At 71.9% G+C, this 57,481-nt stretch carries 51 protein-coding genes and 2 riboswitches (1 of these 53 cut by a window edge); of the genes, 20 read left to right on the top strand and 31 right to left on the bottom strand.

Annotated features, from left to right (window positions below; genetic code table 11):
- The 3 genes from rsgA to AB0D10_RS23365 all read right to left on the bottom strand — a co-directional run.
- Positions 1-905, bottom strand: partial view of a ribosome small subunit-dependent GTPase A gene (gene rsgA, locus AB0D10_RS23375; protein ID WP_360259490.1) — the 5' portion only. It extends 148 nt beyond the left edge of the window; the window shows 905 of its 1,053 coding nt (coding positions 1-905); the start codon lies at positions 903-905; its stop codon lies beyond the left edge, outside the window.
- Between the two features lie 15 nt (positions 906-920).
- Complete coding sequence (gene aroA / locus AB0D10_RS23370) at positions 921-2,270, bottom strand: 3-phosphoshikimate 1-carboxyvinyltransferase (protein ID WP_360259487.1); 1,350 nt, start codon at positions 2,268-2,270, stop codon at positions 921-923.
- A 280-nt stretch (positions 2,271-2,550) separates the two neighbouring features.
- Entirely contained in the window at positions 2,551-3,276 is a 726-nt protein-coding gene (locus AB0D10_RS23365; RefSeq protein ID WP_360259486.1) for a M50 family metallopeptidase, read from the bottom strand.
- Between the two features lie 147 nt (positions 3,277-3,423).
- Here AB0D10_RS23365 and AB0D10_RS23360 point away from each other — a divergent pair, with 147 nt between their 5' ends.
- The 8 genes from AB0D10_RS23360 to def all read left to right on the top strand — a co-directional run bounded on the left by AB0D10_RS23360 (position 3,424) and on the right by def (position 11,541).
- Complete coding sequence (locus AB0D10_RS23360; protein ID WP_360259483.1) at positions 3,424-4,176, top strand: SOS response-associated peptidase; 753 nt, start codon at positions 3,424-3,426, stop codon at positions 4,174-4,176.
- A 22-nt stretch (positions 4,177-4,198) separates the two neighbouring features.
- A complete protein-coding gene (locus AB0D10_RS23355; RefSeq protein WP_360259480.1) occupies positions 4,199-4,834 on the top strand; it encodes an alpha/beta family hydrolase in 636 nt (211 codons plus the stop codon).
- A 442-nt stretch (positions 4,835-5,276) separates the two neighbouring features.
- Positions 5,277-5,915 carry a sigma-70 family RNA polymerase sigma factor gene (locus AB0D10_RS23350; protein ID WP_360259639.1) on the top strand — a complete coding sequence of 213 codons (639 nt, stop codon included), beginning with the start codon at positions 5,277-5,279 and terminating at the stop codon, positions 5,913-5,915.
- Positions 5,912-6,325, top strand: a complete 414-nt coding sequence (gene rsrA, locus AB0D10_RS23345; RefSeq protein ID WP_360259478.1) for a mycothiol system anti-sigma-R factor — start codon at positions 5,912-5,914, stop codon at positions 6,323-6,325. Before AB0D10_RS23350 ends, rsrA begins: the two co-directional genes overlap by 4 nt.
- A gap of 378 nt (positions 6,326-6,703) precedes the next feature.
- Positions 6,704-8,146 carry an HD-GYP domain-containing protein gene (locus AB0D10_RS23340; protein ID WP_360259476.1) on the top strand — a complete coding sequence of 481 codons (1,443 nt, stop codon included), beginning with the start codon at positions 6,704-6,706 and terminating at the stop codon, positions 8,144-8,146.
- A 62-nt stretch (positions 8,147-8,208) separates the two neighbouring features.
- Positions 8,209-9,510: an HD domain-containing protein gene (locus tag AB0D10_RS23335; protein ID WP_360259474.1), complete on the top strand. Its 1,302-nt coding sequence runs from the start codon at positions 8,209-8,211 to the stop codon at positions 9,508-9,510.
- Between the two features lie 353 nt (positions 9,511-9,863).
- On the top strand, positions 9,864-10,856 hold the full coding sequence (locus AB0D10_RS23330; RefSeq protein WP_360259472.1) for a hypothetical protein: 993 nt from the start codon (positions 9,864-9,866) through the stop codon (positions 10,854-10,856).
- Between the two features lie 43 nt (positions 10,857-10,899).
- Positions 10,900-11,541 carry a peptide deformylase gene (gene def / locus AB0D10_RS23325; RefSeq protein ID WP_360259469.1) on the top strand — a complete coding sequence of 214 codons (642 nt, stop codon included), beginning with the start codon at positions 10,900-10,902 and terminating at the stop codon, positions 11,539-11,541.
- Between the two features lie 406 nt (positions 11,542-11,947).
- Here def and AB0D10_RS23320 read toward each other — a convergent pair whose 3' ends face one another.
- Complete coding sequence (locus AB0D10_RS23320) at positions 11,948-13,003, bottom strand: ferritin-like protein (protein ID WP_360259466.1); 1,056 nt, start codon at positions 13,001-13,003, stop codon at positions 11,948-11,950.
- 201 nt (positions 13,004-13,204) lie between these two features.
- Here AB0D10_RS23320 and AB0D10_RS23315 point away from each other — a divergent pair, with 201 nt between their 5' ends.
- Positions 13,205-13,942 (top strand): SMI1/KNR4 family protein, encoded by a 738-nt coding sequence (locus AB0D10_RS23315; protein ID WP_360259464.1) that lies wholly within the window; start codon positions 13,205-13,207, stop codon positions 13,940-13,942.
- Between the two features lie 197 nt (positions 13,943-14,139).
- Here the strand turns inward: AB0D10_RS23315 and AB0D10_RS23310 are convergent, their stop codons facing one another.
- The 8 genes from AB0D10_RS23310 to AB0D10_RS23275 all read right to left on the bottom strand — a co-directional run bounded on the left by AB0D10_RS23310 (position 14,140) and on the right by AB0D10_RS23275 (position 25,141).
- Complete coding sequence (locus AB0D10_RS23310; RefSeq protein WP_360259462.1) at positions 14,140-14,613, bottom strand: hypothetical protein; 474 nt, start codon at positions 14,611-14,613, stop codon at positions 14,140-14,142.
- An 81-nt stretch (positions 14,614-14,694) separates the two neighbouring features.
- A complete protein-coding gene (locus tag AB0D10_RS23305; protein ID WP_360259637.1) occupies positions 14,695-15,690 on the bottom strand; it encodes a ribonucleotide-diphosphate reductase subunit beta in 996 nt (331 codons plus the stop codon).
- Between the two features lie 20 nt (positions 15,691-15,710).
- A complete protein-coding gene (locus AB0D10_RS23300) occupies positions 15,711-18,131 on the bottom strand; it encodes a ribonucleoside-diphosphate reductase subunit alpha (protein ID WP_360259634.1) in 2,421 nt (806 codons plus the stop codon).
- 190 nt (positions 18,132-18,321) lie between these two features.
- Positions 18,322-18,465, bottom strand: a riboswitch (cobalamin riboswitch).
- A gap of 65 nt (positions 18,466-18,530) precedes the next feature.
- A complete protein-coding gene (locus tag AB0D10_RS23295) occupies positions 18,531-19,763 on the bottom strand; it encodes a ricin-type beta-trefoil lectin domain protein (protein ID WP_360259459.1) in 1,233 nt (410 codons plus the stop codon).
- A 62-nt stretch (positions 19,764-19,825) separates the two neighbouring features.
- On the bottom strand, positions 19,826-21,136 hold the full coding sequence (locus AB0D10_RS23290) for a glycosyl hydrolase (protein WP_360259457.1): 1,311 nt from the start codon (positions 21,134-21,136) through the stop codon (positions 19,826-19,828).
- Complete coding sequence (locus AB0D10_RS23285) at positions 21,136-23,250, bottom strand: glycosyltransferase (RefSeq protein WP_360259455.1); 2,115 nt, start codon at positions 23,248-23,250, stop codon at positions 21,136-21,138. Before AB0D10_RS23285 ends, AB0D10_RS23290 begins: the two co-directional genes overlap by 1 nt.
- A 257-nt stretch (positions 23,251-23,507) precedes the next feature.
- Positions 23,508-24,572, bottom strand: a complete 1,065-nt coding sequence (locus AB0D10_RS23280; protein WP_360259453.1) for a DUF2510 domain-containing protein — start codon at positions 24,570-24,572, stop codon at positions 23,508-23,510.
- A gap of 74 nt (positions 24,573-24,646) precedes the next feature.
- Entirely contained in the window at positions 24,647-25,141 is a 495-nt protein-coding gene (locus AB0D10_RS23275) for an N-acetyltransferase (RefSeq protein WP_360259450.1), read from the bottom strand.
- 399 nt (positions 25,142-25,540) lie between these two features.
- On the opposite strand from AB0D10_RS23275, the gene AB0D10_RS23270 reads away from it, so the two are divergent.
- The gene (locus AB0D10_RS23270; protein WP_360259448.1) at positions 25,541-26,497 is read left to right on the top strand and encodes a helix-turn-helix domain-containing protein; all 957 of its coding nucleotides are present in this window, start codon (positions 25,541-25,543) and stop codon (positions 26,495-26,497) included.
- Positions 26,498-26,543: 46 nt separating this feature from the next.
- Here the strand turns inward: AB0D10_RS23270 and AB0D10_RS23265 are convergent, their stop codons facing one another.
- The 4 genes from AB0D10_RS23265 to AB0D10_RS23250 all read right to left on the bottom strand — a co-directional run bounded on the left by AB0D10_RS23265 (position 26,544) and on the right by AB0D10_RS23250 (position 30,624).
- Positions 26,544-27,335, bottom strand: a complete 792-nt coding sequence (locus tag AB0D10_RS23265) for a histidine phosphatase family protein (RefSeq protein ID WP_360259445.1) — start codon at positions 27,333-27,335, stop codon at positions 26,544-26,546.
- Positions 27,336-27,489: 154 nt separating this feature from the next.
- Positions 27,490-29,103: a monocarboxylate uptake permease MctP gene (gene mctP, locus AB0D10_RS23260; protein WP_360259443.1), complete on the bottom strand. Its 1,614-nt coding sequence runs from the start codon at positions 29,101-29,103 to the stop codon at positions 27,490-27,492.
- Positions 29,100-29,363 (bottom strand): DUF3311 domain-containing protein, encoded by a 264-nt coding sequence (locus AB0D10_RS23255; protein ID WP_360259441.1) that lies wholly within the window; start codon positions 29,361-29,363, stop codon positions 29,100-29,102. The genes mctP and AB0D10_RS23255 overlap by 4 nt, the downstream gene beginning before the upstream one ends.
- 469 nt (positions 29,364-29,832) lie before the next feature.
- The gene (locus AB0D10_RS23250; protein WP_030057964.1) at positions 29,833-30,624 is read right to left on the bottom strand and encodes a GntR family transcriptional regulator; all 792 of its coding nucleotides are present in this window, start codon (positions 30,622-30,624) and stop codon (positions 29,833-29,835) included.
- A 337-nt stretch (positions 30,625-30,961) separates the two neighbouring features.
- Between AB0D10_RS23250 and AB0D10_RS23245 the strand changes: the two genes are divergently transcribed.
- The 7 genes from AB0D10_RS23245 (at position 30,962) to AB0D10_RS23215 (ending at position 40,867) form a co-directional block, all read left to right on the top strand.
- A complete protein-coding gene (locus AB0D10_RS23245; protein ID WP_360259439.1) occupies positions 30,962-32,251 on the top strand; it encodes an extracellular solute-binding protein in 1,290 nt (429 codons plus the stop codon).
- 135 nt (positions 32,252-32,386) lie between these two features.
- Positions 32,387-33,415, top strand: coding sequence for a sugar ABC transporter permease (locus AB0D10_RS23240; RefSeq protein ID WP_360259437.1), 1,029 nt, complete (start codon positions 32,387-32,389; stop codon positions 33,413-33,415).
- Positions 33,412-34,239, top strand: a complete 828-nt coding sequence (locus AB0D10_RS23235) for a carbohydrate ABC transporter permease (protein WP_360259435.1) — start codon at positions 33,412-33,414, stop codon at positions 34,237-34,239. The genes AB0D10_RS23240 and AB0D10_RS23235 overlap by 4 nt, the downstream gene beginning before the upstream one ends.
- Positions 34,240-34,245: 6 nt before the next feature.
- Positions 34,246-35,799 (top strand): glycoside hydrolase family 3 protein, encoded by a 1,554-nt coding sequence (locus tag AB0D10_RS23230; protein ID WP_360259432.1) that lies wholly within the window; start codon positions 34,246-34,248, stop codon positions 35,797-35,799.
- Positions 35,800-36,256: 457 nt separating this feature from the next.
- Positions 36,257-37,534, top strand: a complete 1,278-nt coding sequence (locus AB0D10_RS23225; RefSeq protein ID WP_360259632.1) for an extracellular solute-binding protein — start codon at positions 36,257-36,259, stop codon at positions 37,532-37,534.
- A 253-nt stretch (positions 37,535-37,787) separates the two neighbouring features.
- A complete protein-coding gene (locus tag AB0D10_RS23220) occupies positions 37,788-38,873 on the top strand; it encodes an SIS domain-containing protein (protein WP_360259429.1) in 1,086 nt (361 codons plus the stop codon).
- A 473-nt stretch (positions 38,874-39,346) separates the two neighbouring features.
- Positions 39,347-40,867 (top strand): PAS domain-containing sensor histidine kinase, encoded by a 1,521-nt coding sequence (locus AB0D10_RS23215; RefSeq protein WP_360259426.1) that lies wholly within the window; start codon positions 39,347-39,349, stop codon positions 40,865-40,867.
- 590 nt (positions 40,868-41,457) lie between these two features.
- Here the strand turns inward: AB0D10_RS23215 and AB0D10_RS23210 are convergent.
- Positions 41,458-41,709: a WhiB family transcriptional regulator gene (locus AB0D10_RS23210; protein ID WP_014138019.1), complete on the bottom strand. Its 252-nt coding sequence runs from the start codon at positions 41,707-41,709 to the stop codon at positions 41,458-41,460.
- 366 nt (positions 41,710-42,075) lie between these two features.
- Positions 42,076-43,047 (bottom strand): diacylglycerol kinase family protein, encoded by a 972-nt coding sequence (locus tag AB0D10_RS23205; protein WP_360259424.1) that lies wholly within the window; start codon positions 43,045-43,047, stop codon positions 42,076-42,078.
- A gap of 50 nt (positions 43,048-43,097) precedes the next feature.
- On the opposite strand from AB0D10_RS23205, the gene AB0D10_RS23200 reads away from it, so the two are divergent.
- On the top strand, positions 43,098-43,526 hold the full coding sequence (locus AB0D10_RS23200; RefSeq protein WP_360259422.1) for a hypothetical protein: 429 nt from the start codon (positions 43,098-43,100) through the stop codon (positions 43,524-43,526).
- Between the two features lie 57 nt (positions 43,527-43,583).
- Here AB0D10_RS23200 and AB0D10_RS23195 read toward each other — a convergent pair whose 3' ends face one another.
- The 8 genes from AB0D10_RS23195 to sodN form a co-directional block, all read right to left on the bottom strand.
- Entirely contained in the window at positions 43,584-44,591 is a 1,008-nt protein-coding gene (locus AB0D10_RS23195; RefSeq protein ID WP_360259420.1) for an RNA polymerase sigma factor SigF, read from the bottom strand.
- Positions 44,592-44,774: 183 nt separating this feature from the next.
- Positions 44,775-45,185, bottom strand: coding sequence for an anti-sigma regulatory factor (locus tag AB0D10_RS23190; protein ID WP_360259417.1), 411 nt, complete (start codon positions 45,183-45,185; stop codon positions 44,775-44,777).
- Positions 45,186-45,377: 192 nt separating this feature from the next.
- Positions 45,378-45,851, bottom strand: coding sequence for a GNAT family N-acetyltransferase (locus tag AB0D10_RS23185; RefSeq protein WP_360259415.1), 474 nt, complete (start codon positions 45,849-45,851; stop codon positions 45,378-45,380).
- A 10-nt stretch (positions 45,852-45,861) separates the two neighbouring features.
- Positions 45,862-46,245 (bottom strand): nuclear transport factor 2 family protein, encoded by a 384-nt coding sequence (locus AB0D10_RS23180; protein ID WP_360259412.1) that lies wholly within the window; start codon positions 46,243-46,245, stop codon positions 45,862-45,864.
- An 88-nt stretch (positions 46,246-46,333) separates the two neighbouring features.
- The gene (locus AB0D10_RS23175; protein ID WP_360259411.1) at positions 46,334-47,326 is read right to left on the bottom strand and encodes an ABC transporter substrate-binding protein; all 993 of its coding nucleotides are present in this window, start codon (positions 47,324-47,326) and stop codon (positions 46,334-46,336) included.
- 18 nt (positions 47,327-47,344) lie between these two features.
- Entirely contained in the window at positions 47,345-48,265 is a 921-nt protein-coding gene (locus AB0D10_RS23170; RefSeq protein WP_360259408.1) for an ABC transporter ATP-binding protein, read from the bottom strand.
- Positions 48,262-49,341, bottom strand: a complete 1,080-nt coding sequence (locus tag AB0D10_RS23165; protein WP_360259406.1) for an iron ABC transporter permease — start codon at positions 49,339-49,341, stop codon at positions 48,262-48,264. The genes AB0D10_RS23170 and AB0D10_RS23165 overlap by 4 nt, the downstream gene beginning before the upstream one ends.
- Positions 49,342-49,433: 92 nt before the next feature.
- Positions 49,434-49,582, bottom strand: a riboswitch (cobalamin riboswitch).
- Between the two features lie 87 nt (positions 49,583-49,669).
- The gene (gene sodN, locus AB0D10_RS23160) at positions 49,670-50,065 is read right to left on the bottom strand and encodes a superoxide dismutase, Ni (RefSeq protein ID WP_350628137.1); all 396 of its coding nucleotides are present in this window, start codon (positions 50,063-50,065) and stop codon (positions 49,670-49,672) included.
- Positions 50,066-50,242: 177 nt separating this feature from the next.
- Between sodN and sodX the strand changes: the two genes are divergently transcribed.
- Positions 50,243-50,686, top strand: coding sequence for a nickel-type superoxide dismutase maturation protease (gene sodX, locus AB0D10_RS23155; RefSeq protein ID WP_360259404.1), 444 nt, complete (start codon positions 50,243-50,245; stop codon positions 50,684-50,686).
- 40 nt (positions 50,687-50,726) lie between these two features.
- Here sodX and AB0D10_RS23150 read toward each other — a convergent pair whose 3' ends face one another.
- The 5 genes from AB0D10_RS23150 to AB0D10_RS23130 all read right to left on the bottom strand — a co-directional run bounded on the left by AB0D10_RS23150 (position 50,727) and on the right by AB0D10_RS23130 (position 55,517).
- Positions 50,727-51,314: a CGNR zinc finger domain-containing protein gene (locus tag AB0D10_RS23150; protein WP_360259402.1), complete on the bottom strand. Its 588-nt coding sequence runs from the start codon at positions 51,312-51,314 to the stop codon at positions 50,727-50,729.
- A gap of 112 nt (positions 51,315-51,426) precedes the next feature.
- Positions 51,427-52,179, bottom strand: a complete 753-nt coding sequence (locus tag AB0D10_RS23145; RefSeq protein ID WP_360259629.1) for an amino acid ABC transporter ATP-binding protein — start codon at positions 52,177-52,179, stop codon at positions 51,427-51,429.
- Between the two features lie 44 nt (positions 52,180-52,223).
- Positions 52,224-53,198 (bottom strand): amino acid ABC transporter permease, encoded by a 975-nt coding sequence (locus AB0D10_RS23140; RefSeq protein WP_360259400.1) that lies wholly within the window; start codon positions 53,196-53,198, stop codon positions 52,224-52,226.
- Between the two features lie 34 nt (positions 53,199-53,232).
- A complete protein-coding gene (locus AB0D10_RS23135) occupies positions 53,233-54,171 on the bottom strand; it encodes an ABC transporter substrate-binding protein (RefSeq protein WP_360259398.1) in 939 nt (312 codons plus the stop codon).
- Between the two features lie 416 nt (positions 54,172-54,587).
- A complete protein-coding gene (locus AB0D10_RS23130; RefSeq protein WP_360259397.1) occupies positions 54,588-55,517 on the bottom strand; it encodes an ABC transporter substrate-binding protein in 930 nt (309 codons plus the stop codon).
- A gap of 587 nt (positions 55,518-56,104) precedes the next feature.
- Between AB0D10_RS23130 and AB0D10_RS23125 the strand changes: the two genes are divergently transcribed.
- Positions 56,105-57,298, top strand: coding sequence for an NADP-dependent malic enzyme (locus AB0D10_RS23125; protein ID WP_360259395.1), 1,194 nt, complete (start codon positions 56,105-56,107; stop codon positions 57,296-57,298).
- Positions 57,299-57,481 lie beyond the last annotated feature (183 nt).

The raw sequence follows: 57,481 nt of genomic DNA, 5'->3' as shown, positions 1-57,481 counted from the left end.
TCCAGGTCCGGGAAGGCGAGGATGACCCGCGACGGGTCGATGTGCGAGAGGCCGAAGGAACGGAAGCCCGGGGTGTCGATCACCCAGCCCGGGTCCAGCGCCTTCCGGGAGCCCGGCTTGACGCCCGGCGGCGGGGGCAGCCGCAGCGCGAGCGCCGACACGGTGGTGTGCCGGCCGCGGCCGGTGACCGCGTTGACGCGGCCGGTCTGCCGCTGACGGTCCGGGACCAGCGCGTTGACCAGGGTGGTCTTGCCGACGCCGGAGTGGCCGATGAACACCGTGGACCGCCCGCGCAGGTACTCCCGGACGGCCTCGGCGCCGGTCGTCTCCAGCTCGTCGCGGCGGGTGACCACGTACTGGATGCCGAGCGTGGCGTAGGAGTCCAGCAGCGTCGAGGCCGGGGCGAGGTCCGCCTTGGTGAGCACCAGCAGCGGCTCCATGCCCGCGTCGTAGGCGGCCACCAGGCAGCGGTCGATCAGCCGCGGGCGCGGCTCCGGGTCCGCCAGGGCGGTGACGATGGCCAGCTGCTCGGCGTTGGCGACCACGATCCGCTCGTACGGGTCGTCGTCGTCCGCGGTGCGCCGCAGCACCGAGCTGCGCTCCTCGACCCGGACGATCCGGGCGAGGGTGTCGGCGTCCCCGGAGAGGTCACCGACCAGATTGACCACGTCGCCGACGACGACGCCCTTGCGGCCCAGCTCGCGGGCCTTCATGGCGATGATCTCGCGCTCCTGCTTGGTGCCCGGGTCGACCAGGCAGGTCACCCTGCCCCGGTCGACGGTCAGCACCATCGCCTCGGCGGCGTCCTCGTGCTTGGGCCGGATCCTGGTCCGCGGCCGGGAACCCCGGCGGGCCGGGCGGTTGCGGATGTCGTCCTCGTCGGCGTCCTTGCCGTAGCGGCGCATGTGCTCAGTCCCCGCTCAGACGTCCGCCGTCGTTCCGTCCGCGCCGCCCGCCCCGCCGAGCAGCTCCGCCCACATCCCCGGGAAGTCGGGGAGGGTCTTGGCGGTCGTGGCGACGTTCTCCACCCCGACACCGGGCACGGCGAGGCCGAGCACCGCGCCGGCCGTGGCCAGACGGTGGTCCTCGTAGGTGTGGAAGACACCGCCGCGCAGCGGGCGCGGACGGATCCGCAGACCGTCCTCGGTCTCCGTGACGTCGCCGCCGAGATCGTTGATCTCCTTGGCGAGCGCCGCGAGCCGGTCGGTCTCGTGCAGACGCAGGTGGGCGATGCCGTACAGGTGGGACTCGGAGTCGGCGAGCGCGGCGACCGCGGCGATCACCGGGGTCAGCTCGCCCACGTCGTGCAGGTCCGCCTCGATGCCGTGGATCCGGCCGGTGCCGGTGAACTGCAGGCCCTCGTCGGTGAACTCGCAGGCGCCACCCATCCGGGTGTAGATCTCGCGCAGCTGGTCGCCGGGCTGGGTGGTGTGCTTGGGCCAGTCCCGCACGGTGACGCGGCCGCCGGTGACCAGGGCGGCGGCGAAGAACGGCGCGGCGTTGGACAGGTCCGGCTCGACCACCAGGTCGCGGCCGATCAGGGCACCCGGGGTGACCCGCCAGACGTCCTTCTCGCCGCCGTCCTCAGGGGCGTCGACCTGGGCCCCGGCCAGACGCAGCATCTCGACGGTCATCCGGATGTGCGGCAGCGACGGCACCGGGCCGCCGACGTGCCGGACCTCGATGCCCTGGTTGTAGCGGGCACCGGACAGCAGCAGGGCCGAGACGAACTGCGACGACGACGAGGCGTCCAGCTCGACCGGGCCGCCATCGAGGGAACCGGTGCCGTGGACGGTGAGCGGGAACGCGCCGCGGCCGCCGTCGTCGATCCGGGCACCGAGCGCGCGCAGGGCGTTGATCACGCCGTGCTGGGGGCGCTCGTAGCAGCGCGGATCGCCGTCGAAGTGCACCGGGCCGTCGGCCAGGACGGCGAGCGGGGGCAGGAAACGCATGACCGTGCCGGCGTTGCCGACGTCGACGGAGGCCGGACCGCGCAGCGCGGGCGCGGGGAAGACCCGCCAGGCCTCGCCGCCGCCGGTGCCGCCCGCGTCGTTGTTGACCGTCTCCTCGATCGTGACCCCGAGGGCACGCAGGCCGTCGGCCATCAGCTGGGAGTCGCGGCTGCGCAGCGGGCGGCGCACCCAGCCGGGCTTCTCGGCGAGTGCCGCCAGCACCAGGGCCCGGTTGGTGACCGACTTGGAGCCGGGGATGGTGACGGTGGCGTCGACGGGGCTGGTGGCGACGGGGGCGGGCCACGGGGTCTCGGTCATGTGGCAAGTCTAGGGGCCGTACCGGAACGGGCTGCTAATCGCCCGCTCGCCTCCGGGACGCTCGGATCCGGTGCCGACGGTCGGTGCTCCCTCGCTCGTGCCTCGCTCCCTCGCGGTCTCCCTTTCGGCACCGGCGCGCCTCTTCGGCTCGGGGCGGGGTTCGCCCGCTCGCCTCCGGGACGCTCGGATCCGGTGCCGACGGTCGGTGCTCCCTCGCTCGTGCCTCGCTCCCTCGCGGTCTCCCTTTCGGTACTGACCCGCCCCTTCGGCTCGGGGCGGGTCAGTGCAGGGGCTGGAGCAGCCAGCTCGCGCCGAGGGCGAGGCAGGCGAGGGCGACGAGCAGGAAGACGGTGACCCAGGCGAGGGCGGGGACGTGGGTGAGCCGGGCGAGCTGGTCGGCGTCGGAGTCGCGGGCCCAGCCGATGCGGCGCTGGTGCTGCAGCTCCAGGACCGGGCGGACGGCGCCGAAGAGCAGGAACCAGCAGCCGAGGTAGGCGAAGCCGGCCTGGACCTCGGCGCTGCCGAACCAGGAGACCAGGAAGAAGGCGCCGCCGGCCACGAGGACGGTGAACAGGCCGAAGGCGTTGCGGATGCGCAGGAGCAGGGCGAGCAGCAGGAGGATCACCAGCCAGAGCAGCAGGGTGATCCGGTCGGCGGCGAGCAGGGCCGCGCAGCCGAGGCCGAGCAGCGCGGGGGCGGTGTAGCCGGCGGCGGCGGTGAGGACCATGCCGGGGCCGGTGGGGCGGCCGTAGGAGAGGGTCAGGCCCGAGGTGTCGGAGTGCAGCCGGATACCGGCGAGCTTGCGGCCGGTGACGAGCGCGACCAGGCCGTGGCCCCCCTCGTGCGCGATGGTGACGGCGTTGCGGGCGACGTGCCACAGCGGGCGGGCGAGGACGGCGAGCAGGGCGGCGCCGCCGGTGGCCAGGACCAGCCAGCCGGGCGGGGCGGACTGGGTGCCGGTGACCTGGTCCCACAGGGCGCTCAGGGTCTGGTCGTCGGTGCTCATCGGGTCTTCCCGCCTCCTCCGCTGCGTTGGGCCGTTCGGGGCAGCCTCCCATGGGGGGACGGGCGGGCGGGAGCGGGCGGTTCTGGCCGGGGCATGAGGATGCCGTGAGGAAGTGGCGGGGACCGGCGACATGGCAAGCTGGCCCGCATGTGCGGTCGGTTCGCAGCCAGCAGCAAGCCCGAGGACATCGTCGAGCTGTTCGACGTCGAGCAGTGGGACCCGGAGGAGACTCTGGAGCCGAACTGGAACGTCGCGCCGACCGACAGCGCCTTCGTGGTGCTGGAGCGGATGGGCCGGGAGCAGTCGCGGGCCTTGCGGCAGTTGCGGGTGCTGCGCTGGGGGCTGGTGCCGCAGTGGTCGAACACCGCGGAGACGGCGGTGAAGATGATCAACGCCCGGTCGGACACCGTGCACGAGAAGCCCTCGTACCGGCAGGCCTTCGCCGCGCGCCGGTGCGTCCTGCCGGTGGACGGCTACTACGAGTGGCAGACGGTGCCGGGCGAGCGGGGCAAGGCGCGGAAGAAGCCGTACTTCGTCTCGCGGGCGGACGGCACCCCGCTGGCACTGGCCGGGCTGTACGAGTTCTGGCGCAACCGGGCCGTGCCGCCCGGGCACCCCGAGGCCTGGCTGGTGACGTTCACGGTCGTCACCACGGACGCCGAGGAGTCGCTGGCGCCGATCCACGAGCGGATGCCGCTGTTCCTCGACCCGCCGGACTGGGACGCGTGGCTGGACCCGAGGCTGACCGACCCGGACGCGCTGCGCCGGCTGCTGATACCCCCGCCGCCCGGTGCGCTGTTGGCCACCCCGGTGTCGCCGGCGGTCGGCAGCATCCGCAACAACGGCCCGGAGCTCAAGGATCCGTGGACCGAGGTCGAGTACGAGACCACCCTGTTCTGAAGCACTTGGGAGCCAAACGGAGATGACCTCCGAACTCGTCACCACCGAGGCCGGCGAGGCCCGGATCACCCACCACCGGGCCGCCGAGCCGAAGGCCGTCCTGGCGCTCGGGCACGGCGCGGGCGGCGGGATCGAGGCCCGCGACCTGGTGGCGCTGGCCGGGAGGCTGCCGGCCCGCGGGATCACCGTGGCGCTGGTCGAGCAGCCCTGGCGGGTGGCGGGCAGGAAGCTGGGCCCGGCGCCGAGGACGCTGGACCTCGGCTGGCGGCCGGTGGCCGAGCACCTGGTCGGGTCGGGACTGCCGCTGGTGGTGGGCGGGCGCAGCGCCGGGGCGCGGGTGGCCTGCCGGACGGGGGCGGCCACCGGGGCGGTGGGGGTGGTGGCGCTGGCGTTCCCGCTGCACCCTCCGGGCAGGCCGGAGAAGAGCCGGGCGGAGGAGCTGCTGGGGTCGGGACTGCCGACGCTGGTGGTGCAGGGCGGGCAGGACCCGTTCGGCGGGCCGGAGGAGTTCCCGCCGCTGCCGGCGGGGCACGAGCTGGTGGCGGTGCCGTACGGCAGCCACGGCTTCGCGGTGCCCAAGCGGGCGCCGGTGGGGGAGGACGAGACGCTGGACCTGATCTGCGCGGCGGTGGGGGACTGGGTGCTGCGGCTGCTGTGAGGCCGTGGCGGTGGCCGAGGCCGCCGTCGTCGTTGCTGTCGTTGCCGTCGCCGTGAGCAGGGAGTTTCCGATCGCTCACCCGTGCGGGTGGATGGCGGGCGCGGGCGGGAATGCGGGTGGGGCCGGTGTGGTTGACATGCTCGTCAGCACGAACCACCGGTGAGAGGCAGGGCAGATGGGTTCGATCGCGTGCCCCGAACGGCCAGAGGAGCGCGAGGCCGCCACGGCGTTCGCCCCCTCCTGGCCGGAGTGGATAGACGCGGGCGAGAAGCCCGTCAGCCCGATATCCTCCATTTCTGGGCGGCCCGCCGTGGGCCGTGGCCGTCATGCCGAGGAGGTGGGTCCGGTCGTCGGGACCGAGCACGAGGCCGAGCCGGGCCGTGGCCCGGACGAGGTCCGGCCTGCGGGCGAGGCGCTCACCGGTGAGGAGCTGGCCGAGGCGATCGGTGAGGACACCTACCGGGTGTCGGCGCAGGAGAGCGAGGAGGCCCGGCGGGAGCGCTTCGAGCGCGACGCCCTGGGCTACCTGGATCCGATGTACTCGGCGGCGCTGCGCATGACGCGCAACCCGGCCGACGCGGAGGACCTGCTCCAGGAGGCGTTCGCCAAGGCGTACGCGTCGTTCCACCAGTTCCGCGAGGGCACGAACCTCAAGGCCTGGCTGTACCGCATCCTCACCAACACGTTCATCAACTCGTACCGCAAGAAGCAGCGGGAGCCCCAGCGCACCGCGGCGGAGGAGATCGAGGACTGGCAGCTGGCCAAGGCCGAGTCGCACATGTCGACCGGTCTGCGCTCGGCCGAGACCCAGGCGCTCGACCACCTCCCCGACAGCGACGTCAAGGACGCGCTCCAGGCCATCCCGGAGGAATTCCGGATCGCCGTCTATCTCGCGGACGTAGAAGGCTTTGCGTACAAGGAGATCGCGGACATCATGGGTACTCCCATCGGTACGGTGATGTCCCGGCTGCACCGCGGCCGCCGTCAGCTGCGCGGCATGCTGGAGGATTACGCCCGTGAGCGCGGGCTCGTCCCGGCCGGCAGCGGGGCAGGGCAGGAAGCGAAGGGCTCGGGCTCATGAGCTGCGGCGATCCGCACGACACCGAGTGTGGCGAGGTCCTCGACCACCTCTACGAATTCCTCGACAACGAGATGGCCGAGGGCGACTGCGCCAAACTGCGCGTGCACTTCGAGGAGTGCTCGCCCTGCCTGAAGCAGTACGGGCTGGAGCAGGCGATCAAGGCGCTGATCAAGCGCTCCTGCGGGTGCGACGACACCCCGGCTGACCTGCGGAGCAAGGTGCTGGCCAGGATCGACTCGATCCGGGCCGGGCAGCGCTCGGGCGAGCAGGTGGTGGTCTCGGTGGAGGCCTCCGTCGAGGTGCACGCCGAGAACGCCCGGCCGGCGCCGAGGCCGGCGAAGGGCGTGGCGGGCGAGGAGCCGGCCGAGCGCCCCGGCGCGACGGTCGAGGCGGGCGCCCCGGCGGAGTGACCGGCCGGGCCCGGCCGGGTCCGTCAGCCGTCCGTCCGCCGTCCGTCCGCCAGTGGTCGGTCTGTCAGCCGTCCGTCCGTCGGCGGTCGGTCCGTCGGCGAAGGCGGTCCGGGCAAGGAAGTTCAGCGGCCCCGGGAGCACGTGCTCCCGGGGCCGCTCCCGTTCTGCTCACGTGCGCCGTCACTCGTTCGAGTGAGTTGGCGGTGCGCCAACTGCACCATTGCGCGATCATGCGTCCCCACGCCCGGACGGCGGCCTATCCTCCTGACGGACGCTCACCGCCGGCTCGCCCGGCGTGCTGAGGCAACACCGGGCCCGGACGGCGGGGAGGTCGAGATCGCTACCGACAGTGGAGGCGCGACCCTGCCGCCGGGGGCGGTGCGCTACCTGGTGGCCGTCCCGGTGGTGGCGCTGTGCTGCCTGGTGCCGCTGCTGCCCGCCGCGGTCACCCCGGGGGTGCCGCGTTGGCTCGGCGGGGTGACGGACTGGCCCAAGCTCGGGCTGCTGGCCTTCCTGCACGGCTGCTGGGAGTCCCTGGCCCAGGGGCTGCCGACGCCCTGCCTGGTGCTGGTGCGCCGGATGCTGCGCCGCCCGGCACTGCCCGCGCGAGTGCCTGCCCGGCCGGGGGCGAACGCCTTCTTCCCGGTGCTGTTCGCCGGGGTCCTGATGCTCCCTCCGTCCGCCGCGGCCCTGGTCGCCGCCCCGGCCGCGGTGCTCGGCGGCCCGAGCGGGCCCGGCTGCCGGCGCCGCCAGCTGTTCAACGGCTCCCAGCTCGCGCTCTGCGCCTTCGCCTCCTCGGTGGTCTTCCACCTGCTGTGCGGCCCGCAGCTGCTGCTGGGCTCCCGCTTCCCGGCCGCGCTGCTGCCCGGGTTCGCCTCCGTCGCCGCGTTCTGCCTGGTCAACGGGGTGGTGGTGGGGGTGATGGTGATGCTCAGCGAGGGCCGCGGGGCCGGGGTGCTGCTGCGCGGGGCCTGTGCGGTGTGCGGACTGCCCGTGCTGGTGCACGCGGCCGGCGGCCTGATGGTCGCGGTGCTCTGGCAGGGGCCGTACGGCGCGTTCGCGGCGCTGCTGGCGTTGCTGCCGCTGTCCATCTCCGCGTGGGTGTTCGCCCAGGGGCAGCGGGAACAGGACGCCCACCAGGCCACCGTGCAGTCGCTGGTGCAGGCCGTGGAGATCAAGGACGCGTACACCCGCGGCCACAGTGAACGGGTCGGCCGCGCCTCGGTGCTGATCGCCGATCAGCTGGGCATGGAGGCCGAGCGGCTGCGCACCCTGCGCTTCGCGGGGGTCCTGCACGACGTCGGCAAGCTCGGGGTGGCCACCGAGCTGCTGCGCAGAAACGGTCCCCTCAGCGAGGAGGAGCGGCGGGCCGTGGAGATCCACCCGGTGTACGGGTACGAGCTGGTGCGCGGGATCGACTTCCTCGGCGAGGCGCACGCCGGGATCCTGCACCACCACGAGCGGATGGACGGCCGCGGCTACCCGAGCGGGCTGGCCGGACCGCAGATCCCCGAGTTCGCCCGGATCATCTCGGTCGCCGACGCCTTCGACTCGATGACCTCCACCCGCTCCTACCGGCGCGGACGCCCGGTCACCGAGGCGGTGGCCGAGCTGGAGCGCTGTACCGGCAGCCAGTTCGACCCGGTGATGGTGCGGGCGCTGATCGACGCGCTGGCCGTGCACGACTGGCAGCCGGTGGTGCACTCCGAGGACTGCGTGCGGGCCGTCCCGGACATCCCGCTCGGGGTGCCCGAACCGGTCCGGACGGCCCCCGGCCGGGTGCCATCCCCGGGCGGCGTCCCCGCGGCCGGGCAGCAGTGACGGCGCCCGGGCGCGCGGCCCTCGGCCGGACGGCCCGAGGCCGGGCGTTCCCCGGCCGTACCGTGTGCGGGCCCACCGCCCGCGCGGTGCACGCGGCGGCCGCCGTGCTGCTGGCGCTCGCGCTGGGCGCGGTCGCGGTGCGCGGGGTCGCGGAGCCCCGGGTCGCGCTGGCGTTCACCGCGCTGATCGCGCTCGGCGAGTGCGTCCGGATCACCCTTCCGGGCGATCGCGAACAGGCGCCCATCGGCGCGGCCGGCGCGCTGGCGTACGCCCTGCTCGGACCGTTGCGCGGAGTGCCGACCGCGCACGGCACGCTCCAGGTGGTCGCGGTGACCGGGGCCGGCCTGCTGCTGGCGTGGCTGCCCGGGCTGGCCCTGCCGCACCGCCCGGACCGCCCGCACCGCCGCCCGCCCTGGGCCGACCCGGCCCGCCGGGACAGCGCCGCCCGCCGGCTGCTCGCGGTCGGTTTCGCCGCCGCCGTCTTCCAGCCGCTGTACAACGGCGGCCTGGTCGACCGCTTCTCGCCCCAGGGCCCGGCGTACGGGGCGTTCCTGACCGCAGTCGCCGCGCTGGCCGCGCTGTGCGACGCGACCCTGGCGGCACTGCTGCGCCGCTCCGAGGGCGGGTTGCGGTTCCCCGCGGCGCTGGAGGACGAACTGCGCTCGCTGTTCGGCATCGGCTCGGCGATCGTCGCCACCGGCATGCTGGTCAGCCTCGCGGCCGGTGAGGTCGGGCTCTGGGCGCTGCCGCTGTTCTGCACCCCGCTGCTGCTCGCCCAGGTGTCCTTCCGGCGCGCCGCGGCGGTCCGGGCCACCACCGGGCAGACCATCGCCAGCCTCGCCCGCGCCACCGAGGTGGCCGGTTACACCCCGCACGGGCACGCGCGCCGGGTCGCGGACACGGCGTGCGCCCTCGGGCGCGAGCTGGGCCTGGGCACCCGTGAGCTCGCCCTGCTGGAGTACGCCGCGCTGATGCACGACGTCGGCCAGCTGTCCCTGGTCGAACCGGTGCCGGACGGAGCCACGGCGGTGCTGCCCTGCGCCGAACAGCAGCGGATCGCCCGGCTGGGCAGCGAGGTGATCAGCCGCACCGGGGTGCCCCGGCAGGTCGCCGAGCAGGTCGCCCGGTTGGCCGACCCGTACGCCGGCCAGGCCGGCGGCGAGGGACCGGTGCCGCTCGCCGCCCGCATCATCCGGGTCGCCAATGCCCACGACGACCTGCTCACGGCCGCCCGCGGCCGGGGCGTCGGCGAGGCGGTGGGGCGGCTGGAGGCGCTGGAGGTGATCCGGCTGGGCCGCGGCCGGGTCTACGACGCCCGGGTGGTGGATGCCCTGGCCCGGGTCGGCGGCCAGGCCCGCGGCTGAGACCCGGTCGAGGCCCGGGACCGGCCTTCGCTGCCGGGCCGGGTCGGGGTTCGCGGCCCGGCAGCGGGGGCGGTGCCGGTAATCGAAGGAGGAGCGGGGAGCGGTCGGCGGCCGGGTTCGCGGCCCGTCGGCCGGTCCCGGACCCGCCAGGGGTTGAGAGGGCGCGGTCGGGCGGGCAGGCTGGGGAGGGGCGGGCCCAACCTCGACGGTGGGGAGCGCGGGCGGGGGCGGGCGTGGTTGGATGCGGTCGTAGCGTGGAACACCGACCCGGGACAGCGGGCCCCGAGCACCGTCCGGGACGGCAAGGGCGCGGTGGCACGGGACTTGAGCGGACGACGACGGCAGGGACGAACGTGAGGATCTTCCACCGGGCACGGCACCGGCCGTCCGCCACCTGGCGGCAGACGACCGACCGGGCCTTCACGCTGATCGGCGACGGCCGCTACGAGGACGCCGGCGCGCTGCTGGTGATGGCCGCCGACCTGGAGCCGTGGCTCTCCGACTCCTGGTTCAACCTCGCCCTCCTGCACAAGTTCCGCCGCGACTGGGAGCAGGCCCGCTCGGCCGGCCTGCGCGCCGTCGCCCTGCTGGACCGTGAACACGGCGCCCCCGACTGGTGGAACCTCGGCATCACCGCCACCGCCCTGCAGGACTGGCCGCTGGCCCGCCGCGCCTGGCAGGCGTACGGCCTCAAGCTGCCCGGCGGCCCCGGCGGGCAGCCCGACGGCCCGGTCAGCCTCGACCTCGGCACCACCCCGGTGCGGCTCTCCCCGGACGGCGAGTCCGAGGTGGTCTGGGGCCGCCGCCTGGACCCGGCCCGGATCGAGGTCCTCTCCATCCCGTTGCCCTCCTCCGGCCGCCGTTGGGGCGAGGTGGTGCTGCACGACGGCGCCCCGCACGGCGAGCGGGTCACCGACGGCGTGGCCTACCCCGTCTTCGACGAGATCGAGCTGTGGGCGCCCTCCCCGGTGCCGACCTACGTGGTGCTGCTGCAGGCCGCCACCGCCGGGGACCGGGACGCGCTGGAACGGCTGGTCGCCGACGCCGGTTACGCGGCCGAGGACTGGACCTCCTCGGTGCGGCTGCTCTGCCGCGCCTGCTCGGAGAGCCGGATGGCCTCCGACGACGGCATCGCCGCCCACCACGACCCGCACGACGACGGGGACGCCGCCCACCCCGGCCACCTCAGCCACCTCAGCCAGGGCGGCGCGGCCGGGATGTCCTGGCTGGTCGAGCGGGAGTGCGGGATCGCCGCCCCCGCCCACCTGGTGCGCACCCTGCTGGACCGCTGGGTCACGGCCTCCCCGGGAACCCGGGCTTACCGGGATCTCGAAGAAGTCTGCTGAGTACCCTGGTGAGGTACGCGTAGGACCTATGGAAGCGGAAGACATGGCGGAGCAGGCCGAGCAGCACGAGCACGAGCACGACGTGGAGGGGGCGGCGCCCGAGGCTCCTGTGAAGGTGATCGGTGAGGAGCCCGACCTCGGCAAGGGCACCGCCCGCCCGATCACCGTCGTCGGCAACCCCGTCCTGCACCGCGAGGTCAAGGACGTCACCGCCTTCGACGGCGAGCTCTCCGCGTTGATCGACGACATGTTCCAGTCCATGTACGCCGCCGAGGGCGTCGGCCTCGCCGCCAACCAGATCGGCGTGGACCTCAAGGTCTTCGTCTACGACTGCCCGGACGACGAGGGCGTGCGCCACATCGGCCACGTGATCAACCCGAAGCCGGAGGACTACCCGGCCGACCGCCGTCGGGTGCTCGACGACGGCAACGAGGGCTGCCTGTCCGTCCCGACCGCGTACGCCGAGCTGCCGCGCCCGGACTACGCCGCGGTGACCGGCGTCGACAAGGACGGCAAGCCGATCCGCGTCGAGGGCACCGGCTTCTTCGCCCGCTGCCTGCTGCACGAGACCGACCACCTGTACGGGACCCTCTACATCGACAAGCTGTCCAAGCGCGACCGCAAGGACGCGCTCAAGCAGATGGCCGAGGGCACGCCGAAGTACGCGACCGTGCCGAACGCGTGACGGTACGGCGGTAGTCGCCGGAGGCCGGTGCGGACAGGTCCGCACCGGCCTCCGGCGTTTCCGGGCCGGCGGTGTCACGTTCTCGCGCCGTGTCCGGTCCGACCGTCGGGAGTGACCGAACGGAAGGAGAACCGTCATGAGGACCGTCATCGTGTGTGCCTCCGTGTCGCACGGGAACACGCGGAGGATCGCCGAGGTCATGGGCCGGGTGCCGGGTGCCGGGTGCCGGGTGCCGGGTGCCGGTGGCCCGGGTGGTCGGGCCCGAGGAGGCCGACCCGGCGGAACCGGCCTGGTGCCGAAGGCTACCGGGCCCGGAGCCCACGGAGGCAGTGCCCGGAACGGGCTCGGTGCGGGCGGCGGTGCGGGCGGCGGTGCGGGCGGTGGGCACCGGCCCCCGGACCGTCGGCTACGGGAGGAAGAGCCACTCCGGGCCGTAGGTGAAGCGGGGGTCGGCGGGGAGCTTCACGGCGTTCAACTGCCGTGCGGTGCCGCCCAGGTCGCTCATGTGCCCGATCGCGTCGAAGAGCGAGTTCCCGTTGCCGCCCCACGCCGCTTCGAGGGCGCGCAGCATCTCGCTGTAGGTGGTGTTGAAGTCGTGCAGCAGGGCCGCGGTGGCCGGGTCGGGCTCGTTGCCGGGGGAGTCGGCCCAGCCGCCGGCGGGGACCCGGGCGACCGGTGAGGCGTCCGGCAGCGGGAGGTCGGGGCCGGCGAACTCGTACGTCCCGGTCTGCTCGTCGAAGACGAGCTTCCTGCCGACGGCGATCTCCTTGAACGCGTAGTAGTGGGCGAGTTCGCCCGGGTTGCCGGGGAACGGGTTGTCCGGGGAGGCGTCGGTGCCCTCGCCCTGCGCCCGGATGACGTCGATCGCCTTCAGTACGTCGTCGATGGTGTTCATGGCGACGATGTCGTTGCCGACGCCGTGGCCCGACCCGAGCGGGAAGGTCACCTGGTTGCGTCCGGTCAGCAGGTGGGCGAAGTCCGGGAAGACGTTCGCGATGCGCTGGTAGAAGGCGCCGATGGTGTTGCCGTCGGCGGCGAAGGCGAGCGGGTTCTCCGGCTTCTCGATGTCCGAGAACAGGCCGGCCGACTCGCGGGTCAGCCCGCTGAGGAAGACCTCCAGCCCCGGGTTGACCCCGCCGGGCAGCTCGCCGGGGTACTTGGGCACGGTGGCCGGATCGGTGAGGACGACCGTGCCGCCGATGCTGGTGAGCATGTTGCAGACCAGGCCGAAGTGCGACATCTCGTCGAAGACGATCTCGCGGATGGTGTGGCGGACCGGCTTGCTGTTGTCGGGGTCGGTGATCGACCAGAGGGCGGTGGCGTAGGGCGGGATGGTGGAGAGCTCAAGCATGATCGCCCGCTGCAGCGCGTCCTTGAGCTCCTGCTCCGTCCAGTCCTCCTCGGCCATGCTCATGAGCTGGACGATCGCGTCGCTCTCGTAGTCCAGGATTCCGGTCGTCACGGTGGGCCCCTTTCGTTCGGCGTGCTCGTTCGGCCGTGCGCCGGACGGTAACCGGGGCGCGGTCGTCCGTAGGCGCGGAATGTCGGTGTGGCCTCGGAGTTCATCCGGACGGGCGGGGCGGGGGAGCTGCCGGAGGAGGTGTGGCCGGCCGCCGCCTCGGGCGGTCCGGACGGTGTCGTGGTACCCGGGTACCGTACCGGGGTGCCCAGGACATTCGATCTTCCAACCGAGTTGGCCTCCTCGCTCGCCGGCCCGGCCGCCGCCTGGCGGTTCGTCGAACGGTTCGCCACACATCTCGGAGCACCGGTCGAGGCGACGGACGGTTGCACGGAGGAGGAGCTCGCCGCCGCCGAGCAGCGCCTCGGCCTGCGGCTGCCCGACGCGCTGAGGGAGGCGTACGGGAGGTTCGGGCGGCGGTTCGATCTGTTCGGGGGCCAGGAACAGTGGATCCCGCTGGAGGACGTGGAGGTGGAGGACGGGGTCCTCGTCTTCCTGGCCGAGAGGTACTGGTACTGGGCGGTCGGGATCCCGGTCGCACAGGCCGTCGACGACGACCCGCCTCTGGTGACCGACGCGACCCCGGGCGACCCTGTGGCAGCCGTCTGGCAGCCGATGGCCGACCGCTTCTCCGCCGCCTTCGTGGAGTCGGTGCTGAACGGGAACCTCCTCTGCGACGACATGGGCGGGATGCGTCGGGAGATGATGCCCGGCGACCTCGAACGCGTGGAGCGGGAACTCACCCCGATGCCGCCCTTCGAGGATGGGCCGGAGGAGGACGGCTGCCGGTGGTACGCGGGGCCGGACGTGCTCGTCTGTGTCGACCGGACGGACCCCGACGTCCAGCTGGGCTGGATCTGCGTCCGGGCCTTCAACCGGCAGGCCCTCGACGGGATGTGCGGGGCCCTGCGGGGTGACTGGACCTACACCATGAACTACTGAGCGGGCTGCCCGGTCGGGCAGGGCAAGCGCGGCCAGGTCCTGTCGGGGCACACGATCACGTAGTGGCCCGCCCACCGGCTGTCGGACACCCAGCGGGACCAGGCCACGTCGGAGGCCCGGGCCGGCTGGTCGAGGACCGACTGAATCAACAGTGGTGCCCCGCACGGGCTGTGGCCGTGCGGGGCACCACTGTTCGCTCAGGTGAGGTTGTCGACCCAGAAGAGGACGGTCCGCAGGACCGCACCCGGGGCGCCGGCGCCGAAGCCGACGACCATGGCCTGGCCGACCGCGACATCCGTCGGGTCGATGCCCTGGGACCAGGTGATCCTCGCGTCGAGGCCGGGGATGGTGCTCCCCGGGGCGTACGAACGGAACGATCCGTGCGCGTGGGCGATGAGGGTGCCGTTGCGGCGCAGTTCGGCGCGGCGGAGGCCGGTCGACCTCAGCTCGTAGGTGCGGTCGCCCAGAACTGCCTTGCGGGTGCGGGACTTCCGGCTGGTCGGGATGCTGTGGCCGTTGATGTTCAGCGCGCCGTGGTCGCGGCCGGGCACCACCGTGACGGTGGGCATCCCCGCCCCCTGGATCCGCGCCACGACGGACGGCCAGCGGTCGTGGCTGAGCTGTATCGGCCCGAACGGGCCGTCGATCACACGCTGTTGGAGCTTGGGCATGCCTGGGCTACTCCTGAACACCGGGTGGCAGACAGCGGAGCCGCCGTCACGGCAGCTCCGCTGTTGCTGAACGATCTCGACTTAGAAGTCGTCGTCGAAGGACACCGAGCCCTCGACCGCGACCTGGTACGCCGACACGCGGCGCTCGAAGAAGTTGGTCAGCTCCTGGACGTTCTGGAGCTCCATGAAGCCGAACGGGTTGGTCGACCCGTAGCGGATCGGCATGCCCAGGCGGGCCAGGCGCTGGTCGGCGACGGCCTCCAGGTACTGGCGCATGGAGTCGGTGTTCATGCCGGCCAGGCCGTCACCGCACAGGTCCTGGGCGAACTGGAGCTCGGCCTCGACGGCCTCCTCCAGCATCTCCGTGACCTGCTTGGCCATGTCGTCGTCGAAGAGGTCGGGCTCCTCCTCGCGCACGGTGTCCACGACCGACATGGCGAAGTCCATGTGCATGGACTCGTCGCGGAACACCCAGTTGGTGCCGGTCGCCAGGCCGTGCAGCAGGCCGCGGCTGCGGAACCAGTACACGTAGGCGAACGCGCCGTAGAAGAACAGGCCCTCGACGCACGCCGCGAAGCAGATCAGGTTCAGGAGGAACGCGCGGCGGTCCTCCTTGGTCTGCAGCGAGTCGATGTGGTCGACCGCGTTCATGTACTTGAAGCAGAACTGGGCCTTCTGGTGGATGGAGGGGATGTTCTCCACCGCGGCGAAGGCCGCGTTGCGGTCCTCCGGGTCCGGAAGGTAGGTGTCCAGCAGCGTCAGGTAGAACTGGACGTGCACGGCCTCCTCGAACAGCTGGCGCGACAGGTACAGGCGCGCCTCCGGGGAGTTGATGTGCTTGTAGAGGCTCAGCACGACGTTGTTCGCGACGATCGAGTCGCCGGTCGCGAAGAACGCCACGAGGCGGCCGATCAGGTGGCGCTCGCCCTCGCTCAGCTTCGCCAGGTCGGCGACGTCCGAGTGCAGGTCCACCTCCTCGACGGTCCAGGTGTTCTTGATCGCGTCCCGGTACCGGTCGTAGAACGACGGGTAGCGCATCGGGCGCAGGGTCAGCTCGAAGCCGGGGTCGAGCAGCATCTTGCGGTCTTCGGGGGTGCTCACTGGCAGGCCTCGCAGGACTCGGGGTTCTCCAGGGAGCAGGCCAGCGCGGCTTCCTGCTCCGGGGTGAGGGCGGGGGTGCCCACCGGGATCGTCTCGGCGGACACGGGCACGGCCGCGCGGGCGGTGCCGGAGGCGGCCTGGGCGATGCGGGTGGCCGGGCGCGAACGCAGGTAGTAGGTGGTCTTCAGACCGACCTTCCACGCGTAGGCGTACATCGAGCTGAGCTTGCCGATGGTCGGCGCCGCCATGAAGAGGTTCAGCGACTGGCTCTGGTCCAGGTACGGCATGCGGGCCGCGGCCAGGTCGATCAGCGCGCGCTGCGGCAGCTCCCACGCGGTGCGGTACAGCGAACGGACCTCGGCCGGCAGCCAGTTCAGCTCCTGCACCGAGCCGTTGGCGTCGCGCAGCGAGTCGCGGGTCTGCTGGTCCCAGACGCCGAGCTCCTTGAGCTCGCGCACCAGGTACGGGTTGACCTGGAGGAACTCGCCGCTCAGCGTCTCGCGCTTGAACAGGTTGGACACCTGCGGCTCGATGCACTCGTACACACCGGCGATGGACGCGATGGTCGCGGTCGGCGCGATGGCCAGCAGCAGCGAGTTGCGCAGGCCGGTCTCGGCGATGCGGGCGCGCAGCGCGGTCCAGCGGTCGGCCCACTGCGGGGCGGCCGTCGGGAAGTGGTCGATGTGCAGCTCGCCGCGGGCGGCGCGGGTCTCGCCGTATGCCTCGTGGCGGCCCAGCTGCTCGGCCAGGTCGGCGGAGCGCTCGTACGCGGTGAGCATGATGCGCTCGGCGATGAGGGTGGAGAGGGTCTTCGCCTCGGCGGAGTCGAAGTCCAGCCGCAGCTTGAAGAAGACGTCCTGCAGGCCCATCACGCCGAGGCCGACCGGGCGCCAGCGGGAGTTGGAGGCGCCGGCCTCGACGGTCGGGTAGAAGTTGATGTCCACCACGCGGTCGAGGAAGGTGACGGCGGTGCGCACGGTGGCGTCCAGCCGCTCCCAGTCCATGGCGTCGACCAGGTCGTCGGCGGTGGCGCCGGCGGCGACGTGGGCGCCGAGGTTGACCGAGCCGAGGTTGCAGACGGCGGTCTCGGAGTCGTCCGTGACCTCCAGGATCTCGGTGCACAGGTTGGAGGAGTGCACCGTCCGGCCCGGCAGCGCGGTCTGGTTGGCGGCGCGGTTGGAGGCGTCCTTGAAGGTCATCCAGCCGTTGCCGGTCTGCGCCAGGGTGCGCATCATGCGGGCGTACAGGGTCTGCGCGGGGATCGTGCGGACGGCCTTGCCGGCCAGCTCGGCCTTGCGGTACGCCTCGTCGAAGTCGGCGCCCCACAGGTCGACCAGCTCGGGCACGTCGGCCGGGGAGAACAGCGACCAGTCCGCGTTGGCGTTGACCCGGCGCATGAACTCGTCGGGGATCCAGTGCGCCAGGTTGAGGTTGTGGGTCCGGCGGGCCTCCTCGCCGGTGTTGTCGCGCAGTTCGAGGAACTCCTCGATGTCGGCGTGCCAGGTCTCCAGGTAGACGCAGGCGGCGCCCTTGCGCCGGCCGCCCTGGTTGACGGCGGCGACGGAGGAGTCGAGGGTGCGCAGGAACGGCACGATGCCGTTGGACTTGCCGTTGGTGCCGCGGATCAGGCTGCCGCGCGAGCGGATGCGCGAGTAGGACAGGCCGATGCCGCCGGCGTGCTTGGACAGGCGGGCGATTTGCGCGTAGCGGTTGTAGATCGAGTCCAGGTTGTCCAGCGGGGAGTCGAGCAGGTAGCAGCTCGACATCTGCGGGTGGCGGGTGCCGGAGTTGAAGAGCGTCGGGGAGGACGTCAGGTACTCCAGGCGGCTCATCAGGCCGTACAGCTCGGCCACCTCGCGCACCGACTGCTCGTTGTCGCCGACCGCCAGGCCACACGCGACGCGGAGCAGGAAGTGCTGCGGGGTCTCGACCACCTTGCGGGTGATCGGGTGGCGCAGCAGGTAGCGGGACTGCACGGTCCGCAGGCCGAAGTACTCGAAGCGGTCGTCGCCGGTGGTGTCGATCAGCGCGTTCAGGGCGGCGGCGTGCTTGGCGACGAAGGCGGCGGTGGTGTCGCCGATCAGGCCCTCGGCGTGGCCGACGGCGATCGAGTCGGAGAAGGACGTGGAGCCCTGGCTGTTCGCCTCGTCGACGATTTCGAGGGCGAGCAGGCGGGCGGCGAGCTTCGAGTACTGCGGGTCCTCGGCGATCATCGACGCGGCGGCGTCCACGGCCAGCCCGCGCAGCTCGGCGAAGTCCGAGCCGGCGTGGCGGCCGCGCAGCGCGGCGGCGGCGACATGGCCGGGGTCGACCTCGGTGAGGTCGGCACTGCGGTCGGTGAGCAGCCGCAGCAGGGCGCCGCCGGGGTCGGAAACCGTCGGGTCGGTGAAGGCGGTACCGGAGCCCTGGGCGGGCAGGGTGGCTGAGGCAGCGGTGGTCAAGGCGCTCTCTCCTGGCGGCGATCGGCGGCGGTGATCGGGGGTACCGGACCGATCGGGGCAGGGGAGCACGCGCGCGGGCGCAAGCGGCGTCCGCGCGACGGTGGCATCCCCGGCCCGCCCGCGAGGCCCGGAAGGAAACTGCTCGTGCTGCCGGCCTCTGCGGGAGGGCCTGTGGCACGCCGTCGGCAGGTACTCGGACTCGCGGGAACGGCTCGTGGAGCCGCCCGCACACCGCTGCGGGGCAGTCCCGGATTCCCACCGGGTTCCCCTGCATCGACAGCAGGGACGAGCATACATCTAGTGGCGTGAGTCCGATGCAGCCCCACATGTAGTGTCGCGCAGCACAATTGTTCGACTGTGTGTGCGATAAACTGCTCAGGCCGGAGGGTGCCATTCCTGGCCCGTACGGGCCTCGCACGGGCGCATCCGCACCTGCCCGGCCCCGGCCGGCGCGGCGCCCGGATTCTCGATGCAGCGCCCCGTGTCCCGGTTCGCCAGCTGCCCCGTCGCGGTCACCCGCCAGCGCTGGTCGGGACGCGCGGTGCAACCGGTGAGGACGGGGAAACCGAGCTCCGGATCCTCCACGCAGCGCCCGCCCTGGCCGATCGAGCCGTCGTCCCCCATGGTCCAGCTCTGCGCGGGCGTGCCGTCGCAGGTGCCGGTGCCGATCGCGGCCGGATCGCCCGCCACCCGGCTGTCCAGGCAGAGGCCGGGCAGGGCCGAGGTGATCGCGCCGCTCGGCTGCCCGGCGGCGGCCTGGAACGAGAAGGAGTCGCTGCTGAGCCCGGCGCCGCCGTCCCAGATCTCGAACCCGGCCTGGACGGCGCACAGGTACGAGCCGGCCGGGACGTAGCCGCGCTGGGCGGCGTCACGGGTGAAGGCCCGCAGGTCCAGGTCGGTGACGGAGGTCGTGCCGGTGGCCATCTCGTAGGTGATCAGGGTGTGGCTGCTCTTCTTCGGCGCCTCGTACACGTGGTACGAGGTGCCGCCGACCTGCAGGTCGCCGGTCTGCCGGCCGAACGGGGTCTTGCCGTTGCCCCGCAGCCAGATCATCAGCTCGGCGCTCTCGGTGAAGGAGCAGCTGGTCCGGCTGGTGCTGTACCAGACGTCGTAGGACACGTTGTAGACGCCGCCGTCGACCTGGGTGGTGCGCCAGCTGCTGGTCGCGTACCGCAGGTTGTCGACCGCGATGGGCAGCGGACCGGTGCCGGGCTGGAGCTGGGTGCTGATGTGCGGGTAGGCGCCGGGGCCGCGGTCCGGGTCCGTGAGGCTCGCCGGACCGATGCCGCTGCGGGTCACCCGGAAGCCGGTGCCGCCGTCGGTGGCGCTGATGCACAGGCCCCCGGTGGCGTTCCACTCGTTCGGGTTGATCAGGTAGCGGCCGGAGTCGACGGGCTGGGAGGGGTAGCGGTTCTCCCCGGTGGAGCAGATCTCGCCCGCCGTGGCGGCCGGCAGCGGGGTGACGGCCGGGGTGGCCCGGGCGGGCTCCTTCCGGTCCTGCGGGATCAGCACCGCGCACAGGGCCAGCACGACCGCGATGGTCGGCGCGATCCACCACCAGGGGCGCGGGAGGCGGCGCCCGGTTCCGGGCGCGAAGGGGTGGGGCACGGGGCTCGCGCCTCCTTGCTGCGGTGTCGTGGGCCGGTACGCGGGCCGGGGCGGTGGTGTGCTCACCCGGCGGGGGTGGAGCCCGACCGGGGCCGGGTCGTGCTGGGGGTCGGCTTCTTGACGGGGGGCTTCGCCGCGCCGGTGCCCGTCGGGCCGGGGGTGGCCGGGGGAGCGGACGTCGGAGCGGGGGGCGTGGTCGGCGGCGCGACGGTCAGCGCGGGCTCCGAGTGCACGGTCCAGGGCGTGTTGTAGCGGGGCGCGGCGACCCCGGCGGCGAACGCCTCGGAGGCGGCGGTGGACGCGGCCACCCGCCAGTCGACCTCCTTGCGCGACTCGTACCAGATCACGCCGATGATGTCCGGGTGCTGGGGGAGCTGCGAGAACATCTCGGTGATCCACTGCGCCTTGAGGCCGGAGGTGTCGGTCGCCCCGGTCTCGGTGATCACCACCGGCTTGCGGCTGAACGCCCGGATCTGGTCGATGGTCGGCTGGAAGATCTGGTCGAACGACTTGTACTTCTCGACGCCGGTGGTGCCGTAGTAGCCGGACAGGCCGATCCAGTCGACGTAGTCGTCGCCGGGGTAGAGGCTGCTCAGGCTGGTGGCGTTCTCGTAGTCGACGTTGGGGCTCCACACCCAGGTGACCCGGGTCGCGCCGACCTGCTTGAAGATGTCGTGCACGTGCCGCCAGGCCTGGACGTACTGGCCCTTCCTGTTGCCGTTCGACTGCTCGGCCCAGGGGTACCAGTAGCCGTTCATCTCGTGGGCGAAGCGCAGCGCGACGGGGTAGCCGAGGCCCTTGACGCCCTCGGCCCAGGTCTTGATGTAGTCGTCGAACCTGCCGTCGATGATGTTGGAGAGGGCGTACTCCGGCTGCTCGCCGCGGAGCTTGTCCTCCTTCGCCTCCTTGCGGTAGTCCCAGGGCTCCCAGGCGACCATCGGCATGATGCCGCGCTCGGCGACGGTGTCGAACACCCGGCGGTCGAACTTCCGGTCCCACCAGCCGACCGAGAACTCCAGCACGTTCGGCTGGTGCTTGACGGCAGCGGTGAACTCGTCGAGGGGGCCGAGGTCGTACGGGCCGGGCTTGGTCATGATGCCGGTGAACGCGCCCCCGGCGGGCGGGAACTGCGGCGGCTGGGGCGTCGCGGTGGGCGACGGGGACGCGGTCGCGCCCGGGTCGGCGGAGGGGGCCGGCGGCGCGGCCAGGGCGGTGGTCAGCCAGCTCGGCATCGCGGTCGGGGCCGCGCCGGCGAAGCTGTACGGGTCCTGGTGCCGGTCGTGGGAGAGCCGGGGAGCGAGCACGAAGGTGTACCCGACCATCAGGACGAGGGCGACCAGTGCGGCGATCCGGGGGATGGTGATCCGCAGCATCAGCGGGCCTCCCGCTCGTTCCGGCGGCCGGCCCGGGCGGGCTCCAGCAGCTCCTCGAACCCGTCCTCGGCGGCGAGTTCGGCATCCAGCTCGGCGTCCAGCTCGGCGTCGAGGTCCTTGTCGAGGTCCTTGTCGAGCCCCGCGCGGGGTCCGGGGGCGGGGGCTCCCGGGGCGGCGGCTCCGGCGGGCCCGTCGGTGCGCGGGCCGGGCAGTCGCCCGGGCGCGGGGGCCTCGGTGGCCTCTGCGGCGTCGGTGGCAACGGCGGTGGCCTCTGCGGCCCCGGTGGCGGCCCCGGTGGCGGCCTTGGCGGTGGCGGCCCGCTGGGCGCGGGCCTCGCGGCGCGCGCCGACGAAGGAGATCACCAGCGGTGCGAGGCCGGTGAACAGGCTGACCCCGGCCCAGAACCGCAGGATCCAGATGTCGTGGTGCAGCGTGAAGCTCGCACCGAGCAGTCCGCCCGCGACCGCCGCCCACAGCAGGTGCAGCCGGAACGTCGACAGCGACTCGGCGCTGCGCAGGTCGCCCTTGGCGGTGACGGCGTAGGCCAGCGGACGGCGCAGCAGGGCCGCGATCGCGGCGGCGACGTAGACCGGGCCGGCGAACAGGGCCAGCCCCATGCCGGCCATGCCGATCTCGCGGCGCTCGTGCGCGGCCAGGTTGAACCGGCGCAACCAGAGCCACAGCACCAGCCAGCTGCCCATGCTGGCGCCCCACAGGGCCATCCAGTGGGTGCTGTTGAGGTGGATGGAGGTGATGCCGAGCGCCAGGTAGACGGAGGTGGCGAGGCTGCCCAGGACGGTGTTGAGCGCCACGCTCGGGTAGTAGAACTGGACCAGGCCGTAGAGAATCCGCTGGCGCAGCCGCAGCTTGATGCCCGAGCGCAGCCGGTTCTTGAGCAGGATCTCCCAGATGCCGTACGCCCAGCGCTTCTGCTGGTTGAAGTAGTCGGTCCAGGAGGTCGGGCCCTCGCCGACGGCCAGCACGTCGGGGGTGTAGACGCCCTTCCAGCGGTGGCCGGTCCCCGGGTTGACGGAGGCCTGGATCCGCATGCTGGTGAGGTGGTCCTCGATGATCGAGTCCTGGTAGCCGCCGATCTGCTGCCAGGCGGTGGGCCGGTACAGGTGGTTGGTGCCGATCAGCAGCGGCGCGTCCATGCCGTTGCCGCCGCGCTCGACCAGGCCGGAGAACAGGTACTGCTGCACGGAGGCGCCGTGGGCGACCCAGTTGTCGTACATGTTGCCGTAGACCTGGGGAGCGACCACGAAGGCGATGTCGGGGTCGCGGAAGTAGCCGAGGGTGCGCTCCAGGAAGCAGGGCAGCGGGACGTGGTCCGGGTCCATCTGGGCCACCACGTCGTAGCCGTGCTCGTGCTCGGCCCGCCAGGAGTTGTGGTTGCCGGACTTGGTCTTGGCCCGGAACTCGCCCTCGGCCTGGTTGTACTCCGGGCGTCCCTTGCGGCTGAAGTGGTGGACGCCGAGCCGGGCGGCCATCTTCTTGACCCGGTCGTCGTCGCCCTCGTCGAGGATCCAGACGTCGACCTGGCCGTCGTACTCGATCCGCAGCATCGCCGCGAGGGTGCGTTCGACGATCTCGATCGGCTCCTTGGAGGGCACGATCGTGGTGAGCACGGCGACCCGCAGGCCGGACGGCGGGGTGACCGGTACGGGGTCCTTGGCGCGGAACGCGAAGACCCAGACGGCGAGGTTCTGAACCAACCGGATCACTTCGACCGTGATAACAGCACAGAAGCAGATTCGCGCGAGGTTGATCCGCCAGTCCGGGGACCAGCCCACGCCGGAGCCGGGAATGTGTTCAGGGAGGAGCAGCCAGCCGACGAAGGCGAGACCGGCGAGCGCGTTGACGGTCACCAGGAGCGTCGTCACGAACGTGACGCCGCGTGAGGAGACCGAGCGGTACCGGACGGTGGCGCCGTCCTCGCCCGCGCTCAGTGGGCCGGTGCTGTCGGCACACGCGATGTAGGCGCGCTGGGCCGATGAGTTGCGCAACTCGCGGCGGACGATGCGCCGTTCGTGCCGGGCCCGGGGCAGGACGCGTCCGTGGCGTCCGCGCACCCGGTTGCCGCGTTTCGTTGCCTGCTCGTTGGTGGAGTCCACCGGTCAACCCCCGTACAGCGGACCGGTCGTGCCGGAGCGCTGGTTCCCTGCTCTGTCACCGCCCGTCGGCACCGGACACCCGGCCGTCGGGTCGACGGCAACGCGGCGTGTCGGCGCCCCTCATGGGCTTGGCTGATGGTCGTTCGATCGGCCAGCATACGGGCCGTGGCCGCCCGGTCCCGGCCCGGGGTCGGCAGCCGGGCGCACCGGGCCCCGCAGGCTCCGCGGAGGGCGGGCCCGCGGGTGGAGCGGCGGCGTCAGGGCGTGATCTTGACGGAGTTCGCGATCTGGTCCATCAGCGCCAGCGACGGTGCCTCCGCCGCCTGGTCCAGGCAGATCTGGAGCACCGGGACGGTGGTGGCCCCGGCCGCCGGGGTGACTTCGAGGACACCGCAGTAGCTGTCCGGCGTGGAGGAGCCGCTGGACATCGGGACGTGCCACAGCGCGAGGTAGCCGTCCATGCCCTGGATCTTGACGGCGGACTGCTTCACCGGATCCGGCGGCGTCGGCGCGTCGGATCCGTAGCGGGTGTTGTACAGCAACTGGCCCATGCCGAGGACCAGGGACTTCGAGTCGGACCAGCCGCCGTTGAAGACCCGGAGGTTCTGGATGACCAGGCCCCGGGTGCAGGCCCCGCTGCCGTGGCCCACGCAGGCGTACGGGTTGACCGCGTAGCGGACCTCGTTCGGCGCCTTGGCGTCGACCTGGACCTGCCAGTCCGGCGGCAGCATGAAGTTCATCTTCGAGTCCTGGCCGGTGATCGGCCGTCCGCCCGGGAACTGCTGGCCGCCGGTCAGGGCGGTGCCCATGAAGCCGTTCGGGCTCTTCGGGTCGGCGGCCGCCGCGGTCGCGGTCGGATCGGCCTTCGCCGGGCCGGTCTTGGCGGTCTTGTGGCCGACCACGTAGCCGGCTCCCGCCATGGCGACCGACAGCACCACGGCGCCGACGCCCAGCAGGACCCGGTGCTTGGTGCGGTTCGGCTCGACGGTCTCGAACACCACCGAGGTGGGGACCGGCTTGGGGGCCGGCATCCCGGGCGAGAGCTGCGGGGCCGGTACGGCGCCCTGGGCCGGCACGGCGTGCGGCGTCGGCGCGGGCGCCACCGGGGGCGCGGGCTGCGGGGCCGGCACCGCGGGGGAGACGGCCGTCGGCGCGGCGGCGTTCTGCGCGGCGTGGCCGGGGAAGGGGCTCGCGGGTGCGCTGCCGCCTCCCGGCTTGGCCTGAACCTTGTCGGTCCAGGTCGAACCGTCCCACCAGCGCAGCGTATTGGGCTGCCCGGAAGGGTCCTCGTACCAGCCGCTAGGCGCACTCCCCGTCGTCATGCGGCGGATACTAGCAGCGAGCCGATCCGATGGTCATTTCAAGTCAGGGGGAGCGTACGGCGGCAGACGGGCGCTCAGAACGCCAGGGTGTAGACCATCAGGTCCATCCCCGGGTACGGCGACCAGTCGCGCTCGGGGGTGCGCCGGAAGCCGACGCGCTCGTAGACGCGGTGGGCGGCGGTCATCTCGGGGCGGGTGGAGAACGCCATGCCGGCCAGGCCGAGGTCGCGGCTGCGGGCGAGCGAGGCGCGCACCAGTGCCTCGCCGACGCCGCGGCCGCGGGAGGCGGTGTCGGTGGCGAGCATCCGGATCTCGCCCTCGCGCGCGGTGGCGATGTCCGCCCACTCGGTGCCGCCGACCGCGAAGGTCACGCAGCCGAGGACCCGTCCGCCGGCCGGCTCGACCGCGACCAGGAGTTCGGCCTCCCGGGCCCGGCGGTCGGTGTCGCGCAGCAGCTCGACGTAACTGCTCCCGGGCGAGGTGAAGCCGCCGCCGACGAAGGCGTCGACGGTGATGCGGCCGGCGTCTTCGAGGTCCTCCGGAAGGGCCGGGCGGATGAGGTAGTCCATGCGGCCAGTGTGCCGGAGCCGTGCGGGGTGCGAAGCTCCGGGGTCGAACGGACCGGGAGGGTGGCCGGATCGGCGGAGGGGCGCAGCGAGGCGGCGGGCATGGTGCCGTACAGCCGCTCGGGGCGGGCAAGGTCGGCCGGGTAGCCGCCCGGGCGGTGGTGGTTGTCGCGGTCGGCTGCCGGGCCGCGGGAGACCTCGCGGCCGATCAGGACGCCGAGCAGGCCGAAGCCGCCGACGGTGCCGGCCAGGGCCAGTGCGCTGGCGATGGTGTCGCTGTCCATGGGCTCCACTCTGGCCGGGCGGGGCGACGGCCACGAGTGGCAGGAATGACCGATTGCCTCGAAATCCTGCCACCCGGCACCTTCCGCCGCGGCGGGCGGCCGGGGCATCCTGGACGGCATGCTGAAGAACGTGGTCGCGGTGGTGCTGGAGGAGATCCACCCCTTCGAACTGGGAGTGGCCTGCGAGGTGTTCGGCCTCGACCGCACCGCCGACGGGCTGCCCGGCTACGACTTCGCGATCGCCGGCGCCCGCCCGGGGCCGCACGCCACCCACGCCGGCTTCGCGGTGGACGTCCCGCACGGCCCCGAGCGGCTGGCCGGGGCCGACCTCGTGGTGGTCACCGCGGCGCGGATCCGGGAGAGCTACCCCGAGCCGCTGCTGGCGGCGCTGCGCGGGGTGGTGGCGGACGGTGGCCGGGTGCTCTCCATCTGCAGCGGCGCCTTCGTCCTGGGCGCCGCCGGGCTGCTGGACGGCCGCCGCTCCACGACCCACTGGCGGCACAGCGAGCAGCTGGCCGCGCGCTTCCCGCGGACCGCCGTCGAGCAGGACGTGCTGTACGTGGACGACGACCCGGTGATCACCTCCGCCGGGACGGCGGCCGGCATCGACGCCTGCCTGCACCTGGTGCGCCGGGCGCAGGGCGCGGAGGTGGCCCGGGAGATCGCCCGCCGGATGGTGGTGGCACCGCACCGGGAGGGCGGGCAGGCCCAGTTCGTGAACCGCCCGCTGCCCGAGTGCGACGGCGACTCCCTGGCACCGCTGCTCGACTGGATGCGCCACCACCTGGACGAGGAGGCCACCGTGGAGCAGCTGGCCGCCCGGGCGCACATGTCGCCGCGCACCTTCGCCCGCCGCTTCCAGCAGGAGACCGGCACCACCCCGCACCGCTGGCTGGTCGGGCAGCGGGTGCTGCTCGCCCAGCGGCTGCTGGAGTCCACCACCGAGCCGGTGGACGCGATCGCCGCCCGCTGCGGCTTCGGCAACGCGGCCGCCCTGCGGCACCACTTCGGCCGTCGGCTGGGCACCACGCCGCTGGCCTACCGGCGGTGCTTCGCCGACCCGGCGTTGCGCTGACCGCGCCGACCGCGCCGACCGCGCCGACCGGAGGACCGGTGGACCGTCAGTTCGCCTCCGCGGCCAGGTGGTCGACGCCGTTCCAGCCGTCCGGTCGCAGCCGCCCGTCCTGGGCCCGCCACAGGCTGGTGGAGCAGTTGTGCACCGGCCCGAGCGCGATGAGCTGCTCCTCGGTGAGCCGGTCCAGCGCGTAGCGGAGCATGAGCACCGTGCAGTCGTGCGCGACCAGCAGGACGGGCCGGCCGGCCTCCTCCTCGCAGACGTCCCGCAGCAGGCTGCGGACCCGCAGCGCGACGTCGGCCCAGGACTCGCCGCCGGGCGGACGGTAGTACAGCTCGCCCATCTTGCGCCGCCGGGCCGCCTCCTCCGGGTGCTTGGCCTCGATGGCGGCCTTCGGCAGCATCTCCAGGACGCCGAGTTCGCGGTCGCGCAGCCGCTCGTCGTAGCGGACGGTCAGCGAAACGGGGACGGCGCCGAGGCCGGCGGCCTGGGCGAGCGCGATTCTGGCGGTCTCGGCGGTGCGCACGTACGGCGAGCACCAGACGCTGCGCGGGCGGTCGGCGCTGGGCAGGGCGGCCCACCAGCGGCCGAGTGCCTGGGCCTGCTGCCGGCCGTGCAGCGACAGCGGGATGTCGGCGTCGCGGCAGCTGATCGGGACGCTGAGCGCGCTGGCGGCCTCGGCCAGCTGGAACTCGACGTTGGCGGTGGACTCGCCGTGCCGGGTCGCGATCAGCACGGACGGCAGCCGGGTGGCCGCGGGGCGGTGGGCGGTGATGTGGTGGTGCTGGCTCTGGGTGGACTGGTGCTGGCCGTTGAGGGTGGTACCGAGTTCTGCCATGGCCGCGAGCTCCCCGTGGTCGATCAGGTTCCGGCCGGTTGCCGGTCCGGTCTGGTGGTGCCCGGCGTGCACGCCTGTTCATACATATGATCGCGCCGCCCTCTCCAGTGTTCACGGAGAAGACGGCGCGATCACAGGGCGCGTACCGCGCGAATCAGTGCGCCGCTACGGGCTCCGGCGCGTTCTTCAGCTCATCGTCGCCGGCCTCGGCGCTGTAGTCCGACGGCCTGGTCTCGTCCGGGCCTTCCGGCGCCTTCACGGCCCGCAGCACCAGGGTGAGCACCACCGCGACGACCAGGTTGAGCGCGAACGCGGTCAGCCCGATGTAGCCGATCTCGCCGATGCCGGGGATCCCGGCCGAGTTGCCGCCGAAGTGCTTGGTGGCGGGGCTGGCGATCCCGTACGCCTTCCAGGTGCCGTAGACCATGCCGGCCGCCCAGCCGGCGAACAGCGCCCAGTGGTGGAACCAGCGGGTGAACAGGCCGCCGACGATCGCCACGAAGGTCTGCAGGATCCACAGGCCGCCCAGCAGCTGGAGGTTGATCGCGGCCTGCTTGTCCATGCCGAGGACGAACACCAGCGCGCCGACCTTCACCAGCAGCGAGACCAGCTTGGCGGTCCGGGTCTCGTCGGCGGGGGTGGCGGAGGGCTTGAGCCAGTCCTTGTAGACGTTGCGGGTGAAGAGGTTGGCCGCCGCGATCGACATGATCGCGGCCGGCACCAGCGCGCCGATCCCGATCGCGGCGAAGGCCACGCCGGTGAACCAGTCCGGGAACATGTCCGCGAACAGCTGCGGCACCGCGAGCTGGGAGTTGTAGCCCTTGACGCCCTTGCCCACGCCCGCCGCGATCGCCATGAACCCGAGCAGCGCCAGCAGGCCCAGCATCAGCGAGTACGCCGGCATGATCGCCATGTTGCGGCGCACGGTGTTGCGGGACTTGGAGGCCAGCACGCCGGTCACCGAGTGCGGGTACATGAACAACGCCATCGCCGAGCCCAGGGCCAGCGTGGCGTACGTCCACTGGCTGCCGTGCGGGACGGTCATCGACCCCTTGGCGCCGGGCGCGCTGAACTTGTGTGCGGCGGCGTCGAAGACGTGCCCGTAGCCGCCCAGCCGGATCGGGATGTAGATCACCGCGACGATGATCACGATGTAGACGAGGGCGTCCTTGACGAAGGCGATCAGCGCCGGGGCGCGCAGGCCGGAGGAGTAGGTGTAGGCGGCCAGCACGCCGAAGGCGATGAACAGCGGGAGGTCCTTGACGAACCAGCCGGCGTTCTCCCCGCCGCCGACGCCCAGCACGTCCAGCACCGCCTGGATGCCGACGAGCTGCAGGGCGATGTACGGCATGGTGGCCAGGATCCCGGTCAGCGCGATCACCAGCGACAGCGGCCGCGAACCGTACCGGCCGCGCACGAAGTCGGCCGGGGTCACGTAGCCGTGCACCCGGGAGACCGACCAGAGCCGGGGCAGGAAGAGGAAGACCAGCGGGTAGGCGATGATCGTGTACGGCACCGCGAAGAAGCCGGCCGCGCCGGTCGCGTACACCGCCGCCGGGACGGCGACGAAGGTGTACGCGGTGTAGAGGTCGCCGCCGAGCAGGAACCAGGTCACCCAGGTCCCGAAGTTGCGACCGCCCAGGCCCCACTCGTCCAGGTGCGCCGCGTCGTCCGCGCGGCGCCAGCGCGAGGCGAGGAAGCCCATCACCGTGACCAGGGCGAAGAACAGCACGAAGACCACGAGGGCCGGCACGTTGACGTCCTTCATCGCGCACCGCCCTTCCGGGCCGCCTTGCGGGCCTTCTCGTCCCGGGTGATCAGCAGGTAGGCGGCGACGGTGAAGACGGCCGACACCGGCACCCAGAGCAGCTGGTACCAGTAGAAGAACGGCACCCCGGCCACCGCCGGGTCGTCCTTGTCGTACGAGGACACCCACAGCATCGCGACGATCGGCACGAGCAGGGCGAGACCGGCCAGCACCCGCTCGGGGGTCACCGCCGGGACGGCGGCCCCGGCTGGCTCGGGCATGACATCTTCGAAGGTATCGGGATCAGACGGCATCTTCGGCTCCGCTCCGGAGGGTTTCTCCCCGTCGGCGCCGCAGCCCCGGAGGCGTCGCACGCCCCCGCGAGCCCGCCGAGCAGCACCATCGGTGATCGGCAGTCAGTACGGCTGCGCAATCTAGAGCATGGGGTGATCCATGTCACCGGAAACGACGGAACTTCCCACCAGTCGGACGTGACCGACCGATCTCCGCCGTCGTGGGGCGCGAACAGGACGGTCGCCGGAGGTGGGTGTCACCGTTGCCGGACGCGGCCGGCGTCTCCGCGGGGCGCGGGTGGGCCACCGCAGGACGCGGCCGGGGCGCCGTCGCGACGACTCGGAAGAAAGTCCGTCACGGAACGCGAAGGGCACCGGCGCGCAGGTCGCGCGCGCCGGTGCCCGGGGCGCGGTGGGGGAGTGCGCCCGGGCCGGGCGCCCCTCCGGGAGCGGGTGCCTACTCCGGCCGCTTCAGGCGGGTGATGAACTTGTAGCGGTCGCCCCGGTAGATGGAGCGGACCCACTCGACCGGGTCGCCCTCGGCGTCGAAGGAGTGCCGGGACAGCTGCAGCATCGGCAGGCCCAGGTCGGAGCCGAGCAGCCCGGCCTCGCGCGGGTCGGCCAGCGTGGTCTCGATGGTCTCCTCGGCCTCGGCCACGGTGACCCCGTACACCTCGCGCAGCGCCGCGTACAGGGAGTTGTGCTTGGCCAGGTTGCGTCGCAGCGCGGGGAAGCGCTTGGCGGACAGGTGCGCGACCTCGATGGCCATCGGGTCGCCGTTGGCCAGCCGCAGCCGCTCGATCCGCAGCACGCGGCCGCCCGGCTTGATGTCGAGCAGCGGGGCGAGCCGGTCGTCGGCGGTGATGTAGCCGATCTCGATCAGCCGGGAGGTGGGCTCCAGGCCCTGGGCGCGCATGTCCTCGGTGTAGGAGGTGAGCTGCAGTGCCTGGGCGACCTTGGGCTTGGCGACGAAGGTGCCCTTGCCCTGGATGCGCTCCAGTCGGCCCTCGACGACCAGCTCCTGAAGGGCCTGGCGGACGGTGGTGCGCGAGGTGTCGAACTGGGCGGCCAGCGCGCGCTCCGGTGGGACCGGGGTGCCGGCGGGCTGGGTCTCGGTGAGCTGGAGCAGGTGGCGCTTGAGTCCGTAGTACTTGGGGACGCGCGCGGTCGGGTCGGCGCCGGTCTGCGTCGGGAGGTTCTTCACCTCGGGGTCGTCGGCCTGGGCGGTGGTTCCCCCGTCGCTGCTCATCGGACCTGTTCTCCCGCTTCTCGCAAGGCCTTCACAGACCCCGCCACATCGTTAACGGGTCACATCGTTGCATGTATGGCTACGGAACGAATACCTCATCACGCGATGAACGATGTGCGGTGTCGGCTTGATAACGGGTGGTCGAGATCGGTCGAACAGCCGTTGACAGGCCCATTGGTCTAGGCCAAGCTCCAGGCATCTGGTCTACACCACTAGGCCGGTAACCACGAATCCCCCCACCCGCTCGAAGGGGTCCGCGGCGCCGATTCCCCCGCTTTGTGTGGGTCTGCCGCTGCCGCCCGACGGGGGTAAACCAGGCATCCCTCAGGAGGATGGCGTGAAGCGTCAGCTCATCGCGGCGGTCGGCGTCGCAGCAATGGTCGTCGGCCTGGCGGCTTGTGGCTCGGACGGCAAGAAGAGCGACGGCGACTCGAAGTCGTCGTCCGCCTCGGCGGCCGACAAGTACAAGGGCAAGACGCTGAAGGTGTGGACCATGACCGGCTCGGCCCCGAAGGGCTGGACCGACGCGGTCAAGACGGAGTTCGAGACCACCTACCCGGGCTCGAAGGTCGACTTCCAGGCCCAGGAGTGGACCGACATCGGCCCGAAGGTCACCGCCGCCCTGTCCGAGGGTTCGGTCGACGTGCTGGAGGTCGGCAACACCCAGACCGCGGGTTACGCGGCCTCGGGCGGCCTGCTCGACATCACCAAGGACAAGTCCGCGCTGGGCGGTGACAACTGGGCCGCCAACCAGAACGAGGCCGCGATCCTGGACGGCAAGCAGTACGCCGCCCCGTGGTTCGTCACCAACCGCGTGGTCGCCTACAACAAGGACCTGTGGGCCAAGGCCAACCTGACCGACGCCCCGAAGACCCTGGACGAGTTCTACGCCGACCTGGAGAAGCTGAAGGCCGTCCCGGGTGTCGTCGACCCGATCTACATGCCCGGCCAGGAGTGGTACGTCTACTTCGGTCTGCTGACCAGCGAGGGCGGCAAGATCGCGAAGAAGGACGGCGACAAGTGGGTCGGCGGCCTGTCCTCGCCCGAGGCGCAGAAGGCCTTCGAGACCTACAAGAAGCTCCAGGGCTACTCGGCCACCGGCCCGAAGGACAAGGACGAGGCCACCCCGCAGCAGAAGGACGTCTTCGGCGCGGGCAACGTCGGCACCATGATCGGCCTCGGCTGGGAGCTGCCGAAGGAGGAGGTCCTGCCGGCGAGCAAGATCGGCTTCTTCCCGCTCCCCGGCAAGACCGCCGACAAGCCCTCCGGCGTGTTCCTCGGTGGCTCGAACCTCGCGATCGCCTCGCAGAGCAAGAACACCGACATGGCGAAGGACTTCCTGAAGATCGCCCTCAACGACAAGAACGAGGGCCTGGTCGCCGCGGCCGGCAGCATCCCGAACAAGGCCACCCTGAACGGCCAGATCACCGGCGACTTCGCCAAGGCCGCCCAGTCGGCCGCCGCGGTCGGCGCGATCACCCCGAACACCCCGAACTGGGCCAGCGTCGAGGACAAGCCGAACCCGATCAAGGACTTCCTGACCGCCGCCCTGCAGGGCGGCGACTACGCCGCCACGGCCAAGAAGTACGACGACGAGATCGCGAAGCGACTGAACCAGAAGCAGTAAGCACCCGGGGCCTGTCGTCGAACTCCCGCCCGCGGGGCGACGACAGGCCCCGGCGGCGTCGCTCACCGGCCCCCGGCGGGGGGCCGGTGGGCGACGCCTGTCCGTCGTGGCCAGGGTTGTGAGGAAGTGAGAACGATGGCTGTGCATTCGGAGCGGGTGCAGACGCAGTCCCCCGATCCAGGGGAGGCCGTTGCGGCCCGAGTCGAGACGAGCGTCACGGGCGGCGGCCCCGGGGGTGCCGCGCCGAAGCGCATCAGATCCGCGGGCGGCCCCGGGCTGGGCGCCCGCCTCGCCCCGTACCTGCTGCTGCTGCCGGCCACCGTGGCGACGCTCGCCCTGCTGGGCTGGCCGCTGCTGAAGACCGTGCTGCTGTCGTTCCAGAACCTCAACCGGCGCCAGCTGGTCATGCACATCACCGAGTGGAACGGCTTCGACAACTACAAGGAGCAGCTGACCGATCCGGAGTTCTGGTCGGTCACCGGGCGCACCATCGCCTTCACCGCGATCAACGTGGTGCTCATCATGGTCGGTGGCACCCTGGTCGGCCTCCTGCTGAACCACCTCGGCAAGAAGATGCGGCTGCTGCTGCAGATCGGCCTGCTGATGGCCTGGGCCATGCCGGTCGTCGCCGCGACCACCGTCTACACCTGGCTCTTCGACTCGCAGTGGGGCGTCGTCAACTGGTTCCTGGACCAGCTGGGTTGGCACTCGATGGCCGACTACAACTGGCTCAGCAACGAGTACACGACCTTCTTCGTCGTCATCCTGCTGATCGTCTGGATGTCGATCCCGTTCGTGGCGTTCAACATGTACGCGGGCCTGACCACCATCCCGAGGGAGCTCTACGAGGCCGCCCGGATGGACGGCGCCGGCTCCCTCAAGATCTTCAGCGCGGTGATCTTCCCCAACCTGAAGCCGTTCTTCCTGGCCACGACCTTCCTCGAAGTCATCTGGGTGTTCAAGTCCTTCACCCAGATCTACGCGATCAACGCCGGCGGCCCCGAGAAGCTGACCCGCACCCTGCCGGTGCACGCCTTCCTGGAGGGCTCCTCCGGCCAGCACTACGGCGTCGGCTCCGCGATCGCCGTGCTCACCATCCTGATGCTGGGCGCGCTGATGGCGTACTACTTCCGCATCATGATCAAGCAGGAGGACGAGCTGTGAGGCGCTCTCTCTTCGGACGTACCTGGCCGAACGTGATCGCGGTCGTCCTGTTCGTCTTCTTCGTCTTCCCCGTCTACTGGATGTTCGCGACGTCCTTCAAGCACGACCAGGACATCATCAGCAAGACGCCGGTCTTCGTCCCGCTCGACGGGACCTTCGACCACTTCGTCACCGCGGTCGACGCCCCGAACTTCTGGACGTACGTCACCAACAGCGTCACCGTCACGGTCGGTGCGGTGCTGCTCTCGCTGGTGATCGCGACCCTGGCGTCCTTCGCCATCGCCCGGATGAAGTTCCGCGGCCGCAAGGGCTTCGTGCTGGTCGTCATGATGGCGCAGATGGCGCCCTGGGAGGTCATGACCATCGCGGTCTACATGATCTCCCGCGACAACGAGCTGCTGAACAGCCTCGTGCCGCTGACCCTCTTCTACATGATGATGATCCTGCCCTTCACCATCTGGACGCTGCGCAGCTTCATCGCCGCCGTGCCGAAGGAACTGGAGGAGTCGGCCATGGTGGACGGCTGCACCCGCACCCAGGCCTTCGTGAAGGTGATCTTCCCGCTGCTGGCCCCGGGCCTGATGTCGACCTCGCTGTTCGGCTTCATCACGGCCTGGAACGAGTTCCCGCTCGTCCTGATCCTCAACAAGGACGAGGGCAAGACCCTCCCGCTGTGGCTGTCGTCCTTCAAGACCGCCTTCGGCAACGACTGGGGCGCCACGATGGCCGCGTCCACGATGTTCGCCATCCCCGTGCTGATCCTGTTCATCTTCCTGCAGCGCAAGGCCGTCGGCGGTCTCACCGACGGCGCCGTGAAGGGCTGAGTCACCGTGAGCATCCTCGTTCCCACCGTGCCGGACAGCGACCAGCTGCACCGCGACGCCCTGACCGTCCTGCAGCCCGGCTTCGTCGGCACCGAGCCGCCGCAGTGGCTGCTGCGCCACCTCGCCGCCGGGCTCGGCTCGGTCGCCCTGTTCGACCGCAACGTGGCCGACCTCGACCAGCTCTCGGCCCTGACCCGGGCGTTGCGCGCCGAGAACCCCGACCTCCTGATCGCCATCGACGAGGAGAGCGGCGACGTCACCCGGCTGGAGGCGGGCTCCGGCTCGTCCTGGCCCGGCAACCTCGCGCTCGGCGCGATCGACGACCCGGCGCTGACCCGGGACGTCGCCCGCGAGCTCGGCCGGGCGCTGGCCGCGGCGGGCGTCAACTACAACTGGGCGCCCACCGCGGACGTCAACTCCAACCCGCGCAACCCGGTCATCGGCGTCCGCTCCTTCGGCGCCGACCCGGAGCTGTGCGCCCGGCACACCGCCACCTGGGTCGAGGGCCTGCAGTCGGCCGGCGTGGCCGCCTGCTCCAAGCACTTCCCCGGTCACGGCGACACCGCGGTGGACTCGCACCACGGCCTGCCGGTCATCGACGTCGACCTGGACGTGCTCCGGGCCCGCGACCTGATCCCGTTCCAGGCGGCGATCGCGGCCGGCACCAAGGCCGTGATGACCGCCCACATCATGATCCCGGCGCTGGACCCGGAGCTGCCGGCCACCCTGAGCCCGACCGTGCTGCGCGACCTGCTGCGCGCCGCCCCGGCCGACGGCGGCCTCGGCTACCAGGGCCTGATCGTCAGCGACGCGATCGAGATGGGCGCCATTGCCGACACCTTCGGGATGGGCGAGGGCACCGTGCTGGCCCTGGCGGCCGGCGCGGACGCGATCTGCGTCGGCGGCGGACTGGCCGACGAGGAGACCGTGCTGATGCTGCGCGACGCCATCGTGGCGGGCGTGCGGGCCGGGAAGCTCGACGAGGAGCGGCTGGCGGACGCCGCCGCCCGGGTCCGGGCGCTGGGCAGCTGGGGCCGGATCTCGGCCCAGGGCGAGCGGCCGGAGCCGGACCTGGCGGTCGGCCTGCGGGCTGCGCGCCGGGCGCTGAAGGTGGTCCGGGCGCCGGGCCTGGTGACGCCCCCGGTGAGCGAGCGCCCGTACGTGGCCTCGTTCTCGGACGAGCCCAACATCGCGGTCGGCGACGTCACCCCGTGGGGCGTGGCCGGCATGCTGGCCGACCGCTTCCCCGGCACCCGCACCCGCGCGGTGTCGGCCGCCGAGGCGGCCCCGGAGCTGCTGGACGGCCTGGTCGGCGAGCTGGTGGCCGACGCCGAGGGCCGTCGCCTGGTGCTGGTGGTCCGCGACGCGCACCGCTACCCGTGGATGTCCGCCGTGCTGGGCCGCCTGGTGGCGGTTCGCCCGGACGCCGCCGTGGTCGAGATGGGGCTGCCCCAGTCCGAGCCGGTCGGCGCGCTCTACGTCGCCACCCACGGCGCCGCCCGGGTCTGCGGGCTGGCGGCCGTGGAGGTGCTCACCGGGCAGCCGGGAGCGGTCGGCTGAACCACAGGAGGAACGTCACCGGCCGTGTCCGGGAGGCGTCGGCCGACGGGCCCGTCATGCGCATGTCGCATGGCGGGCTCGTTCCGTTTCCCCGGCGTCGACCTGCGGATTCGCGAAGTGGCCGTGCGCCCTCAAGCAGGCCTTAAATCCACCTTAAGTTCCACCGATGGTGACGGGGCGGCGACTGATCGCCACGGGGTACAACGGCTCTGCAACGTCCTTGGACGCAGGGGCATTTGGCCGTTGACACCACCTTTGGTCTAGGCCAGAGTCCAGTCATCCGGTTCGAATTTCAACCTCGCCGGATGTGGTATCGGCCCACCCCGAAGCTCTGCGCCGCCCCCTGTCCGGACTCTCCGCCGCGGGCGCGCCCATCACGCTGCCGGCGGGCATCACGGCTCTAACACCCTCGGAGGACGGCGTGAAGAAGCGTCAGCTCGTTTCGGCGCTCGGGACCATGGCACTGGCGGCGGGCCTGACGGCCTGTTCCTCGTCGGGCGCACCGTCGGGCGACGGCAGGAGCGCCGCGGCCGACCCGAAGGCGGCCACCGGCACCGTCACGGTCTGGCTGATGGACGACGCCCAGAAGAACTGGCCCGACCTGGTCCAGCGGGTCAACGACGAGTTCGCGGCGAAGTACCCGAACGTCGCCCTCAAGCTCTCCTACCAGGGCTGGGCGGACAAGGTCACCAAGCTGGACAAGGCCATCGCCGAGGGCAGCGCCCCCGACGTGGTCGAGCTGGGCAACACCGAGACCATGAAGTACGTGCTGTCCGGCGCGCTGGCCCCGGTGGACCGGACCACCTTCGACAACTCCGACAGCTGGATCAAGGCCCTCGCCAACACCTGCACCTACCAGGACAAGCTCTGGTGCGTGCCCTACTACGCCGGCTCCCGGGTCGCCGTCTACAACTCCATCGCCTTCCAACAGGCCACCGGCAGCGCGGAGTTCCCCAAGACCGAGACCGAGCTGACGGCCGCCCTCGACAAGGTCGCGGACAGGAACAAGGCGGACAGGACCTTCTCCCCGCTCTACCTGCCCGGTCCGTACTGGTACGCGGCGATGAGCTACGTGGCCGCGTGCGGCGGCAGCATCGCCAAGTTCGACAGCGCCGGGAACTGGCACGGCACCCTGCACGACGCCAAGTCCCAGGAGGGCATCGGCCACTTCGCCGACCTGGTGCGCAAGTACAACAAGGGCGACCTGACGGTGAACGAGCAGAACCAGTACGAGGCGATGTCCCGCGGGCACGCAGCCTCCTTCTACGGCAACGGCTACGAGGCGGCCAGCGTCACCGCGCCGGTCACCGGCGACCCGAGCCTCAAGGACTCCGTCAAGGTGGCCACCATGCCCGGCCCGGACGGCAAGCCGCTGCCGACCTTCATCGGCGGCTCCGACCTCGCCGTCACCGCCAAGTCCCCGTCGGCGGCGCCGGCGACCGACTGGATCCGGATGTTCACCAGCACCAAGTCCGAGCAGGCGCTGGCCGACAAGGACATCCTGCCGAACAACCTCACCCAGCTGAACCCGCTGAAGAACAAGCCGTCCACCGCCGCCGCGGCCAACGCCGTCCCGGACGCCTGGTTCACCCCGCTGGCGCCCGGCTGGGGAGCGGTCGAGAAGCAGAAGATCATCCCGGACATGCTGACCGCGATCCTCAAGGGCAAGTCGGTGGACCAGGCCACCAAGGAGGCCGACGCCGCGATCGACCAGCTGATCAACAAGGCGTCCTGACCCGCGCCCCGTCGTCGCGTCCCACGTCCGTCCGGCGCCCGTCCGCCGCCTGTCCGCCGTGTGTCCGCCGCCCGTCCGTCCGCCGCTCCCCGGCTCCGGGGGAGCGGCGGACGGAGGTGCTCCGGCCGGGGCGCGCCCGTAGGATTGCGGGGCACGAAGGAACCGCAGCGAGTGTGCGGACTCGCCGCCGTAGAGGTCCCCGTCGGGCAGCCGCCCGGGCGGGGTCGAACCATCTCATCGGAGGCAGACCCAGATGTCCGACCCGCAGACTGTTTCCGTCCCCGGCCGGATCATGGCGGCGGAGATGGCCGAGCAGCCGGCCGTCCTGCGGCGCATCCTCGACGAGGGTGCCCCGAAGATCCGCGGGATCGCGGCGGAGATCGCCGCCCGCAAGCCGCGCTTCGTCCTGCTCACCGCACGCGGCACGTCCGACAACGCCGCGCTGTACGCCAAGTACCTGATCGAGATCCTGCTCGGCAAGCCGGCCGGCCTGACCTCGATGTCGACCACGACCGCGTACGGCGCCACGCAGGACCTCACCGACGTCCTGGTGATCACCGTCAGCCAGTCCGGCGGCTCGCCGGACCTGGTGGCCTCGACCAAGGCCGCCCGCGAGGCCGGTGCGATCACCCTCGCGGTCACCAACAACGCCGCCTCGCCGCTGGCCGAGGTTTCCGAGTTCCACATCGATGTGCTGGCCGGCCCGGAGAAGGCGCTGCCCGCCACCAAGACCTACACCGCCGAACTGCTCGCGCTCTACCTGCTGGTCGAGGGCCTCGCGGCGGCATGGGGGCGCCCCCTGCCGAAGGCCGGGGGAGGCTCGGCGGCGGAGGACCTGCCGGCCCTGGCTGCGGGCGTGCTGTCCCGGCAGGCCGAGGTGCGGGCGCTGGCCGAGCGCTACCGCTTCGCCCAGCGCCTGGTCATCACCTCGCGCGGCTACGGCTACCCGACCGCCCGGGAGGCGGCGCTGAAGCTGATGGAGACCACCTACATCCCGGCCAGCCCGTTCTCCGGCGCGGACCTGCTGCACGGTCCGCTGGCCATGGTGGACAACGTCTCGCCGGTCATCGCGATCGTCCCGGACGGCAAGGGCGGCGAGGCCCTGCAGCCCGTCCTGGACCGGCTGCGCGGCCGCGGCGCGGACCTGGTGGTGATCGGCCAGCGGGCACAGGTGGAGGCCGCCTCGGCGGGCTTCGCGCTGCCGGCCGGCGTGCCCGAGGAGGTGCAGCCGATCCTGGAGATCCTGCCGCTGCAGCAGTTGGCGTACGAGGTCACCATCGCGCGCGGCCAGGACCCGGACGCCCCGCGCGCGCTGGCCAAGGTCACCGAGACGCGGTAGTCCGGCCGTCTGCGGCCCGGACGCGGACCGGCCCCCGTCCACAGCCTGTGGACGGGGGCCGGTCCTGTGAGCGGCGCGCGATGGTCGGGGGCCGGGCGGGGCCGGAAAGCACTACGGGCCACGGCGCCGACACGGGACCCTCAACCCATGCGGCACCGCAGCCCGGAGCTGTCGTCGGGCACCGGGACGATCAAGGACTGTGCGGGGTCCTCGTTCGGCGGCGTCCGACCGAGGAAAGGCCGCGCGCGGTCAGGGCAGTTGCGCGGGGGCCTCTCCTTGGTGCCCTTTCATTGTGGACTAGACCAATCTCGGTTGTCCAGGTCTCTCGAAAATTGGTCTAAACAACTCCCGGCGGCCGGTCCGTGCCCGGAAGCGCCCCCGCCGCACCCCGACGGCACCCCCGCCCCGGCCCCCGTCGGTCCGCCCGTCGGTCCGCCGCGCCCCGCCCGGACCGGCGGCGATACCCTCGCCATGTGCCCTCGTTGAACGAACTCGTCCGCCGCCACACCACCCTCACCGGGGCCGACGTGGAATGGCTCCACATGCTGGTCTCGGAGTGGCAGCTGCTCTCCGACCTCTCCTTCGCCGACCTGGTGCTGTGGATCCCCACCTGGGACGGCATCCGCTACGTCTCCGTGGCGCAGATGCGACCCAACACCGGGCCGACCTCCTACCAGGACGACATGGTCGGCCACCTCGTCCCGCGCGGCCGCCGCCCGCTGCTGGACGCCGCCTTCGACGAGGGCCGGATCGTGCGCGAGGGCGACCCGGAGTGGCGCGAGGAGGTCCCGGTCCGGGTCGAGTCGATCCCGGTCCGGCGCGAGGGCAAGGTGCTCGGGGTGATCGCCCGCAACACCAACCTGCTGACCGTCCGCACCCCCAGCCGGCTGGAGCTCACCTACCTGCAGAGCGCCTCGGACCTGGCCCAGATGATCGCGGCCGGCAGCTTCCCCTTCCCGGGTATCGAGCAGGTCGACATGGACGCCGCCCCCCGGGTCGGCGACGGCCTGATCCGCCTGGACGCGGACGGTGTCGTCACCTACGCCAGCCCCAACGCGCTCTCCGCCTATCACCGCCTGGGCCTCACCACCGACCTGGTCGGCAGCCACCTCGGCCGCACCACCGCCGACCTCGCCCCGCCGTCGCGGGCCGCCGTCCACGAGGCGCTGGTGAAGGTGGCCAGCGGCTGGGCACCGCGGCAGACCGAGGTGGAGGCGCAGGGGGGAGTGGTGACCGTCCGGGCGATCCCGCTCAAGCCCAAGGGCACCCTGACCGGTTCGCTGGTGCTCTGCCGCGACGTCACCGAGCTGCGCCGCCGCGACCGCGAGCTGATGACGAAGGACGCCACCATCCGGGAGATCCACCACCGGGTGAAGAACAACCTGCAGACCGTCGCGGCCCTGCTGCGGCTGCAGTCCCGCCGGATGGAGTCCGAGTCCGGGCGGGCCGCGCTGGACGAGGCGGTGCGCCGGGTCGGCTCGATCGCGATCGTGCACGAGACGCTCTCCCAGGCGCTGGACGAGCAGGTGGCCTTCGACGAGATCGCCGACCGGGTGCTGGCGATGGCGATGGAGCTGTCCCAGGACGGCCGGGTGGCGACCCGCCGCAGCGGCAGCTTCGGCATCCTGTCCGCCGAGGTGGCCACCCCGCTGTCGATGGTGCTGACCGAGCTGCTGCAGAACGCCCTGGAACACGCCTTCGGCCCGACGGCCTCCGGGAACCTGGAGATCAGCGCGCTGCGTGGCCGGGCCCCGGCGACGGGGATGGGCTGGTCGGACAGCTGGAACGGCGGCGCCCGCCCGGAGGAGTACCTGCTGATCACGGTGCAGGACGACGGCCGCGGCATGCCGGAGGGGTTCGACCCGCAGACGGCGGGGAACCTCGGGCTCCAGATCGTCCGGACGCTGGCCACCGGGGAGCTCGGCGGCACCTTCGACATGGTGGCCGGTCCGAACGGCGGTACGAAGGTGGTCCTGGAGATCCCGGTCCGCTGAGCTCCGGTCCGCTCTGAGATTCTGCTGAGAATTCGTTGCGCGAGGGCGCGCGGCAGGGGCGCGCGTTCGGCAGAAGCGCCGGGTGAACACTCCATGCGCCTGACGCGACCGAGGCCGAACGTGGAAGCAGGGGGGGCGGCCGGCGCGTGGGAGGCAGCGCAGCGGGGTGCGGCGGAGTGTGGTGAGGCGCGGCGGCAGACGGTGCGACGGGAGACGGCGCGGCGCGGCGGCGGAACGCGGCAGCAGGGCGCGGAAACAGAAACGAGGCCCTGTCGACCGGGGGGGGGGTGGGTCGACAGGGCCTCTCAACCCGTTCCGGCCGTCGGGGGGAGTCGGCCGGAACGGGGGCTCTGGGTGGTGCGACACCTCGCCGGTGCGTTGCACACGGTGAGCGCCTCAGCTCCACGATATTGCTCTAAGTGAACAGTATCAAGTGGCTGGACGGGTCCGGTGTCGCGGGACCGAGCGGGGCAAGGTCCTTTGTGCGGAAGGCTTCACCAGGAGGTGCAGGGAAGCCTTTGATCATGTGTTGATCGGTTGTTGATCGGTACTGCGGTCACTGCTGGTGCTACGCCGTGTGATCAGCGCGATCAGGCGGTGCGGGCGCGGTTGCGGGCAGCGCGGCGCTTCATCGCACGACGCTCGTCCTCGCTCATGCCGCCCCAGACGCCGGCGTCCTGGCCGGTCTCCAGAGCCCACTGGAGGCACTGCTCCATGACCGGACAACGGCGGCACACGGCCTTGGCTTCCTCGATCTGCAGCAGAGCAGGACCGGTGTTCCCGATCGGGAAGAACAGCTCCGGGTCCTCTTCGCGGCAGACAGCGCGGTGGCGCCAGTCCATGGTCGTCCAACTCCTCCTGCCGACGGGGGTGGCCCGACGGCACAATCGATGGCTTGTGAATGTGAACGCTTTCACGAATCCCGCAACAGCAAAAGAGACCAAAGGCCTACCGGGCCCGGGTGGTCTGCGCTAGGGGGGATTCGGCGATTCGAGGGGCACTCCGCGGTCGGCGCTCCGTGGTTCCGGAGTTGCCGTCGCTGCGATGTGTCCCGATCGCCATGTAGAGGTTCGCAAACCTCGGGCTCGGATACAACCCCCTTCGGGGAGGAATTTTTGATTCTTCGGTGTCGCCTAGCTCACAGCCAGTACTTCTATGGAGTGAAGGGGGCTTGTGCGTTCGAGAAGAAGGGCGAACCCCCTTTCCGGTCACACAATCACACGCAGTGCCCGCCGTACGCCTGTGAAACTGACGCGACTCCTGTCTCCAAGATGGTCGCCGTCGACCTGGAACGGGGCCGGTTCCTCTGAAACCAAGGTGAAGTGTCTGACGTCGTGATAGGAGACGACGTGCTTCCCGGACGGGCCGGCGGGCGGCGTCCCGTCACCCGAAGGCCCGTGCGACCGCAGGATCTGACGGATCGTTCGAGCAGTACCGAACGCCGTCATCCGGGTGATCCCGAAGACGTCGAGGTCCGTGTCGAAGGAGGCGAGCGGTGAGGGGTAGACCGGGCGGTTGCCGAGGAACGTCCACGGCGAGGTGTTGCTGACTATCGACAGGACCAGGCCCGGAACGGCCTCGCGGCCCGGAACCTCAAGGGAGACCGGGCCCGAGCGGCGCTGCTCACGCTGGGTGAAGTAGTGCCGGACCGCCTCGCGGACGTAGAGGGCGTGGGTGGACTTGCGCCCGGTCCGGCGCTGCTCCTCGACCCGGCCGACCACCCCGGCGTCGAAGCCCAGGCCGGCGGTGAAGGTGAACCAGCGGTCCGGCAGCCCCTCGGTCATCGCCTTGCCGAGCCCGATCGGGCGCTCCTGCTTGCGCTCCAGCGCGTGCAACAGCGCGCCGGTGGCCTCCACCGGATCGTTGGGCAGGCCGAGCGCGCGGGCGAACACATTGGTCGAACCGCCCGGCACCACGGCCAGTCGCGGGACCTTGTCGCCCGGGCCGTGCGCCAGCAGCCCGTTCACCACCTCGTTGACGGTGCCGTCGCCGCCCAGCGCCACCACCAGGTCGACCGTGCCGTCCTCCGCCGCCTGGCGGGCCAGGTCGCGCGCGTGGCCCCGGTACTGCGTCTCGGCCACGTCGAGCTTGAGATCGCTGCGCAGGGCGTGGATCAGGACGTCCCTGGTCCGGCCACTGGTGGTGGTGGCCTTGTGGTTCACGACCAGGAGAGCGCGCATGGGGAAAGCCTACGGGTCGGTACGCACCAACCGGCGGCTACCCTGCTGGAGTGACCGCAGAAACCTCCGTACCCGCACCCGCGGCCGGCTCCGGCCGTCCGGCGTCCCTGACTCTGGGCGCCGCCATCACCGCCCTGGAGGGCGCCGCGCTGGCCGTCGTCGGCGTCTGGGACATGGTGGCCGCGCTGTCCGGCCAGTCCAAGCAGCTCGCCCTGAACGAGTTCGGCGGCGCGGTCATCGTGCTGCTCGGCGTGCTGCCGGTCCTGGCCGCCGGCGCGCTGCTGAAGGAGCGCCGCTGGGGCCGCAGCCCGGCGGTGCTGACCAACTCGATCTGCCTGCCGGTCGCCTACTACATGGTCCAGAGCGGCGGGGCGATGATCGCCGTCGGCGTGCTGGTCGGCCTGCTCGGGCTGGTGGGCATCGGTTCGCTGCTGACCCCGAAGTCGACGGCGGTCCTGTACGCCCCGTCCGAGGACTGAGCGCGCAGGACCGCCGGGGTCCGACGGCCGCCCGACCGAGCTGAGCGGCCGTCAGTCCTACTCCTCCACCAGGAGCTTCTCCCGCAGCTGGGCCAGCGTCCGGGCGAGCAGCCGGGACACGTGCATCTGGGAGATCCCCACCTCGGCGGCGATCTGCGACTGGGTCATGTTCCGGAAGAACCGCAGCACCAGGATCTTCTGCTCCCGGGGCGGCAGTTGGGCCAGCAGCGGCTTCAGCGACTCGCGGTACTCGACGCCCTCCAGCGCCTCGTCGGTGGCGCCCAGGGTGTCCGCGACGGCCGGCGACTCGTCGTCGCTGTCCGGCACGTCCAGGGACAGCGTGGAGTACGCGTTGGCGGACTCCAGGCCCTCCAGGACGTCCTCCTCGGAGATCCCCAGGTGCTCGGCCAGCTCGTGCACCGTGGGGGAGCGGCCGTGCCGCTGGGAGAGCTCGCTGGTCGCCGTGGTGAGCGACAGCCGTAGCTCCTGCAGGCGGCGCGGGACGCGCACCGCCCAGCCCTTGTCGCGGAAGTGCCGCTTGATCTCGCCGACGATGGTCGGCGTCGCGTAGGTGGAGAACTCGACCCCGCGCTCGTGGTCGAACCGGTCCACCGACTTGATCAGTCCGATGGTGGCGACCTGGGTGAGGTCGTCCAGCGGCTCGCCCCGGTTGCGGAAGCGCCGGGCCAGGTGCTCGACCAGCGGGATGTGCATCCGCACCAGCTGGTTGCGCAGCTCGACCCGCTCCGGCGAGCCCTCGGGCAGCGCCGACAGACGGACGAACAGCGCGCGGGCGGCCTCCCGGTCCGGGGCGCCGCTGCGGTGCGCGCCCTGGGTGGGCACGGCGACGTGCAGCTCCGCCTCGGCCGTCTCCTCCGCCCGGTCCGCCCGGTCCGGCGGGGGTACGGAGTCGGGCGTCGGCTCGGACGTCGGCTCGGTCGGGTGGCTCATCCGGTGGGCGTCCTTCGGGTGCGCTTCGTCGTTGGCGGCGAGGCCGGGAACGCTCGCCTGGGTCGGTACGGCAGGTCCCGCCGTCGCGAGGCCGGTACGGTCCAGATCACTCACGGCCATTCCCCCGTTCCGTTCCGGGAGCACCGGGGCCGGCGGCCCCGGAATCGTCTCGTTGGTCGTACCGCCCCGGGGGCGGTACCGGGAGCCGCCCGCCGGCCCCGGAGGGGGTGCGGCGGACGGCCCTTGCGCGGGTGCTGCTCGGTGCTGCACATCCGTGACGTGCGTTCGGCCGCCCGGTCAGTGGGCGGTGGAACCGCCGCGCTTCTTGTGCAGGCTGATCGACACGGTCTTGTCCTCGGCGACCGAGGAGTCGACCTCGCCGGCCAGCGCGGAGAGCACGGTCCAGGCGAAGGTGTCCCGCTCGGGTGCCTTGCCGTCCGTGGTCGGGGCGGAGACGGTGACCTTGAGCGAGTCGCCGACCAGGCGGAACTCGCAGGACAGGACGGAGCCCGGCACCGCCTGCTGGAGCAGGATGGCGCAGGCCTCGTCGACCGCGATCCGCAGGTCCTCGATCTCGTCGAGGGTGAAGTCCAGCCGGGCCGCCAACCCGGCCGTCGCTGTTCGCAGCACGGAGAGGTAGGCCCCCGCTGCGGGGAGCCGGACCTCCACGAAATCCTGAACACCGAGATCGCTGTCGATCTGGGACACCCTTGCCTCCTGGGTGACGCGCCTTGCTTGCTTGGTACCCCGCTTGTTACCCCTGCTTGCCGCCCCTCAAAGGGGCACCGGGATTGCGGATCCGCCATTGCTCTGCCCTACCGCATCCCGGTTCGGGAGTTACTGATGGTAAGGCATTGCGACGCAGGGTGGCAGACCCTTTCCCGGACTCCTCCGGTCCGCTCAGCGGCTGCCGGCGGCGGCGAGGGCCTCGTCGGTGAGCCGGTACACGGTCCACTCGTCCATCGGTACCGCGCCGATCGACTTGTAGAAGTCGATCGAGGGCTGGTTCCAGTCCAGCACCGACCACTCCACCCGGGAGTAGCCGCGCTCCACGGCGATCCGGGCGAGCTCCAGCAGCAGCGCCTTGCCGTGGCCGCCGCCGCGGGCCTCCGGTCGGACGTACAGGTCCTCCAGGTAGATCCCGTGGGTGCCGCGCCAGGTCGAGAAGTTGCGGAACCAGAGCGCGAAACCGACCGGCCGGCCGGCCGCGTCCTCGGCGATCAGGCCGAACACCGCGGGCTCGGCGCCGAACAGCGCCCCGTGCAGCTGCTCCTCGGTGGCCACCGCCTCGTGCGGGGCCTCCTCGTACTCCGCGAGTTCACGGATCATGGCGTGGATGACGGGAACGTCGGTGGCGACGGCGGTGCGGATCATGTCTGCGAGCCTACTGCTCGGGCCCCGTCTCGTCCCAGGCCTGGATGGAGGTCTGGCCGACGATCCGCCCGTCCCGCAGGTCGGCCATCGAGGCCATCAGGACCTGGACGCCGTCCGGGTAGCGGCAGGACTCCAGGAAGGCGACGTGGTCGTCCTGGACGACCACCTGCTCCAGCTTGTGGGTCATCTCGCGGCCGTAGATGTCGCCCAGCATGGCGCCGATCTCCTCCCGCCCGTGCATCACCAGGGGGTGGCTGGGCTGGGTCTTGCGGTCGACCATGCGCAGTTCGGCGTCCTCCGCGTAGAGCGCCAGGAGGACCTCGGCGTCGCAGCGCTCGATGCCCTCGCGCAGCGCGCGGGTGTCGAAGGCGGCGGGGGCCGCCATGGTGGTCATGATCTCGCTCCTCCGGTCGGGGTCCGTCGGCTCGTACTCCGAGCGTACGCCCGGCGCCGCCGGCCGGAGGAGCGGTCGGTCCCGACCGTCAGCGGGCCGGCACGGTGCGCAGGTGGTCGGCGAGGGCCTCGATCGCGGCCGGGTTGCGCGGGCTCTCCACCAGGTCGACGTAGTCCAGGACGAAGATCCGGTCGTTCCTGATCGCGGAGACGCCGGCCAGCGGCGGGAAGGACGTGAGGAACCTCCGCTTCTCCTCGGCGTCCGGGGTCGCATAGTCGTTGATCACGATCACCTCGGGGTCGCGCTGCACCACGCTCTCCCAGCCGGCGGTGACCCAGGTGTCGGCGAGGTCGCCCATGATGTTGGTCCCGCCGGCGTTCGCGATGATCCGGTGCGCGGCGGCGAACTTCCCGGCGGTGTACGGCTTGTCCTGCCCGCTGTCGTACAGGAAGACGGACGGGCGGCGCTCGGGCTGCGGGACGGCGGCGATCCGGGCCCTGAAGTCGGCGATCAGCCGGTCGGCGCGGTCCTTGACGTCGAAGATCTCGCCGAGGTTGGCCAGGTCGGTGTAGAGCGCGTCCAGCGGGTCCATCACGCCGCGCTCGCCGCCCCTGCCGGTGCGGCAGGACTCGCTGAGCACGTACGAGTCGACACCGAGGGCCTTGAACGCCTGCGGGGTGACGCCGCTGCCCTGGTCGAAGCCGTAGTGCCAGCCGGCCAGGACCAGGTCGGCCCGTGCGTCCAGGGCGATCTCCTTGGTGAGCGTCTTCTTGGAGAGCCACGCGGTCTGCTGGTAGCCGTCCTTCCAGGGCACCCGGTCGACCTTGCCCTTGTCGTCGGGCATGACGTAGCCGGCCATCCGGTCGGCGAGGCCGAGGGAGAGCATCAGCTCGGTGATGTTGACGTCGTTGGTGACCGCCCGGGCCGGCTTCTGTGCGAAGGTCAGCCTGTCGCCGCAGTTCTCGACGGTCACCGGGTAGTGGGCGGAGCCGGTGGCGGCCTCCTTCGGGGCGAACTGCGCGCCGCAGGCGGTGAGCCCGAGGGCGAGCAGGGCGGTGGTGGCAACGGCCTTGGTGCGCACGGTGGTTCCTTCGGTGGTTCAGGCTCCGGGGGAGCGGTCGGCGCGGTCGGAGCGGGTGGGGCGGTCGAGGCGGTCGAACAGCAACTGGACGGCGCCGGTCGCCGGATGCCGGACCGGGGTCGCCCGGACGCCGAACACCCCGGCCAGCAGGGCGGGCGTGAGCACCTCGCCGGGCGGCCCGGAGGCGACGATCCGACCGGCCCGCAGCACGTACAGCAGGTCGCAGTGGCCCGCCGCCAGGTTGAGGTCGTGCAGCGCGGTGAGCACCGTCGGTCCGGCCTCGCGGGCCAGCGCCAGGACCTCCAACTGGTGGGCGATGTCCAGGTGGTTGGTGGGCTCGTCGAGCACCAGCAGGCGCGGCTCCTGGACCAGTGCGCGGGCGAACAGCACCCGCTGCTTCTCGCCCCCGGACAGGCTCAGGAAGCCCCGTCCGGCGAGGTGGTCCGCCCGGACCCTGCGCAGGGCCCCGGCGCAGCGCTCCCGGTCCGCGTCGGTCGGGGCGTCGAACCCGCGCCGGTGCGGCAGCCGGCCCATGGCGACCACCTCGGCGACGGTGAAGTCGAACTCGGCGGAGTGCTCCTGAGTCAGCGCGGCCACCCGTCGGGCGGTCTCGCGGGCGGAGAGCGCGTACAGGTCGTCGCCGTCCAGCCGGACGGCGCCGCCGGCCGGCTTCAGCACCCGGTAGACGCAGCGCAGCAGGGTCGACTTGCCGCTGCCGTTCGGGCCGACGAGGCCGACCACCTGCCCGGCGGCCGCGGCCAGGCTCACCTCGTGGACCAGTCGGGTGCCGGCCAGTTCCACCGAGACGGCGTCGACGGCGAGGTCCTGGGCCTGCGCCCGGCCGGCGGTCTCCGTCCGGCCGGCGGTCTCGGTCGGGTCGGTGGGGCCGGCGGGATCGGCGGGATCGGGCATCCGGGTCACCCCGTTCGGGTCGGTCACCGTCGGCCTCCGAAGGCGTGGCCGCGCCGGCGCATCATCAGCAGGAAGGCGGGCACGCCGAGCACGGCGGTGAACACCCCCACGGGCAGTTCGGCGGGCGCCAGCAGGGTGCGGGAGGCGATGTCCACCCAGACCAGCAGCAGCGCGCCGGCGAGCGGCGCGACCAGCAGCACCCGGCGGTGCGCGGCGCCGACCAGCATCCGTGCCAGGTGCGGCACCAGCAGTCCGACGAAGCCGATCGCCCCGCTGACCGCGACCACCGTGCCGGTGACGGCGGCGGTCACCACGAACAGCTCGCGCCGCAGCCGGTCCGGGTCCACGCCGAGCGAGGCGGAGGTCTCGTCCCCCATGGCGAGCCCGTCGAGCCGTCCGGCGGCGCAGCCGAGGTAGGTCAGCCCGGCCGGCACAGTGCAGCCGGCGATCGGCACCGAGCCCCAGGTGGCGCCGCCGAGGCTGCCGAGCAGCCACATCATGGCGTCCCGGGCGGCCTCGCCGCGGTCCGCGGCGAAGACCATCAGGGTGGTGGCGGCGGAGAAGCCGTAGGAGAGCGCGGTGCCGGTGAGCACCAGTCGCAGTGGGGTGAGCCCGTACGCGGTGCGGGCGGCGAGGTAGACCAGCGCCATCGCGACCAGCGCGGAGCCGAAGGCCGAGGCGGAGACCGCCCACACCCCGAGCGAGGCGAAGGCGCCGAACAGCAGGACGGCGTTGGCGCCGACGGCCGCGCCGGAGGAGATGCCGAGGACGAACGGGTCGGCGAGCGCGTTGCGCACCAGCGCCTGGACGGCGACCCCGGTCGCGGCGAGTCCGGCACCGACCACGGCGGCCAGCACGGTGCGGGGCAGCCGGATCTCCCAGACGATCGCGTACGCGGCGGCCTCGTCGGCGTCCAGCCGACCGCCCGTCAGGCCGGCGGTCAGCAGCCGCAGCACGCGGGGCAGTGCGATGCCGGAGGACCCGAACGCCACCCCGCAGACCAGTGAGAGCAGCAGCGCGGCGGCGAGGCCGACGGCGAGCGGAACGGCGGGTATTCGGCGGACGGGCGGGCCGACCGCACGGGTCGTGGGTGCGCGGTTCACGGGTGCGCCTTGCCTCGGGCCGCGGGTGTGCCGGGGCGGGCGCGGGCCGCAGGCGTGCCGGGGCGCCGTTCCCCTCGCAGTCCGCGGCGAGTTGTCGGGAGGTCAGCGACCGGGGGCGATCGGGCTGGCGCGGCCGCACCGCTGGTGCGGGCCGTGCTCACCGTTGCGGGTCAGCGCCGGATTCACACCGGACTTCCCCCTCGGACGCCCTGGCAGCATAACAGTCACTCAGGCCAGGCAACCCTTACCGGGTCGGTCCGGACGTGGACGCACGACCGCCCCCGTCCGGCGGTGCGGACGGGGGCGGTCGGGTGGCGACGCGTCAGGCTCAGGCCTGCTTGGTCTCCCAGAAGATCTTGTCGACCTCGGCGATCAGGTCCAGCAGGGCCTGGCCGGTGGCCGGGTCGGTGGACGCCTTGGCGGCCGAGGCGGCCTTCAGGGTGTCGTTGATCAGCTGGTGCAGCTGCGGGTACTTCTCGAAGTGCGGGGCCTTGAAGTAGTCGCTCCACAGCACCGAGATGTGGTGCTTGACGGCCTCGGCGCGCTGCTCCTTGATGATGACGGCGCGGGCCCGGAAGTGCGGGTCCTCGTTGGCCTGGTACTTCTCCTGGGTGGCCTTGACGGACTCGGCCTCGATCCGGGCCTGCGCCGGGTCGTACACGCCACAGGGCAGGTCACAGTGGGCGTGAGCGGTGGCACGCGGTGCAAACAGACGAGAGAACATGGGAGTCCTTCCTTAGATCGTCTTCCCGCGCCCGAGATTACCCTTCCGCCCTCGTGGTTTCGCGATCGGGCGGTGGGCCTAGGGCAAAAGGCGGACCCGGAACCGGGGTATTCCGGACATCGATCCGGTGACGCTCCGTACGGCAGACTGGGGGCCGGCGGCGCGGGAGGAGGAGTCGTGGCACGGAGCACGGAACCGGGGGGACGGGACCGGGGCGGCGCGCTGCCGTTGGGGCTGGTCGACGTGGCGGGCCGGTCGATGGTTCCGACCCTGCACGAGGGCGACCGCCTGCTGGTCCGCTACGGCGCGCCGATCCGGCCGGGGGCCGTGGTGCTCTTCCGGCACCCCTTCCAGCAGGACCTGCTGGTGGTGAAGCGGGCCGCCGAGCGCCGGTCCGGGGGCTGGTGGCTGCTGTCGGACAACCGCCCGGTGGACAGCGACAGCCGCAGCTACGGCGCGGTCCCGGACGACCTGGTGCTCGGCCGGGTGCTGCTGCGGCTGCGCCCGAGCCCGGCCTGGCTGGCGCCGGGCCGCCGGCTGGAGCGGCTGCTGCTCGCCCCGCGGCTGGCCCGGGTGCCGGGCCTGGCCCGGCGACTCGGCGTCTGGGTGGAGGAGGTCTGATCCCGGGCAGCCGCCCGCCCGGTTGCGCCCCGCCGCCCGGTTACGCCCCGTTGCCCAGTGCGGCCTCCGCCTCCTGTCGCTTGCGGGCCCGGTAGGCGGCCACGTTGGCCCGGGTCGCGCAGCGGTCCGAGCAGTAGCGCCGGGAGCGGTTGGTCGAGGTGTCCAGGTAGGCGTTGCGGCAGGGCGCGGCCTGGCAGATGCCCAGCCGGTCGGCGCCCAGCTCGGTGAGGTGGACGGCCAGGCCCATGCAGGCGACCGCGCTGAAGTGCGCGGTGGCGGTTGGCGAGTTGTCGGCCAGGTGCAGGTGCCAGCGCGGCCGTCCGGCGTCGTCCAGGTAGTCGTGCCCGGAGATCAGCGGGCTGACGGGGTACTCCATCAGCAGGCTGTTCAGCAGGTCGACCCCCCGGGTCTCGTCCCCTTCGGCGGCGGCTTCGAAGACCCCGCGCAGCCGGGTCCGCACCGCCCGCAGCCGGGGCAGGTCGGACTCGTCGGCGAGCGCGGCGGCCCGCGACGAGTCGGAGAACAGGGCGCGCACCGCGTCCACGGAGGTCAGCGTGTCGGTGCCGCGCTCGGGCTCCTCGGTGTTCACCAGTCGAACGGCGAGATCGGCGTACGAGGCGAGCTCCACGGCGGTCCTTCCAGAAAATCGGTAACGGGCTGACTGCTTCCAGCCTATTACCCGTGCGGCGAAAACATCGGCGCCCGGCAGGAGCTGCCTGCCGGGCGCCGACGGTGACGGTTCAGAGCACCTTGGACAGGAAGGCCTTGGTGCGGTCGTGCTGCGGGTTGGTGAGGACGTCACGGGGGTTGCCGGACTCGACCACCACGCCGCCGTCCATGAACACCAGCGCGTCGCCGACCTCGCGGGCGAAGCCCATCTCGTGGGTGACGACGATCATCGTCATCCCCTCCTCGGCCAGCCCGCGCATGACGTCCAGCACCTCGCCGACGAGCTCCGGGTCGAGCGCCGAGGTGGGCTCGTCGAAGAGCATCAGCTTGGGCTTCATGGCCAGCGCGCGGGCGATCGCCACGCGCTGCTGCTGGCCGCCGGAGAGCTGGGAGGGGTAGCTCTTCGCCTTGTCGGCGAGCCCGACCCGCTCCAGCAGGGCCATGCCGCGCTCGCGCGCGTCGGCCTTGGACTCGCCCTTCACCTGGATCGGAGCCTCGGTGATGTTCTCTATGGCGGTCATGTGCGGGAACAGGTTGAAGCGCTGGAAGACCATGCCGATGTCACGCCGCTTGAGCGCGACCTCGCGGTCCCTGAGCTCGTAGAGCTTGTCGCCCTTGCGCCGGTAGCCGACCAGCTCGCCGTCCACGGAGAGCAGCCCGCCGTTGATCTTCTCCAGGTGGTTGATGCACCGCAGGAAGGTCGACTTGCCGGAGCCGGACGGGCCGATCAGGCAGAACACCTCGCGCGGCTTGACCTCCAGGTCGATGCCCTTGAGCACCTCGACCAGGCCGAACGACTTGCGCACGCCCTCGGCCTTGACCATCGGCTCGCCCGGGACGGTGTCCCCCGGGGTCTTGGTCAGATCGGTCACAGGTGACCACCTCCCTCGAGCCCCGGAACGACGTCGTGCTCCGCCTTCGGGGTCGGCTTGCCGCGGAAGAGGCCGCGCAACCGCTGCATCGGGGTCGGCGGCAGCGTCCTGCTGGTACCCCGAGCGTAGTACCGCTCGACGTAGTACTGCCCGATGGTCAGCACGGAGGTCAGGAACAGGTACCAGAGGCTGACGGTGACCAGCAGCGGGATGGTCTGGAAGGTGCGCGAGTAGATGTTCTGCCCGGCCCGGAACAGCTCCTCCAGCGCGATGACGCTGACCAGCGAGGTGGTCTTGAGCATCGAGATGGTCTCGTTGCCGGTCGGCGGGATGATCACCCGCATGGCCTGCGGGAGGATGATCCGGCGCATGGTCGCGAAGCGGCTCATGCCGAGCGCGTGCGCCGCCTCGGTCTGCCCCTCGTCCACCGACTGGATGCCGCCGCGGACGATCTCCGCCATGTACGCGGCCTCGTTGAGGCCGAGGCCGAGCAGCGCCGCAGTGAAGACCGGGATGAGCGTGTTGGTCGACTCGGACCAGAACTCCGGGCCGAACGGGATGCCGATCGACAGCTTGGGCCACAGCGCGCCCATGAAGTTCCAGAAGACCAGCTGGACCAGCACGGGGGTGCCGCGGAAGACCCAGATGTAGAACCACGCGGTGCCGGACAGCAGGGGGTTCGGGGACAGTCGCATCACCGCGAGGATGATGCCGCCGGCCACGCCCATGAGCATGGACAGCGCGGTGAGCTCCAGGGTCACACCGAGGCCGTGCAGGATGCTGGAATCGAAGAGGTAGGTGTTGACGACGTCCCACTGGAAGGCGGGATTGAAGATCAGGGCGTGGAGCAGCATCGCCGCGAGGACCGCGACGACCACGGCTCCCGCCCACCGGCCGGGGTGGCGGACCGGGACGGCCTTGAGGGTTTCGGGCCGTCCCGCGTGCGCCGTCCCCTGATCGGAATGGTTCACAGTGGCCTCAGAGGGGTGGGTGACTGGCGAAGGGTCAGCTGGTGGCGCCGTTGACCTGGGACTGGGTGATCGCGCCCGCCTGGACGCCCCACTTGTCGAGGATCTGCTTGTAGGTGCCGTCGTCCATCAGCGACTGGACGGCCGCTTGGACGGGCTGGGCCAGCGCCGAGCCCTTGGCCAGGGCGATGCCGTAGGGCGCCTTGCCCTCGACCGTGCCGATCTGCTCCAGCTGGCCGTTGGTCTGCTTGATCGCGTAGTCGATGACCGGGGAGTCGGCCAGCATGACCTGGTCGCGTCCGGAGACCACGGCCTGGGTCACGTCGGTCTGCAGGTCGAACTTGTCGCCGTCGTTGGGCACCGGGGGCTTGCCGGCCTTGACGCACGCCGGGTTGATGACGTCCTTGATCTGGTCGGCCTGGGTGGTGCCGGTCTGGACGGCGACCTTCTTGCCGCAGAGGTCGTTGGGGTCGATCTTGTCCGGGTTGCCCTTCTTCACCGCCGCGCTGGTGCCCGCGGTGAAGTAGGTCACCATGTCGACCGTGGCCTCGCGCTCCTTGTTGTCGGTCAGGGAGCTCATGGCCAGCTGGAACTTGTTCGCCTGGATGCCCGGGATGATCGCGGTGAACGGCGAGTTCTGGACCTCGACCGGGACGCCCAGCTTCTGGCCGATGGCATTGGCCAGGTCCACGTCCATGCCGATGATCTTGCCCGAGGCGTCCTGGTACTCGTTGGGCGCGTACGAGGCGTCGGAGGCCACGACGATCTTGCCGGCCGACTTGACGTCGGCCGGCACCTGGGCGGCCAGGGTCGGATCGGCGGCGACCGCCTTGATCGTCGCGGACGGGTTCACGCCGGTCGCGGCTGCGGAGCCCGAGGAGGACTTGCTGCTGCTGCAACCGGTCAGCGCGAGGGAGACGGAGACGGCGGCGACACCGGCAGCGAGGAGGCGGTTGCGCTTGGTACGGGCGGTCATGAGGGGGATCTCCTCCTGGGAGAGAAGGTCGGGCGGACGCGCCGCGGGAGCGGCGCACCGGGGGTGCGAGCCGTACGGCGCCGTACGGGTGTGCGTCGTACGTACGTCGTCGTACGTGCAGGCCGGGTTTTGCAGTGCCTGGAGGCTGGGACCGCCCAGGGTTGTACGAGGTACTGCTGCCGCCACCCTCCGCCGAGGTGGACGTCGACCGAACCGCCTCGACCAGTGGCCGGCTCGATCCGAGATGGGGGGAATCCTGCCATCTGATGACGGTCAGGTGGCCCTCATCCAGATCAAAATCGGATAACGAGGGGTCACACTGTCCGCTATTCGGACCAATTCCGGGCCCCTGTCACCCTGCGCATAAGTATGCGGATCCCTCTGTCGCTGCGCCCGGAGGCCCGCCGCCCGCCCGCTCAAATGCCCCCGTTGACCACGGCGTTCTGCGCCGCTCCGGCGCTGACGTTCCACTTGGCGAGGATCTTGTCGTAGTCGCCGCTGCGGATCAGCTGGTCGACCGCCTTGGCCACCGCGTCGCGCAGATCGGTGTCGGTCTTGCGCACCGCTATCCCGTACGGGTTGGAGGTGGACTGCGCGCCGGTCAGCTCGAAGCGGCCGCCGCCGTCGGTGCCCTTCGCCGCGTAGGCGGCCACCGGGTAGTCGTTCAGCCCGGCCGCGGCCGTACCGGCGGCGACCTCGGCCAGCGCCTTGGCGTCGGTGTCCAGCTTGTGCGCGGTCAGCTGGCGGCCCGAGCGGGCGCAGACCGCCACCTGGCGGGTCGCGATCTCGTCCTGGGTGGTGCCCTGCTGCAGCGCGATGGTCTTGCCGCACAGGTCGTCCAGGGTCTTGATCCCCTTGGGGTTGCCCTTCGGGACGACGATCGAGGTGCCGGCGATGAAGTAGTCCACGAAGTCCACGCCGGGGGTGGTCTGCTTGCCGCTGTCGTCCAGGCCGTCGCGGCGCTGGCGGGTGTCGCTGATCGCCGACATCGCCACGTCGTACTGCTTGCCCTGCAGGTTCGGCATCAGCTTGTCGAACGTGGTGTCCACGAACTCGATCCGCACGTCGAGGATCTTGCCCAGGGCGGTGGCGAGCTCCGGGTCGAGGCCGGTCGGCTTTCCGTCCTGGCCGCGGAACTCCACCGGGGCGTAGTTGACGTCCATGCCGATGCGGAGCACCCCGGCCGAGCGCTGGGCCTTCGGCAGCTTGTCGCGGACCTCCTTGACCGGGTCGGCGGCGGCGGCGGCCTGCCCGCTGCTTCCGCAACCGGTGAGCAGCAGGGCACCTGCGGTGGCCAGGACGGCGCCGGCCAGGGCAGGGCGGGGGAGGGGGAGGGGGTGAGGCATGAGGGCTGCTCCTGTGGGAGGGACGTGCGGTCGCCACGGCGTCGCGGTGGTGTACGCGAAATGGCGGACAAGCGATCCTGCCATCCCGGCCTGCCGGGCCCGGCGGCGGGTGTGTCAGAATTCGGTACCGGGTGACCCCCGAACGCTCGAACCAGACCGCCGGGCCCCGACAGGCCCGGGGTGCTCGGGAACGGAAGTCCTTACGCGGCTCCGTATCCGGAGTGCCGAATCCCCCATGCGTCTGCGTTCACTCCTGCGGGTGCGCGTGCGCTCATGCCGTTGCCGCCGCCGGAGCCCGGCGCTTCCGACGCCGGGCCCCTGGGACGCGACAGCGCGGCGATGAACCGCACGTGACGAGGACGAAAAGGCATAGGTGCGATGCCTTTGTCCGACCTAGGCTCAGCCCGGTAGCACTAACGCGGACAACACAAGACCCCATAAAAACCCTCATCCGAGGGCGCCGCCCGACGGCAGCGCCCCGACCCCGCCCCCGGGTCCGCTTCGGCGTACCCGGTTTCCGGTTTCCGGGCGGGTCGCCCTGCCCGTCGGTCGCGCGTCCTCGCCAGATCAATGACGAAGAGGTCATCGTGGCAGCGGAGATCATCAGCAGCACCCAGGACACCGACGATCCGGTCGACGCGGTTTTCGCGCTCCACCGCGGCGGCAAGATGGAGATCCGGGCGACCGTCCCGGTGCGCGACGCGGACGACCTGTCCCTCGCCTACACGCCCGGTGTCGCCCGCGTCTGCACGGCCATCGCCGAGCAGCCGGAGCTGGTCAACGACTACACCTGGAAGTCCAACACCGTCGCGGTGGTCACCGACGGCACCGCGGTGCTGGGCCTCGGTGACATCGGCCCGCAGGCCTCGCTGCCCGTGATGGAGGGCAAGGCCATTCTGTTCAAGCAGTTCGGCGGCGTGGACGCGGTGCCGATCGCGCTCGCCTGCACCGGCGTCGACGAGATCGTCGAGACCGTGGTCCGGCTGGCGCCCTCCTTCGGCGGTGTCAACCTGGAGGACATCTCCGCCCCCCGCTGCTTCGAGATCGAGCGCCGGCTCCAGGAGGCCCTGGACATCCCGGTCTTCCACGACGACCAGCACGGCACCGCGATCGTCACCACCGCCGCCCTGTGGAACGCGGCCAAGGTGACCGGCCGGGAGATCGGCTCGCTGCGGGCCGTCATCTCCGGCGCCGGCGCGGCCGGCATCGCCATCGCCAAGATGCTGGTGGCGGCCGGCATCGGTGACGTCGCGGTCTGCGACCGCAAGGGCGTGGTGTACGAGGGCCGCGGCGACCTCACCGACGTCAAGGCCGAGATCGCCGCGCTGACCAACCGCACGGGCGTCAAGGGCACGCTGGCCGAGGCGCTGGCCGGCGCCGACGTGTTCATCGGCGTCTCCGGCGGCACCGTGCCGGAGGAGGTCGTCGCGACCATGGCCGAGGGCGCGTTCGTCTTCGCGATGGCCAACCCCACCCCGGAGATCCACCCCGAGGTCGCGCACAAGTACGCGGCGGTCGTGGCCACCGGCCGCAGCGACTTCCCGAACCAGATCAACAACGTGCTGGCCTTCCCGGGCATCTTCGCCGGGGCCCTGCAGGTCCGGGCCAGCCGGATCACCGAGGGCATGAAGCTGGCCGCCGCCAAGGCACTGGCCGGCGTGGTCGCCGACGAGCTGACGCCGCAGAAGGTCATCCCGTCGCCGTTCGACGAGCGGGTCGCCCCGGCGGTCACCAAGGCCGTCGCCGAGGCCGCCCGGGCCGAGGGCGTGGCCCGGATCTGACGATCCGGTCGTCCGGCCGGGTCCCCGGGGGACCCGGCCGTCCCGTACGACATCCCGCGCGGCTGCGCGGCCGGGTACATGCCGGAGATACCTGGTCCGCGGGGACGCCGTTCTCGGCCAACGCCTTGAGAAGCAGGTACTCACTGGTTCCGCCCTGGGAGACGGCGACCTTCCGGCCCACCA

The sequence above is a fragment of the Kitasatospora sp. NPDC048545 genome, assembly GCF_040651155.1.
GTDB lineage: Bacteria > Actinomycetota > Actinomycetes > Streptomycetales > Streptomycetaceae > Kitasatospora.
This window is presented reverse-complemented; position numbering and strand designations above follow the sequence as displayed.

Excerpts from the sequence above, each read along its gene's own strand:
- AB0D10_RS23205 (WP_360259424.1), bottom strand. The coding sequence starts at position 43,047 with ATGCGCGCTCTCCTGGTCGTGAACCACAAGGCCACCACCACCAGTGGC.
- AB0D10_RS23135 (WP_360259398.1), bottom strand. The coding sequence starts at position 54,171 with ATGACCGCCCGTACCAAGCGCAACCGCCTCCTCGCTGCCGGTGTCGCC.
- AB0D10_RS23310 (WP_360259462.1), bottom strand. The coding sequence starts at position 14,613 with ATGCCCAAGCTCCAACAGCGTGTGATCGACGGCCCGTTCGGGCCGATA.
- AB0D10_RS23210 (WP_014138019.1), bottom strand. The coding sequence starts at position 41,709 with ATGGACTGGCGCCACCGCGCTGTCTGCCGCGAAGAGGACCCGGAGCTG.
- AB0D10_RS23185 (WP_360259415.1), bottom strand. The coding sequence starts at position 45,851 with ATGATCCGCACCGCCGTCGCCACCGACGTTCCCGTCATCCACGCCATG.
- AB0D10_RS23180 (WP_360259412.1), bottom strand. The coding sequence starts at position 46,245 with ATGACCACCATGGCGGCCCCCGCCGCCTTCGACACCCGCGCGCTGCGC.
- AB0D10_RS23360 (WP_360259483.1), top strand. The coding sequence starts at position 3,424 with ATGTGCGGTCGGTTCGCAGCCAGCAGCAAGCCCGAGGACATCGTCGAG.
- AB0D10_RS23280 (WP_360259453.1), bottom strand. The coding sequence starts at position 24,572 with ATGACGACGGGGAGTGCGCCTAGCGGCTGGTACGAGGACCCTTCCGGG.
- rsrA (WP_360259478.1), top strand. The coding sequence starts at position 5,912 with ATGAGCTGCGGCGATCCGCACGACACCGAGTGTGGCGAGGTCCTCGAC.
- aroA (WP_360259487.1), bottom strand. The coding sequence starts at position 2,270 with ATGACCGAGACCCCGTGGCCCGCCCCCGTCGCCACCAGCCCCGTCGAC.
- AB0D10_RS23305 (WP_360259637.1), bottom strand. The coding sequence starts at position 15,690 with ATGCTGCTCGACCCCGGCTTCGAGCTGACCCTGCGCCCGATGCGCTAC.
- AB0D10_RS23355 (WP_360259480.1), top strand. The coding sequence starts at position 4,199 with ATGACCTCCGAACTCGTCACCACCGAGGCCGGCGAGGCCCGGATCACC.
- AB0D10_RS23225 (WP_360259632.1), top strand. The coding sequence starts at position 36,257 with ATGGCACTGGCGGCGGGCCTGACGGCCTGTTCCTCGTCGGGCGCACCG.
- AB0D10_RS23220 (WP_360259429.1), top strand. The coding sequence starts at position 37,788 with ATGTCCGACCCGCAGACTGTTTCCGTCCCCGGCCGGATCATGGCGGCG.
- AB0D10_RS23275 (WP_360259450.1), bottom strand. The coding sequence starts at position 25,141 with ATGGACTACCTCATCCGCCCGGCCCTTCCGGAGGACCTCGAAGACGCC.
- sodN (WP_350628137.1), bottom strand. The coding sequence starts at position 50,065 with ATGTTCTCTCGTCTGTTTGCACCGCGTGCCACCGCTCACGCCCACTGT.
- def (WP_360259469.1), top strand. The coding sequence starts at position 10,900 with ATGGCGGAGCAGGCCGAGCAGCACGAGCACGAGCACGACGTGGAGGGG.
- AB0D10_RS23290 (WP_360259457.1), bottom strand. The coding sequence starts at position 21,136 with ATGCTGCGGATCACCATCCCCCGGATCGCCGCACTGGTCGCCCTCGTC.
- AB0D10_RS23365 (WP_360259486.1), bottom strand. The coding sequence starts at position 3,276 with ATGAGCACCGACGACCAGACCCTGAGCGCCCTGTGGGACCAGGTCACC.
- AB0D10_RS23255 (WP_360259441.1), bottom strand. The coding sequence starts at position 29,363 with ATGCCCGAGCCAGCCGGGGCCGCCGTCCCGGCGGTGACCCCCGAGCGG.
- AB0D10_RS23265 (WP_360259445.1), bottom strand. The coding sequence starts at position 27,335 with ATGGCAGAACTCGGTACCACCCTCAACGGCCAGCACCAGTCCACCCAG.
- AB0D10_RS23250 (WP_030057964.1), bottom strand. The coding sequence starts at position 30,624 with ATGAGCAGCGACGGGGGAACCACCGCCCAGGCCGACGACCCCGAGGTG.
- AB0D10_RS23240 (WP_360259437.1), top strand. The coding sequence starts at position 32,387 with ATGGCTGTGCATTCGGAGCGGGTGCAGACGCAGTCCCCCGATCCAGGG.
- AB0D10_RS23130 (WP_360259397.1), bottom strand. The coding sequence starts at position 55,517 with ATGCCTCACCCCCTCCCCCTCCCCCGCCCTGCCCTGGCCGGCGCCGTC.
- AB0D10_RS23145 (WP_360259629.1), bottom strand. The coding sequence starts at position 52,179 with ATGGTCAAGGCCGAGGGCGTGCGCAAGTCGTTCGGCCTGGTCGAGGTG.
- AB0D10_RS23270 (WP_360259448.1), top strand. The coding sequence starts at position 25,541 with ATGCTGAAGAACGTGGTCGCGGTGGTGCTGGAGGAGATCCACCCCTTC.
- mctP (WP_360259443.1), bottom strand. The coding sequence starts at position 29,103 with ATGAAGGACGTCAACGTGCCGGCCCTCGTGGTCTTCGTGCTGTTCTTC.